General features: G+C 67.8%; 44 protein-coding genes (1 of these 44 cut by a window edge). 19 read left to right on the plus strand and 25 right to left on the minus strand.

Translation table 11 applies throughout. The annotated features are described in order from the left end of the window. Nucleotides 1–189: 189 nt before the first annotated feature. On the minus strand, nucleotides 190–810 hold the full coding sequence (locus AB4Y98_RS05560; RefSeq protein ID WP_099819678.1) for a thymidine kinase: 621 nt from the start codon (nucleotides 808–810) through the stop codon (nucleotides 190–192). Nucleotides 811–912: 102 nt separating this feature from the next. On the opposite strand from AB4Y98_RS05560, the gene AB4Y98_RS05565 reads away from it, so the two are divergent. Beyond that, entirely contained in the window at nucleotides 913–2889 is a 1977-nt protein-coding gene (locus AB4Y98_RS05565) for a UvrD-helicase domain-containing protein (protein ID WP_033832666.1), read from the plus strand. A gap of 257 nt (nucleotides 2890–3146) precedes the next feature. Next, nucleotides 3147–3737: a GNAT family N-acetyltransferase gene (locus AB4Y98_RS05570; protein ID WP_442243938.1), complete on the plus strand. Its 591-nt coding sequence runs from the start codon at nucleotides 3147–3149 to the stop codon at nucleotides 3735–3737. Here AB4Y98_RS05570 and AB4Y98_RS05575 read toward each other — a convergent pair. After that, on the minus strand, nucleotides 3726–4376 hold the full coding sequence (locus tag AB4Y98_RS05575; RefSeq protein WP_080150241.1) for a YceH family protein: 651 nt from the start codon (nucleotides 4374–4376) through the stop codon (nucleotides 3726–3728). The genes AB4Y98_RS05570 and AB4Y98_RS05575 overlap by 12 nt on opposite strands. Nucleotides 4377–4476: 100 nt before the next feature. Here AB4Y98_RS05575 and AB4Y98_RS05580 point away from each other — a divergent pair, with 100 nt between their 5' ends. The 5 genes from AB4Y98_RS05580 to AB4Y98_RS05600 all read left to right on the plus strand — a co-directional run bounded on the left by AB4Y98_RS05580 (nucleotide 4477) and on the right by AB4Y98_RS05600 (nucleotide 10576). Then, nucleotides 4477–5397, plus strand: coding sequence for a 5'-nucleotidase, lipoprotein e(P4) family (locus tag AB4Y98_RS05580; protein WP_100554315.1), 921 nt, complete (start codon nucleotides 4477–4479; stop codon nucleotides 5395–5397). Next, nucleotides 5394–6119, plus strand: a complete 726-nt coding sequence (gene pyrF / locus AB4Y98_RS05585; RefSeq protein WP_336023033.1) for an orotidine-5'-phosphate decarboxylase — start codon at nucleotides 5394–5396, stop codon at nucleotides 6117–6119. The genes AB4Y98_RS05580 and pyrF overlap by 4 nt, the downstream gene beginning before the upstream one ends. 514 nt (nucleotides 6120–6633) lie before the next feature. Continuing rightward, a complete protein-coding gene (locus AB4Y98_RS05590) occupies nucleotides 6634–7587 on the plus strand; it encodes a hypothetical protein (RefSeq protein ID WP_336023035.1) in 954 nt (317 codons plus the stop codon). Beyond that, complete coding sequence (gene plsB, locus AB4Y98_RS05595; RefSeq protein ID WP_442243939.1) at nucleotides 7587–10223, plus strand: glycerol-3-phosphate 1-O-acyltransferase PlsB; 2637 nt, start codon at nucleotides 7587–7589, stop codon at nucleotides 10221–10223. Before AB4Y98_RS05590 ends, plsB begins: the two co-directional genes overlap by 1 nt. Continuing rightward, nucleotides 10220–10576, plus strand: coding sequence for a hypothetical protein (locus tag AB4Y98_RS05600; protein ID WP_442243940.1), 357 nt, complete (start codon nucleotides 10220–10222; stop codon nucleotides 10574–10576). Before plsB ends, AB4Y98_RS05600 begins: the two co-directional genes overlap by 4 nt. A gap of 109 nt (nucleotides 10577–10685) precedes the next feature. On the opposite strand, the gene AB4Y98_RS05605 is transcribed toward AB4Y98_RS05600, so the two are convergent. Further along, the gene (locus tag AB4Y98_RS05605) at nucleotides 10686–10889 is read right to left on the minus strand and encodes a YdcH family protein (protein ID WP_032978412.1); all 204 of its coding nucleotides are present in this window, start codon (nucleotides 10887–10889) and stop codon (nucleotides 10686–10688) included. Nucleotides 10890–10979: 90 nt separating this feature from the next. On the opposite strand from AB4Y98_RS05605, the gene ttcA reads away from it, so the two are divergent. The 3 genes from ttcA to AB4Y98_RS05620 are packed head-to-tail and all read left to right on the plus strand — an operon-like array spanning nucleotide 10980 to nucleotide 13657. Further along, nucleotides 10980–11876, plus strand: coding sequence for a tRNA 2-thiocytidine(32) synthetase TtcA (gene ttcA, locus AB4Y98_RS05610; RefSeq protein WP_312787033.1), 897 nt, complete (start codon nucleotides 10980–10982; stop codon nucleotides 11874–11876). A gap of 36 nt (nucleotides 11877–11912) precedes the next feature. After that, nucleotides 11913–12818 (plus strand): recombination-associated protein RdgC, encoded by a 906-nt coding sequence (locus tag AB4Y98_RS05615; protein WP_089241793.1) that lies wholly within the window; start codon nucleotides 11913–11915, stop codon nucleotides 12816–12818. 59 nt (nucleotides 12819–12877) lie between these two features. Then, nucleotides 12878–13657 carry a M48 family metallopeptidase gene (locus AB4Y98_RS05620; RefSeq protein WP_025875417.1) on the plus strand — a complete coding sequence of 260 codons (780 nt, stop codon included), beginning with the start codon at nucleotides 12878–12880 and terminating at the stop codon, nucleotides 13655–13657. Between the two features lie 361 nt (nucleotides 13658–14018). Here AB4Y98_RS05620 and AB4Y98_RS05625 read toward each other — a convergent pair whose 3' ends face one another. Then, entirely contained in the window at nucleotides 14019–14888 is an 870-nt protein-coding gene (locus AB4Y98_RS05625; protein WP_442243941.1) for a methylglyoxal synthase, read from the minus strand. Nucleotides 14889–15042: 154 nt separating this feature from the next. Here AB4Y98_RS05625 and AB4Y98_RS05630 point away from each other — a divergent pair, with 154 nt between their 5' ends. Further along, on the plus strand, nucleotides 15043–17475 hold the full coding sequence (locus AB4Y98_RS05630) for an ATP-binding protein (RefSeq protein WP_442244038.1): 2433 nt from the start codon (nucleotides 15043–15045) through the stop codon (nucleotides 17473–17475). On the opposite strand, the gene AB4Y98_RS05635 is transcribed toward AB4Y98_RS05630, so the two are convergent. The 3 genes from AB4Y98_RS05635 to AB4Y98_RS05645 form a co-directional block, all read right to left on the minus strand. Continuing rightward, entirely contained in the window at nucleotides 17461–18906 is a 1446-nt protein-coding gene (locus AB4Y98_RS05635; RefSeq protein WP_312786732.1) for an FAD-dependent oxidoreductase, read from the minus strand. The two genes, AB4Y98_RS05630 and AB4Y98_RS05635, sit on opposite strands and share 15 nt — an antisense overlap. A gap of 103 nt (nucleotides 18907–19009) precedes the next feature. Beyond that, nucleotides 19010–23464 (minus strand): glutamate synthase large subunit, encoded by a 4455-nt coding sequence (gene gltB / locus AB4Y98_RS05640; protein ID WP_442243942.1) that lies wholly within the window; start codon nucleotides 23462–23464, stop codon nucleotides 19010–19012. Nucleotides 23465–23822: 358 nt separating this feature from the next. Then, nucleotides 23823–24212 carry an I78 family peptidase inhibitor gene (locus AB4Y98_RS05645; RefSeq protein ID WP_223497403.1) on the minus strand — a complete coding sequence of 130 codons (390 nt, stop codon included), beginning with the start codon at nucleotides 24210–24212 and terminating at the stop codon, nucleotides 23823–23825. 116 nt (nucleotides 24213–24328) lie between these two features. Here AB4Y98_RS05645 and AB4Y98_RS05650 point away from each other — a divergent pair, with 116 nt between their 5' ends. Then, nucleotides 24329–25387 (plus strand): DNA topoisomerase IB, encoded by a 1059-nt coding sequence (locus AB4Y98_RS05650; RefSeq protein ID WP_363734190.1) that lies wholly within the window; start codon nucleotides 24329–24331, stop codon nucleotides 25385–25387. Nucleotides 25388–25390: 3 nt separating this feature from the next. Here AB4Y98_RS05650 and AB4Y98_RS05655 read toward each other — a convergent pair whose 3' ends face one another. After that, entirely contained in the window at nucleotides 25391–25699 is a 309-nt protein-coding gene (locus tag AB4Y98_RS05655) for a hypothetical protein (RefSeq protein ID WP_100461762.1), read from the minus strand. A 217-nt stretch (nucleotides 25700–25916) separates the two neighbouring features. Between AB4Y98_RS05655 and AB4Y98_RS05660 the strand changes: the two genes are divergently transcribed. Then, nucleotides 25917–27044, plus strand: coding sequence for an SDR family oxidoreductase (locus tag AB4Y98_RS05660; RefSeq protein WP_442243943.1), 1128 nt, complete (start codon nucleotides 25917–25919; stop codon nucleotides 27042–27044). Here AB4Y98_RS05660 and AB4Y98_RS05665 read toward each other — a convergent pair. Next, a complete protein-coding gene (locus AB4Y98_RS05665) occupies nucleotides 27041–28120 on the minus strand; it encodes a serine hydrolase domain-containing protein (RefSeq protein WP_442243944.1) in 1080 nt (359 codons plus the stop codon). The genes AB4Y98_RS05660 and AB4Y98_RS05665 overlap by 4 nt on opposite strands. A gap of 229 nt (nucleotides 28121–28349) precedes the next feature. Here AB4Y98_RS05665 and AB4Y98_RS05670 point away from each other — a divergent pair, with 229 nt between their 5' ends. Both AB4Y98_RS05670 and AB4Y98_RS05675 read left to right on the plus strand, forming a co-directional pair. Further along, on the plus strand, nucleotides 28350–28736 hold the full coding sequence (locus AB4Y98_RS05670; RefSeq protein WP_025876036.1) for a BlaI/MecI/CopY family transcriptional regulator: 387 nt from the start codon (nucleotides 28350–28352) through the stop codon (nucleotides 28734–28736). Between the two features lie 3 nt (nucleotides 28737–28739). Continuing rightward, nucleotides 28740–30683, plus strand: coding sequence for a M56 family metallopeptidase (locus AB4Y98_RS05675; protein WP_442243945.1), 1944 nt, complete (start codon nucleotides 28740–28742; stop codon nucleotides 30681–30683). Nucleotides 30684–30768: 85 nt separating this feature from the next. Here AB4Y98_RS05675 and AB4Y98_RS05680 read toward each other — a convergent pair whose 3' ends face one another. From AB4Y98_RS05680 to AB4Y98_RS05695, 4 genes are all read right to left on the minus strand, one after another. Beyond that, nucleotides 30769–31092: an I78 family peptidase inhibitor gene (locus tag AB4Y98_RS05680; protein ID WP_025876032.1), complete on the minus strand. Its 324-nt coding sequence runs from the start codon at nucleotides 31090–31092 to the stop codon at nucleotides 30769–30771. Nucleotides 31093–31181: 89 nt separating this feature from the next. Further along, nucleotides 31182–32201, minus strand: a complete 1020-nt coding sequence (locus AB4Y98_RS05685; RefSeq protein ID WP_442243946.1) for a ribonuclease H-like domain-containing protein — start codon at nucleotides 32199–32201, stop codon at nucleotides 31182–31184. After that, nucleotides 32198–34687 (minus strand): DEAD/DEAH box helicase, encoded by a 2490-nt coding sequence (locus tag AB4Y98_RS05690; RefSeq protein ID WP_442243947.1) that lies wholly within the window; start codon nucleotides 34685–34687, stop codon nucleotides 32198–32200. The genes AB4Y98_RS05685 and AB4Y98_RS05690 overlap by 4 nt, the downstream gene beginning before the upstream one ends. Before the next feature lie 83 nt (nucleotides 34688–34770). Beyond that, nucleotides 34771–36234, minus strand: coding sequence for a hypothetical protein (locus AB4Y98_RS05695; RefSeq protein WP_442243948.1), 1464 nt, complete (start codon nucleotides 36232–36234; stop codon nucleotides 34771–34773). A 6-nt stretch (nucleotides 36235–36240) separates the two neighbouring features. Between AB4Y98_RS05695 and AB4Y98_RS05700 the strand changes: the two genes are divergently transcribed. Both AB4Y98_RS05700 and AB4Y98_RS05705 read left to right on the plus strand, forming a co-directional pair. Beyond that, a complete protein-coding gene (locus tag AB4Y98_RS05700; protein ID WP_099786312.1) occupies nucleotides 36241–36771 on the plus strand; it encodes a hypothetical protein in 531 nt (176 codons plus the stop codon). A gap of 37 nt (nucleotides 36772–36808) precedes the next feature. Then, complete coding sequence (locus AB4Y98_RS05705) at nucleotides 36809–37474, plus strand: hypothetical protein (protein ID WP_442243949.1); 666 nt, start codon at nucleotides 36809–36811, stop codon at nucleotides 37472–37474. Nucleotides 37475–37638: 164 nt separating this feature from the next. On the opposite strand, the gene AB4Y98_RS05710 is transcribed toward AB4Y98_RS05705, so the two are convergent. The 9 genes from AB4Y98_RS05710 to AB4Y98_RS05750 are packed head-to-tail and all read right to left on the minus strand — an operon-like array spanning nucleotide 37639 to nucleotide 49977. Further along, entirely contained in the window at nucleotides 37639–39444 is a 1806-nt protein-coding gene (locus AB4Y98_RS05710) for a hypothetical protein (RefSeq protein ID WP_442243950.1), read from the minus strand. Beyond that, nucleotides 39441–41606 (minus strand): hypothetical protein, encoded by a 2166-nt coding sequence (locus tag AB4Y98_RS05715; RefSeq protein WP_442243951.1) that lies wholly within the window; start codon nucleotides 41604–41606, stop codon nucleotides 39441–39443. Before AB4Y98_RS05715 ends, AB4Y98_RS05710 begins: the two co-directional genes overlap by 4 nt. Then, the gene (locus AB4Y98_RS05720; RefSeq protein ID WP_442243952.1) at nucleotides 41603–42724 is read right to left on the minus strand and encodes a BatA domain-containing protein; all 1122 of its coding nucleotides are present in this window, start codon (nucleotides 42722–42724) and stop codon (nucleotides 41603–41605) included. The genes AB4Y98_RS05715 and AB4Y98_RS05720 overlap by 4 nt, the downstream gene beginning before the upstream one ends. After that, nucleotides 42721–43617 carry a DUF58 domain-containing protein gene (locus AB4Y98_RS05725; RefSeq protein ID WP_442243953.1) on the minus strand — a complete coding sequence of 299 codons (897 nt, stop codon included), beginning with the start codon at nucleotides 43615–43617 and terminating at the stop codon, nucleotides 42721–42723. Before AB4Y98_RS05725 ends, AB4Y98_RS05720 begins: the two co-directional genes overlap by 4 nt. Before the next feature lie 7 nt (nucleotides 43618–43624). After that, on the minus strand, nucleotides 43625–44608 hold the full coding sequence (locus tag AB4Y98_RS05730) for an AAA family ATPase (protein ID WP_223497418.1): 984 nt from the start codon (nucleotides 44606–44608) through the stop codon (nucleotides 43625–43627). A gap of 13 nt (nucleotides 44609–44621) precedes the next feature. Beyond that, the gene (locus AB4Y98_RS05735) at nucleotides 44622–45329 is read right to left on the minus strand and encodes a DUF4159 domain-containing protein (protein WP_025876014.1); all 708 of its coding nucleotides are present in this window, start codon (nucleotides 45327–45329) and stop codon (nucleotides 44622–44624) included. Further along, nucleotides 45329–46663 (minus strand): TldD/PmbA family protein, encoded by a 1335-nt coding sequence (locus AB4Y98_RS05740; RefSeq protein WP_442243954.1) that lies wholly within the window; start codon nucleotides 46661–46663, stop codon nucleotides 45329–45331. Before AB4Y98_RS05740 ends, AB4Y98_RS05735 begins: the two co-directional genes overlap by 1 nt. Before the next feature lie 20 nt (nucleotides 46664–46683). After that, the gene (locus AB4Y98_RS05745) at nucleotides 46684–48318 is read right to left on the minus strand and encodes a TldD/PmbA family protein (protein ID WP_025876010.1); all 1635 of its coding nucleotides are present in this window, start codon (nucleotides 48316–48318) and stop codon (nucleotides 46684–46686) included. A 27-nt stretch (nucleotides 48319–48345) separates the two neighbouring features. Further along, nucleotides 48346–49977, minus strand: coding sequence for a TldD/PmbA family protein (locus AB4Y98_RS05750; protein ID WP_442243955.1), 1632 nt, complete (start codon nucleotides 49975–49977; stop codon nucleotides 48346–48348). Between the two features lie 707 nt (nucleotides 49978–50684). Here AB4Y98_RS05750 and AB4Y98_RS05755 point away from each other — a divergent pair. After that, nucleotides 50685–51299, plus strand: a complete 615-nt coding sequence (locus AB4Y98_RS05755; protein WP_442243956.1) for a DUF938 domain-containing protein — start codon at nucleotides 50685–50687, stop codon at nucleotides 51297–51299. Here AB4Y98_RS05755 and AB4Y98_RS05760 read toward each other — a convergent pair whose 3' ends face one another. From AB4Y98_RS05760 to AB4Y98_RS05770, 3 genes are all read right to left on the minus strand, one after another. Further along, a complete protein-coding gene (locus tag AB4Y98_RS05760) occupies nucleotides 51300–52586 on the minus strand; it encodes a type II toxin-antitoxin system HipA family toxin (RefSeq protein ID WP_442243957.1) in 1287 nt (428 codons plus the stop codon). Nucleotides 52587–52619: 33 nt separating this feature from the next. Further along, entirely contained in the window at nucleotides 52620–52946 is a 327-nt protein-coding gene (locus AB4Y98_RS05765; RefSeq protein WP_442243958.1) for a helix-turn-helix domain-containing protein, read from the minus strand. A 196-nt stretch (nucleotides 52947–53142) separates the two neighbouring features. After that, nucleotides 53143–56829 carry an indolepyruvate ferredoxin oxidoreductase family protein gene (locus AB4Y98_RS05770; RefSeq protein ID WP_442243959.1) on the minus strand — a complete coding sequence of 1229 codons (3687 nt, stop codon included), beginning with the start codon at nucleotides 56827–56829 and terminating at the stop codon, nucleotides 53143–53145. A 171-nt stretch (nucleotides 56830–57000) separates the two neighbouring features. On the opposite strand from AB4Y98_RS05770, the gene AB4Y98_RS05775 reads away from it, so the two are divergent. Further along, nucleotides 57001–57553, plus strand: the 5' portion of a protein-coding gene (locus tag AB4Y98_RS05775) for a hypothetical protein (protein WP_033832697.1). It continues 83 nt past the right edge of the window; only the first 553 of its 636 coding nucleotides appear in the window; it begins with the start codon at nucleotides 57001–57003; its stop codon lies beyond the right edge, outside the window.

Below are 57553 nucleotides of genomic sequence, written 5' to 3' on the forward strand. Positions count from 1 at the left end.
GCAGGACCGTTGGCGCCATGGATGGCGCCATCGAGCCCCCAGGGATGGGTTTACGGCGTGTCCTGCACCCCCACACCTCCCCGCCCAACCAACAGACAACCCAGAGCCGGCTGTTGCTGCTGAGGTTGCCGGCCAGCGGCCGGCACTACCGCGTCGGCAGGTGCAGGGCGCAGCCCTGCCGAAAAACCCTTACAGCGGCAGCGGTGCCTGCGCCGGATCGATCCGACCCTCGCCCCGGGTGATCTTCTTGAACTCGGCGCGGCTGACCGACACATAGCGCTCGTTGCCGCCGATCTCCACCTGCGGGCCGTCCTGCACGGCATGGCCGTGTTCGTCCACGCGCACGGTCATGGTCGCCTTCTTGCCGCTGTGGCAGATCGTCTTGATCTCCTGCATCTCGTCGGCCCAGGCCAGCAGGTACTGGCTGCCCTCGAACAACTCGCCGCGGAAATCGGTGCGCAGGCCATAGCACAGCACCGGGATGCGCAACTGGTCGACCACCTCGCTGAGCTGCCAGACCTGGCTGCGGCTGAGGAACTGCGCCTCGTCCACCAGCACGCAGCCCAGCGGCCCGTTGGCCTGCAGATCCTGCGTGACCCACTGCTGCAGGTCGGTGTCGCGTTCGAAGGCCATGCCGTCGGCGCGCAGGCCGATCCGCGAGGCGACCACGCCCGCGCCGGCACGGTCGTCCAGGCGCGGGGTCAGGATCGCCACGCGCATGCCGCGCTCGCGGTAGTTGTGCGCGCTCTGCAGCAGGGTGGTGGTCTTGCCGGCGTTCATCGCCGAATAGTAGAAATAGAGCTTGGCCATCGGCCGATTGTACGACGCCACCCGGCACCGGCCGAAGCCGTTCAGCAAGCCCACCGGCCGGCGGCTGTGGCCGCCATCAACGCCCGCTACAATCCCCACCCAATGCACGGTCTCAATCCCCCCCAAGCTGCCGCCGTCCTCCACATCGAAGGACCGCTGCTGGTGCTCGCCGGCGCCGGCAGTGGCAAGACGCGCGTGATCGTGGAGAAGATCGCCCACCTGATCGGCTGTGGCCGTTACCCGGCCAAGCGCATCGCCGCGATCACCTTCACCAACAAGTCGGCCAAGGAAATGCGCGAGCGCGTGGCCAAACGCCTGCGCGAGCAGGATGCCGATGAAGTGACCATCTGCACCTTCCATGCGCTGGGCCTGAAGTTCCTGCAGATCGAGCATGCCGCCGTCGGGCTCAAGCGCGGTTTCTCGATCTTCGATGCCGATGACGCGGCCGCGCAGATCAAGGACCTGATGTACGGCGCCAAGCCGGACGACATCGAGGACATGAAGAACCTGGTGTCGCGCGCCAAGAACGCCGGCCTGTCGCCGGAACAGGCGATGGCCGCCGCGCGCAGCAATCGCGAAAAGGAAGCGGCCGGCATCTACGAGCGCTACCAGTTGCGCCTGAGCGCGTTCAACGCAGTGGACTTCGACGACCTGATCCGGTTGCCGGTGCAGATCCTGGAAGAGAACCCGGACATCGCGCTGGCCTGGCGCGAGCGCATCGGCTACCTGCTGGTCGACGAATGCCAGGACACCAACGATGCGCAGTACCGCCTGCTCAAGCAGCTGGCCGGTGACAAGGGCAACTTCACCTGCGTGGGCGATGACGACCAGTCGATCTACGCCTGGCGCGGTGCCAACCCGGAAAACCTGCAGCAGATGGGGCGCGATTACCCGGCGCTGGAAATCATCAAGCTGGAGCAGAACTACCGGTGTTCCAACCGCGTGCTGCGCGCGGCCAACGCGCTGATCGCCAACAATCCGCACGAACACCTGAAGAAGCTGTGGAGCGACCAGGCCGACGGCGAGCGCATCCGTGTGTGGGAGTGCCGCAACAGCGAACACGAGGCCGAGAAGGTCGCCGCCGAGATCGCGTTCGTAGCGCAGACGCGCAACGTGCCGTGGAGCGATTTCTGCATCCTGTTCCGCGGCAACTTCCAGTCGCGTCCGCTGGAAAAGGCCATGCAGCTGCTGCGCATCCCCTACCACCTGACCGGCGGCACCATGTTCCTGGAGCGCCAGGAAGTGAAGGACACGCTGGCCTGGCTGCGGCTGCTGGTGAACCCGGACGACGACACCGCGTTCCTGCGTGCGGTGCAGTCGCCCAAGCGCGAGGTCGGCGCCGGCACCCTGGCCAAGCTGGCCGAACTGGCCTCGGAAAAGGACATGCCGATGGCGCAGGCCGCCGAGGCGATCGGCGCGCTGCAGCAGCTGCCACCGCGCGCGGCCAACAGCCTGGCGCGCTTCACCGACATCCTGCGCGACCTGCGCGCGCAGACGCGGCAGATCAGCTCCGGCGACATGATCCGCAAGGTCGCCAAGGAATCGGGCCTGCTCAGCGAGCTGCGGCAGCAGGCCAAGGAAGAAGCCAGCTACCAGCGTCGCGCCAACAACATCGAAGAACTGGCGCAGTGGTTCGAGGGTGGCCCGCGTGGTGCCACCGCGGCCGATCTGGCCGGCCAGTTGGCGCTGTTGTCGCGCAGTGACAAGGACGAGGGGGGCAACCAGGTGCGGATGATGACCATGCACGCCTCCAAGGGCCTGGAATTCCCCTATGTGTTCATCGTCGGCTGCGAGGATGGCGTGCTGCCGCACCAGGTCAGCCTGGACGAGGGCAATCTGCAGGAAGAGCGGCGCCTGCTGTATGTGGGCATCACCCGCGCCAAGATCCAGTTGTGGATGAGCTACAGCAAGCTGACCCGCAAGTTCGGCGAGCACGTGCGGCTGAAGCCGAGCCGCTTCTTCGAGGAGATCCCGGCCGAGGAGATCCAGCGCGATGGCGCTGATCCGGTTGCGGATGCGGCGCGCAAGAAGGAGCGGGCGACGGCGGGGCTGGCGGCGATCGAGGCGTTGTTCGACTAAGGCGCTCCAACGGCGCCGCCCCTCCGTGGTGGAGCGCGCGTTGGCTACGCGGGCTGGTCGGGGTGGGTTCGCGGGGGACGCCGTGAACCCGTCCCTGGGGGCTTAGCCGCGCCATCCATGGCGCGGATACCCCCGCGAACCCACCCCGACCGGCCTCTGACAGATTCCGGGCGCGTCCTGCCACGGCAATGCAAAGAAAATCAAAAGCAACAGCCGCGCGTTGAGGCAGAATCGGGGTTTCTGCTGGAGGTCTGCGCGTGCATCCCATTGAAAGCGAACGCCTGCGCCTGCGGGCCATTGAACCGGACCGCGATGCGGCACCGATGCTGGCCCTGCTCAATGATCCGGGCTTCGTGCGATTCATTGGTGACCGCAACGTGCGCGACGAAGCGCAGGCGCGCGAATACATCGCCCTGCGCGTGCTGCACAGCTATGCGTTGAATGGCTTCGGCATGTATGCGATCGAGCGGCTGTCCGATGGTGCGTGGCTGGGCAACGCCGGGCTGGTACGCCGTGAGGGGCTACCGGCACCGGATATCGGCTACGCGGTGCTGTCGGAATTCGCCGGGCAGGGCTATGCCAGCGAGGCGGCGCGGGCGGTGTTCAATTACGCACGCACGGCGCTGGGCCTGCAGGATCTCTACGGCATCACCGATCTGGACAACATCGCCTCGGCGAAGGTGCTGCTGGGCCTCGGCATGCACGAGCGCGGGGTCATCCAGCTGCCGGGCATCGAAACACCCAGCCGGCTGTTCGCTACCTTGGGTGCGGCCGGCACTAGCGGGTACCAGTGGGGTCGGAGCCCGCGTTGCGGGATACGACCCCACTGGGTTGTTTCAGCCGCGTAGCTCCGCCAGCTGTGCCTGCAGTTCGGCCACCGCCGCTTCCAGTTGCGCCACGCGCTCGGCTAGGCCGGGGTCGGCCGGCTCGGCACCGCCGCCACTGCTGGCGTACTTCGCTGCCAATGCCGCGCCGTCCACTTCACCGCACAGCAGGTGCATGTAGCGGTCTTCGCGCTGGCCGCTGGCGCGCGGCAGCACCACCAGCAGGGCACGCTGCTGCAGGCGCTCGATGGCGTGGCGGGCTTCGTCGGCATCGGCGAAGCGGTGCAGGCGCTCGGCGCGGGTGACCAGTTCGCCCAGGGTCTGCGGCCCGCGCAGCAGCAGCAGAGCCAGCAGCACGGTCTGCTGCCGGGTCAGGTCCAGTGCGCTCTGCAGGCGGTGCTCGTAGCGGTCGGCGCGCGAGGAAAAGTGCTGGCGGGCCAGACCGAGGGTCTCCAGCTGGCGCAGCGCATGCTCCACGCTGCCGGCACTCACGTTCATCACCGGCTCGCGGGCGGTCTTCTGGTTGGCTGCCGATTGCGCGGCGTTGACGGTCAGCGGGTAGGTGTCCGGGGTGGTGGCTTCCTTCTCCACCAGGCAGCCCAGCAGGCGTGCCTGTACGGCATCCAGCAGCGGAACGTCGGGGGTCTGGGCAGGGTCGGTCATGGCGGCTTCCGGAAGACAACGTGTCAACCGCCAAGCATAGCCGTCCCGGCGGCGCCTTTGCCGGTAAAATGGGCCGGTATATCTGATTGCCGGTGAATCCATGCGTCGTCCCGTTTCCTTGTCCTTGACCCTGCTCGCCACCGCGGCGCTGGGCCTGTCCGCCTGCAAGCGCGTGGAAGCGCCTGCCGAAGCCGCCACCCCGCAAGCCCCGGCCGCCGCCGCCAAGGCCGACGGTGCCCTCGACGCGACCGCCAACGACAACCTCAATGCCGTGCTGTGGATGCAGCGCGCGCAGGAATACAAGGCGATCACCGAGCAGACCTACCGCGCCGCCGCTGACCATCTGGACGTTGCGCTGAAGGAAGCCCACTGGGACGCGCTGGTGCCGGAAGAGCGCGGCAACGAGGCCAAGGGCCTGAAGCCGGCCGTGGTGCTGGACGTGGACGAGACCGTACTGGACAACTCGCCCTACCAGGCTCGACTGGTGCGTGACGGCAAGGAATACGACGAACTCAGCTGGGACCAGTGGGTCGCCGAAAAGAAGGCCAAGGCCATTCCCGGCGTGGTCGATTTCGCCAAGGCTGCCAACGCCAAGGGCGTGACCCTGCTGTACATCTCCAACCGTGCCGTGCATCTGAAGGACGCGACCCTGGCCAACCTGCGCGAGCAGGGCCTGCCGGTGGCCGATGACAGCGTGTTCCTCGGTCTGGGCACCGTGGTTGAAGGGTGCGAGCAGGCCGGCAGCGAGAAGAACTGCCGCCGCCGCCTGGCCGGCCAGAAGTACCGCGTGCTGATGCAGTTCGGCGACCAGCTGGGTGACTTCGTGGAAGTGACCGCCAACACCAATGATGGCCGCGACGCGCTGCTGCAGCAGTATCACGACTGGTTCGGCGAGCGTTGGTGGATGCTGCCGAACCCGACCTACGGCGGCTTTGAGCCGGCACAGTTCAACAATGATTATTCGCAGTCGCGGCAGGCCCGTCATGACGCCAAGCGTGCCGCGCTGGACTACGCGCCGTGAGCCGCGCCCCGCTGCCGCTGCGCGACGACGAGCGCCTGATCTTCGCGCTGGACGTGCCTGATCGCGTGCAGGCGCTGGAGTGGGTCGACCGCCTTGGCGACAGCGTGGCGTTCTACAAGATCGGCATGGAACTGCTCGCCTCCGGCGAGTACTTCCAGGTGCTGGACGAGCTGGCACGCCGCGACAAGCGCGTGTTCGTCGATCTCAAGTTCTTCGATATCCCCGCCACCGCCGCGGCGGTGATCAAGCGCTTGGCGCAGTGGCCGGTCAGCTACGCCACCATCCACGGCTGGCACCCGGCGATGATGGAGGCCTGCGCAGCCGCCAACAGCGGCGACATGCGCCTGCTGGCGGTGACCGTGCTGACCTCGATGGGCCGCGCGGACCTGGCGCAGATGGGCATCGACCGCGAACCGGTGGAGGTCGTGGTCGAACGCGCGCTGGCCGCACAGGCCGCTGGCATCGACGGCGTGATCGCCTCTGGCCAGGAAGCCGGTCCGATCCGCGCCGCGACCGGCGCCGGTTTCTCGATTGTCTGCCCGGGCATCCGCCCCGGTGGCCCGGTCGGCGATGACCAGAAGCGCACCGTGGGTGTGGCGCAGGCCTTTGCCGATGGCGCCGATGCCATCGTGGTCGGTCGTCCGATCCGCCTGGCATCTGATCCGCAGGCCGCAGCACGCGCGATCCAGCAGGAAATCGCGGCGGCGCTGGCCACGCGCTGAGCCCCGCCGCGAAGGCGGTTACGGCGGCACCACGAGCGCCATCCCGTCGAACACGGGACGGCGTTCGCGTGTGTGCCTGTTGCCCTGACGTACCCGGACCCGCGCGGGGAAACTGTGTGCCGCTGACCCCGACGTTTATGCCCGAATCGCCGGAAAACATGCCGTAGATTTCATTGAAGAGATCTGATGATGTAATTTATCCAATAAAATCAATGAGTTGAATAGTGTTTTGTCATGTGTTGCGTTAACTTTGTGGGCAGCGTAGGATCGCCGCCATCCGGTCTTCGGACCGGACATGCGCCACAACACTGTCCACCGGCCTTGCGCCGGTTTGAAGAGTCTGCGATCCCTGTGATCCGGGCTCTTTTTTTTGTCCGCCCGGTACGGAGAGGCCCGTCGGCGCGCGGCATGGAGCCACCGCGCAGTCGGGTCATGGCAGAAACCGTGACGGCCCGGCTTGCCGCTGTCACGTCGCAGGCCGCAAGATGCGGACCGGTCCGGGGAGTCCGATTGCATGAGCGTTGTAGTGCGAGGAAGGTCTGCGCGGGGATGGGGGCTGGCGGCCATGCTGCTGCTGGCCATCGCCGCGTGCCGTGAATCCGGCAGTGATCCGGCCGCCGCGCCGGCCGAACCTGTCGCCGCAGTACAGGCGATGGCGCAACGGCTGGCCGAGGACGATCTGGTCGGCTATGCGAAGCTGTCGGTGCCCCCCAGCCAGTATCAGCGCCTGCAGCAGGCATGGGCCGACGGCCACAGCCAGTGGCCGCTGACCGGACTGCCGCTCGGCGACCAGTTGCTGCCGATGCTGGCGGCGCTGCGTGAGCCCGGTGCCAGCGTGCAGCTGCAGCGCAGTTTCGACCGCCAGCTGGCTGGCCAGGCCCGCGCCGTACGTCAGGCCGCGCAGTCGATGGGCAACTTCGGTGTGCAGTACCTGCGGCACCAGAAGGGTTATACGCCCGGCCAGCAGGCGCACTACATCCAATTGGTACAGACCCTGGCGGCCTGGGCACAGGACGCGCCCATCAGCGACCGTGCCAGGGCCCGCAGCAGCATCGCCGCCCTCGTCGGCGCCGCGGCCAAGGTCGGTTTCCATGACGACGCCGGCCTGCAGGCCGCGGGCATGGAAGGCAGCCTGCAGCAGCTGGCGCCGTTCATCCAGACGGTGAAGGCCGTGCTGGCCAGCTACGGGCTGGGCGTGGACGAGGCGCTGCGCAGCGTGCGTGGTGAGCTGTTGTCGGTGGAAGGCGACAATGCCCTGGTGCGCCTTCAGTACGAGCTCGCCGGCCGCGCGATGACCGTGCAGGTGCCGCTGAGCCGGCGTGAGGGCCACTGGTACCTGACCCGCACCCTGGCCGATACCGACGCCCTGCTGCGTCAGGCTGATGCGGCGCGCGCCGCCGCTGCTCCGGACCCTGTCACCCCCCCGGCAACCGATGGGGAAGCGGCAACGCCATCGGCTAAGCCATAATGACGTCGATGTCGAAACAGAACCCGCTGCCGTTCCCCGGCGAAGAATCCCAGCCGACGCCCGCCGATACGGCGCCGGCGTCCCCCTCGACCGACGCCGGCACGCCGCCGGCGGCGACGCCTGTGCACGCGCGTCCTGCCGGCCGCCGCCCGCTGTGGGCGCGCCTGCTCGGGCGCCTGGTGGAGCCATGGCTGTCGCTGAAGATCGAGCCGGAAGACCCGGGCCAGTACAACGATGGCCGCCCGGTCATGTACGTGCTGGAAGATTACGGCCTGTCCAACGCGCTGATCCTGGACAAGGCCTGTCGCCAGGCCGGTCTGCCGTCGCCGCTGGTACCGCTGGCCGGTGACCCCACCGGCCGCAAGCGCGCCTATCTGGCCCTGTCGCGCCGCAGCTCCAGCAACTCGCTGATTCCCGAGCAGCGCGGCGCCAAGACCCATTCCGATTCGCTGGCCAAGGTCCTGCAGGCCCATCGCGTGCGCGACGACCTGGATGTGCACCTGGTGCCGGTGTCGATCTTCGTCGGCCGCGCCCCGGACAAGCAGAGCGGCTGGTTCGCCGTGCTGTTCTCGGAAAACTGGGCGCTGGTCGGCCGCTTCCGCCGCCTGCTGGCAGTGCTGCTCAATGGCCGCAGCACGATCGTGCGTTTCGCCCCGCCCATCTCGCTGCGTTCGACCATCGACGAGGGCCTGGAGCCCGAGCGTACGGTGCGCAAGCTGCAGCGCGTGCTGCGTACCCATTTCCGCCGCATCCGCGAGTCGGTGATCGGTCCTGACCTGTCGACCCGGCGCCTGCTGGTGGACCAGGTGCTGGCCGCCGAGACGGTGCGCGAGGCGATCGCCTCGCAGGCCAAGCGCGACAACAGCAAAACCAGCGATGCCTGGAAGAAGGCGCATGCCTACGCCTGGGAAATCGCCGCGGACTATTCCAGCCCGGTGGTGCGTTCGGCGAGCTTCATGCTCAGCCACGTGTGGAACCGCATCTACGCCGGCGTGCTGGTGCACCACCTGGACAAGTTCAAGGCCGCAGCGCCGGGCCACGAAGTGGTCTACGTGCCCAGCCACCGCAGCCACATGGACTACCTGCTGCTGTCCTACCTGCTGTACGACCGCGGCATCGTGCCGCCGCACATCGTGGCCGGCATCAACCTGAACCTGCCGGTGGTGGGCACCCTGCTGCGCAAGGGCGGTGCGTTCTTCATCCGTCGTTCGATCCGCGGCAACGCGCTGTATTCGGCGGTGCTCAGCGAGTACGTGGCGCAGCTGGTCGCCGGCGGCTATTCCATCGAGTACTTCGTCGAGGGCGGGCGCTCGCGTACCGGCCGGTTGCTGCAGCCCAAGGGCGGCATGATCTCGATGACCCTGCGCGCGTTCCTGCGCCAGCCGCGCAAGCCGGTGCTGTTCCAGCCCATCTACATCGGCTACGAGAAGCTGATGGAGGGCGGCAGCTACCTGGATGAACTGTCCGGGCGGCCCAAGGAGAAGGAATCGATCTGGCAGCTGCTGTGGGGCATCCCCAAGGTGCTCAAGCAGAACTACGGCCAGGTGGTGGTGAACTTCGGCGAACCCATCGCGCTGAACGATGTGCTGGCCGAGAAGGCTCCGGAGTGGGGTGGCGAGGCGGTGTCCGAGGACGAGAAGCCCTCGTGGCTGTCGACCACCGTCGACACCCTGGCCGAGCGCATCCAGGTGCGCATCAACGGCGCGGCCGACGTCAATCCGATCAACCTGCTGGCGCTGGCGCTGCTGTCCACGCCCAAGCATGCGATGGGCGAGGCCGACCTGATCGCGCAGATCGAGCTGTGCAAGACCCTGCTGGTGGAGATGCCGTATTCGGGCCGGGTGACGGTGACCCCGCACTCTCCGGAGCGGATCATCGCCCACGCCGAAGAGATCAACGTCCTCACCCGCATCAAGCACCCGCTGGGCGACGTGCTCAGCGTCAGCGGCGATACCGCGGTGCTGCTGAGCTACTTCCGCAACAACGTGGTGCACCTGTTCACCGCATCGTCGTGGGTGGCCTGCTGCTTCCAGAACAACCGCCGCATGAGCCGCACCGGCCTGGTGCAGCTGGGCCGCACGGTGTACCCGTTCCTGCAGGCCGAGCTGTTCCTGCCGTGGACCGAGGACGAGTTCGCCCAGCGCATCGACCAGACCATCGACGTGTTCGTGCGTGAGGGCCTGCTGCAGAACGTCAACGAAGACGACGGCGGCATCCTTGCGCGCAACACCGGGCAGACCGACGAAGTGTTCCGCCTGCGCGCGATCGGCCACTCGCTGCAGCAGGCGTTCGAGCGCTATTACATCGCCATTTCGGTACTGGTGAAGAACGGCCCGGGCACGCTCGGCGCCGCCGAGCTGGAGAGCCTGTGCCAGCAGGCCGCACAGCGCCTGAGCCTGCTCTATGCACCGGCCGCGCCGGAGTTCTTCGACAAGTCGCTGTTCCGCGGCTTCATCCAGAAGCTGCGCGAGCTGCGCCTGGTGTGGCCGGACGAGAACAGCAAGCTGCTGTTCGACGAGCGCCTGGATGCCTGGGCCAAGGATGCCAAGTTCATCCTCGGCCGCGAACTGCGCCACACCATCGAACGGGTCAGCCCGGAAGCGGCGCGCCCGGACGAACCGGCACCGCAGGATTGAACCTGCGGCGCCTGTCGGGCCTGGCCACGTTGATCGCGGCCGGAGGCCTTGCGGTTACTTCGGTGCAGGCTGCAGAAGCCTGCGTTGACGACAGCCTGCCCGGGCGACTGGCCGATGCGCCGGTGCGCCTGTGTCTGCAGGCAGAGACCGGGCAACAGGCGCACTACCGCCTGTGGCTGGCCGGCGAGGCGCGTATCAGCGGTGATGAATCCGCCGCTCGCCAGGGTCTTGCCGGTGACTGGTACGGGCACCCGCTGGGGCTGCGCTGTTCCGGTGCCGACAACGTGCGGCGCTGCGACCTGACCGTGGACGGTGAGACGGCCTGGAGTGCGGAGCTGGCGCTGCCGCGTTGATGCAGGGCCCCATCCACGCATGGCGTGGATCCATAGGTGGCCGCTGTGCCATCGGCGTTCGGGGCGGCGTGGGCCAGTAGATCCACGCCATGCGTGGATGGGCCACCGGTTACGCCGGTTCGTCCGGAATCTGCAGGCTTTCCAGCTTGGTGATGCAGTCCTTCAGCTGCAGCTTGCGCCGCTTCAGGCGCTTGAACTCCAGCTCATCTTCGCCGTTGGCGGCCATGCGCGCGATCTGTTCATCCAGCGACCGGTGCTCGGCGCGCAGGGCGACGAGGTGTTCGACGATTTCGGCGGGGTTGTAGGTGTCCACGGTCTCCGAGCATACACAGCGACGATGACTGCCGGGAGAGGGGAATCCCGACCCCGGGTCCGGGCTGCCGCAAGCCGGTAGAATGGCGCCATGTCCGCCGTGATCTCCCTGCCCGATCCCCCGCAGCGCGTTTCGCGCGATCCGCGCGTGGCCGGGCACGGGGCGGACAAGCTGGGCAAGCGCCTGCGCCGCCAGGTCGGCCAGGCCATCGCCGACTTCGGAATGATCGAAGCAGGCGACAAGGTCATGGTCTGCCTGTCCGGCGGCAAGGACAGCTACACCCTGCTGGACATGCTGCTGCAGCTGCAGAAAAAGGCGCCGGTGCCGTTCGAACTGGTGGCGGTGAACCTGGACCAGAAACAGCCCGGTTTCCCCGAGCATGTCCTGCCGGAGTACCTTGCCGGGCTGGGCGTGCCGTACCAGATCATCGAGCAGGACACGTATTCAGTGGTCAGCCGGGTCATTCCGGAGGGGCGCACGATGTGTTCGCTGTGCTCACGCCTGCGCCGTGGCGCGCTGTACAACCATGCCAAGACGCATGGCTTCAGCAAGATCGCACTGGGCCACCATTGTGATGATGTGGTGGCCACGTTTTTCCTGAACCTGTTCCACCATGCCAAGCTGGCCGCCATGCCACCGAAGCTGCTCAGCGACGATGGACAGCACGTGGTGATCCGCCCGCTGGCGTACGTGCGCGAGCACGACATCGCGCAGTACGCGCAGGCACGCCGTTTCCCGATCATTCCCTGCACCCTGTGCGGCAGCCAGGAAAACCTGCAGCGTCGGCAGGTCGGCCTGATGCTCAAGCAGTGGGACCAGGACCATCCCGGGCGCATCGAACAGATCGCACGGGCGATGGCCGACGTGCGACCTGCGCAGCTGGCCGATGCCGCCTTGTTCGATTTCATGGCCCTGGGCCGCCGTGGCGATGCGGCACATGCCGATGCCTGGCTGGCCGACGCAGTTCCCGAGACGCCTGCCGTTTAAGGTCGGGCGCCCTTCTTCTTCAGACACCGGAATTCCATGTTCTTTCGCAACCTGACGTTCTTCCGCTTCCCGACCTCCACTGATTTTTCCGAAGTCGACACCCTGCTGCCGCACGCCCTGCTCAAGCCGGTCGGCGCGCTGGAAATGAACTCGCGTGGTTTCATCTCACCGTTCGGCCGCGAAGAGAAGGAAGCTCTCTCGCACCGCATTGCTGAACACCTGTGGCTGACCGTCGGTGGCGAGGACAAGATCCTGCCCGGCGCGGTGGTTAACGACCTGCTCGAGCGCAAGCTGGAAGAGATCGAGGAGAAGGAAGGCCGCCGCCCCGGTGGTCGCGAGCGCAAGCGCATGAAGGACGACCTGCTGCATGAGCTGCTGCCGCGCGCGTTCGTGAAGTCCTCGCGCAACGATGCCTTCATCGACCAGCTGCATGGCTACGTGGTGGTGGACACCTCCAGCCGCAAGACCGGCGAATACTTCATGTCCGACATCCGCGGCCTGCTCGGCAGCTTCCCGGCGATGCCGCTGAACGCCGAAGTCGCGCCGCGTTCGATCCTGACCGGCTGGATCGCCGGCGAGCCCCTGCCCACCGGCTTCAGCCTGGGCGAGGAGTGCGAGATGAAGGACCCGGTGGAAGGCGGCGCGGTGGTCAAGTGCCAGCACCAGGAACTGCGCTGCGACGAGATCGACAAGCACCTGGATGCCGGCAAGCAGGTGACCAAGCTGGCCCTGGTGTTCGAGGACAACCTGTCCTTCGTGCTGGGCGACGACCTGATCGTGCGCAAGCTGAAGTTCCTGGACGGCGCGCTTGACCAGCTGGAACATGCCGACGAAGACGGCCGCCGTGCCGAGTTCGATGCCCGCTTCGCCCTGCAGAGTGCGGAGATCCGTCGCCTGTTCCTGCTGCTTGAAGAAGCCTTCAAGCTCAGCAAGGCTGACTGAACAGGCAGGCCGTCGGCCGCCGGTCATCCGGCGGCCCCGCACGGCGCTATGCTGGGACCATGAGCCGTCTGCTGCGCCGCCTGATCTCGCCGGTCCCACCCGCCACCGTGCAGCGCGATACCGTTCGCCTGCGCCTGGAGGATGTCGAGATCGAGATACTGCGCGTGCGTGATCCGCGCGCGCGCCGGATCAAGCTCAGCGTCGATGAGCGCGGCGCACGACTGACGTTGCCGCCGCGTGCCAGCCTGGTGATGGGCGAGCGCTTCCTGGAACTGCATCGCGAATGGCTGGGGCTGCAGCTGCGCCACTACCAGGGGCACGGCCTGCCCGCCGCGTTGCAGCCCGGCGTCGAAGGGGTGCTGCCCCTGCGCGGCGAGTTGTTGCCACTGCGCTGGCAGGAAGGCCGCTACGCACGGCTGGAAATCGACGAACACGGTGCCTGCGTGCAATGGCCGAGCCGGGGCGGCGATGCGACCCTGCGCCGCCTGCTGCGCGAATTCTATGAAGCACAGACCCGCGCCGATGTCGGCCGCTGGTTGCCGAAGTACCTGCCCGGCCTGCCGCGCGCGCCCAGCCGCCTGCGGTTGAAGGTGATGTCCTCGCAATGGGGCTCGCTGGCCCCTGACGGCAGCATGGCGCTGGACCTGGCACTGGTACTGGGCCGTCCCGCCGCCTTCGAGTACGTGCTGGTGCACGAACTCTGCCACCTGATCCAGGCCAACCACTCGCCCGCGTTCTGGCACGAAGTGGAACAACGCTTCCCCGACTGGCGCGAGCAGCGCGACTACTTCCAGCTGGAAGGGCGACGCCTCAAGGCCATGCTCCGGCAGCTGCTGTAGCGCTCGCGCTACAGCAGCTGCCCGCGCATTCCTCCTCTACCCCCGCCTTCGGCGCGCCCCTTCAACAGAAAGGGCTCCACTCCAGAGAGGGTATCGAGCAGCCGAGCATGGGCTGCGGCTGCTTAAGCGCACACAACGCGCGACCCGCTTTGCTCGTGCTCTTCTTCTTCTCTTCCGTGGTGGCACGGAAACTGTCTGAGGTCGGGCGGGTGGGGCATGCAGGGGCGTTGGCGCCATGGATGGCGCCATCGAGCTTACATGGATGTACTTGCAGCGTCCCCTGCATGGCCCACCCGTCCGGCCAAGCACAGCTTTTGATTTGAACGGCCACCACGAGGGGCTCAGCCGTTGGCCGCAAACCTCATCGACCCGCACGCAGGGCCGCAGCCTCCGCCCACCGCGCCGCCAYGCGCGGTGCAGTGATGCATACCGCCTGATCGGTCACCGTGGTCACCGCCCGCTCCAGCAGCTGGATGTCCGCTTCATGCTGGCGCGCCACATGCGGATCCTCGAAGAAGATCGCACGCTGGCAACGACCTTCCAGCACGCGGTCGGCAATCTGCGCATCGCCCCCCATCGGACCGCTCTGGTAGCGCGTCACCCATGCCGTATCCGCGGGCCAGCCGCGGCTCCAGGCCAGCTCGTTCAAGCGCTGTCCGGTGGTACCGGTGGCTACACGTTCGCCGAAACGCGCCAGCACGTCGAAGTGTTCATCGGCGAACGCCAGCATCGCCGGCTTCATCGCATCGTGTGCGATCAACGCCAGCGTCTGCCCTTCGAACGCATGCAGGTCGTCGGCGCCGGCATCGGCGGCCAGGCCAGCATGGACGCGCTCCACCTCGATCCAGTCGCGGGCGGTGGCCACGGTGGAAATGAAAGGCTTGCCGTGGATCACGCACTGGCGCTTGAGCGCGGTCGCCTCGGGGAACACCGAGGAAGGATCCACCGGATCCATCAGATAGACCGCACCGTCCAGCGTACGCTCGGCGCCCATGCCCACCACTTCGGCCACCAGCTTCATCAACCCGCCTTCGCGACCGTACGGATAGCGCTGCAGGCCGTCGTAACCGGCAAGGAAACCGTTGCGCTGGATCGCATCGTGGGTACGTCCGACCGCACACAGCGTCACGCCCAGTTCGCGCAGCCCGGGTTCGCTGGCGCGCAGCCAGCGGAACAGTGCCGCGCGCGCGTCGTTGTGATGGAGACGGTTGGCGGCCAGGCCGATGCGCATCGAAAGCTCCGGGATCGGTAGAAGCGGCAGTGTATGTCGCTATTGACGGTTTCGGAGGGTTTTACAAATTTCCTCATTGTTGCTGGGAAGCGCGTCGCTAGCGTGACGGGAGGTCGTACCGCGATGCGGCCATGCCCCTGCATGCGACATGAGGATGTCCACCGTGAATGTCGCTGGCCCGTTGGCCCGCATCGTCGCCCTGTCGCTGTTGTCAGCACAGGCCTGGGCCGGACAGTGCGAAGGCCCCATCCTGCTTGCCTACCCCGCTGACCGTGCACCGTTGTCATCCAGTCTGGACGACACGCCACAGGGCCTGGTGGCCGTCTACCTGGCGCTGCTGCAGGAGCAGTACCCCACGCTGCGCGCCACACCGGTCGCGGCGCCGGCGCTGGCCGCCGGCGCGCTGCCTGCCGGGACCCAGGCCGTGCTTGGCTGGCCGCGTGCGCAGAAGCCGAAAGGCTGGATGGCCAGCGTGCCCTACCTGCAGGTGCCGCAGGTGATCGTGCGACGCCCCGACGCGCTGCCGATCATCGGCCTCGACGGACTGCACGGCCGCGGCGTGGCCAGCCCCGACATCGTGCCACTTGCCCGGATGCTGGAGGAGTCGGGTGCGGCCGTGCCGCTGCTGCAGGTGGCGACATTGGACACGGCACTGCGGCTGCTGAGCAGCGGCCAGGTCGATGCGGTGGTGGGCAACCTGGTGGACGTGGAAGCCACGCTGCGCAATCAGCCGGGCGACGCGCTGGACGTGGCAGCGCCGGCCGGCTTCAGCGATGCACTGGTATTGGCCGCACTGCCGGCGTGCGCGCATCTGGTGGCCCGCTTCAACCAGCTGCAGGCAGGCATGACACAGGAGCAGCGCGAGGCATTGCGGGCACGCTGGATCGTGACGTCCCCTCGTCGCGGCCACGCGCCGGTGTCGCCCCTGCGCGGGTCGATCGCTGTGCTGCTGGTGCTGCTGACGATGGGCCTGGTGTATGCGTTCGGCTACTGGCGGCTGCACCGCGAAGGCCTGCGCAGGCAGGCCCTGGAACAGCGCCTGCAGGACGTCACCGCCAACCTGCCGGCGGTGGTGTACCGGGCGCGGCGCAGCAGCACCGGCGAGTACAGCGTTCCCCATATTGCCGGCGACGTGCACGCGCTGTTCGGGATCAGCGTGGATACCGCGCGGGTCGACCATGGCAGTCTGCTGGCCGCAGTCCATCCGCAGGACCGCCGCTCGGTGCTGGCCTGCGTCGACGCCGCCGCACTGGTGCGCGGGCCCATCGACATCACTTTCCGCACGCGCGGCCCCAACGGCTGGCGCTGGGTACGTTCGCACGGGCGACCGATTGCCTGCAGCGACAGCGGCGTGGAATGGAGCGGATACTGGATGGATGTCACCGAGGCGCGCGCACGTACGCAGGCGTTGAACGATGCCCGGCGTGACGCGGAGCAGGATGCCGCCGCGAAGACCCATTTCCTGGCCACCATGAGCCACGAGATCCGCACGCCGATGAGCACGCTGCTGGGGATGCTGGAGTGCCTGGGCAGCGGCGCACTGGATGCGCGCCAGCGCCAGGTACTGGCGACCATCGATGATGCCGCGCAGATGCTGCGACAGATCCTCGATGACGTGCTGCACAGCCAACGCCTGCAGTCGGGGCCACGGTCACCGCAGTGCCTGCCCACCGATCTGGCCGGACTGCTGCGGGCGGTGCAGCGCCTGCTGGCTCCGGTGGCGGCAAGCAAAGGTCTGCATCTGCGCTGCGAGGTGGATCCCGCGCTTCAGCGTGGGTCGTTGGCGGATGCGCTGCACCTGCGCCAGATCCTGTTCAACCTGGCGGGCAACGCGCTGAAATTCACCCTGCAGGGTGGGGTGGACCTGCAGGTGCGGGTGCTGCACCAGCGCGAGCATGGCCAGGAGCTGCGGCTGCAGGTGACCGACACCGGCGTGGGCATCAGCCGCGAGCGCCAGCGGGCGGTGTTCGCAGCGTTTACCCAGGCCGATGCCTCCACCACCCGGCGCTTCGGCGGCAGCGGCCTGGGCCTGGCGATCTGCCGGGAGCTTGCGGCGTCGATGGGCGGGCAACTGCACCTGTGCAGCACGCCGGGCGCGGGCACCACGGTGTGGCTGGACCTGTACCTGCCGGCCTGCGACGCGCCATCGGCGGAGCATCGTGGCGAGGCCGCTGACCTGCCAACGCTGCCGCCGGTGCGGGTACTGGTTGCCGAAGACCATCCCACCAACCTGCAGCTGCTGGTCCGGCGCCTGCGGGAACTGGGCCTGCAGGTGCATGCCACCGCCAATGGCGAGCAAGCCTGGCAGGCGTGGCAGACACAACGGTTCGCGTTGGTCATCACCGACTGCCACATGCCGGGCATGGACGGCTTTGCCCTGGCCCGCGCCATCCGCGCCGATCCACGGGACGATGCAGCACGGGTACCGATCATCGCGTTGACCGCCAGCGTCCTCGACAGTACCCGCCAGGCCTGTCACGACGCCGGCATCGATCGCTTCATCGCCAAGCCGGCCGACCGCCCAGCACTGCATGCCACCCTTGCCGCAGTACTGATGCCGCCGGTCGGTCTGTCAGTGCGCCAGTAGCCGCGCGATGCTGGCAGCGGCGTCGCGACCTTCGGCCACCGCGGTCACCACCAGGTCGGCACCGCGCACCGCGTCACCCCCGGCGAACAGGCGCGGATGGGCGGTCTGGAAGGGCAGCTTGCCCTTGCCGCCGGCGAGGATGCGGCCGTTGGCCTGGCCCTCCACGCCATGCTCGGCCAGCCACGACGGCACGCTGGGCGAGAAACCGAACGCGATGATCACCACGTCCGCTTCCAGCAGCGACTCGCTGCCCTCGATCTGCACCGCGTTCTGGCGGCCGTTGGCATCGGGTTCGCCCAGGCGCGTCTCGATGACGGTGACGCCGATCACTTCGTCATCGGCGCCGGCTTCGATCGACAGCGGCTGGCGGTTGAACAGGAAGCGCACGCCTTCCTCGCGTGCATTGGCGACTTCGCGCGCGCTGCCCGGCATGTTGGCTTCGTCGCGGCGGTAGGCACAGGTGACCTTGGCCGCGCCCAGTCGCACCGCGCTGCGCACGCAGTCCATGCCGGTGTCGCCACCGCCGAGGACCACCACGCGCTTGCCATTGAGGTCGGGCAGGGCGATCTGGTCTTCCCAGCCGGCGATCGGGCGGCCCTGCGGGTCATCACCGCCGACGATGCGGCTGTTCTGCACCAGGAACGGCAATGCCGGCAGCACGCCCTTCAGGTCCTGGCCGTCGAGGCCACCATCGGTGTAGCGGTAGGCGCCGGTACCGACGAACACCGCATCATGGGTGTCCAGCAGCTGCTGCAGGCTGATGTCGCGGCCGATCTCCACGCCGAGGCGGAACTGCACGCCCATGCCTTCAAGCACGTCGCGACGACGACGGATCACGTCCTTGTCCAGCTTGAAACTCGGGATGCCGAACTGCAGCAGGCCGCCGACCTGTTCGTAACGGTCGTAGACCACTGCGGTGATGCCGGCATGCGCCAAGCGGTCGGCACAGGCCAGGCCTGCGGGGCCGGCACCGATCACGGCCACCGTGTGGCCGGTGGGCTGCACCGCCGTCATGTCCGGCCGCCAGCCGGTGGCCAGTGCAGTGTCTACGATGTACTTCTCCACCGCGCCGATGGTCACTGCACCAAACTCTTCCAGCGTGCAGCTGCCCTCGCACAGGCGATCCTGCGGGCACACCCGGCCGCACACTTCCGGCAGCGGGTTGGTGCTGTGGCACAGCGTGGCCGCTTCATGGATGCGGTTCTCCTGCACCAGCTGCAGCCATTGCGGAATGGCGTTGTGCACGGGGCACTTCCAGCTGCAGTACGGGTTGCCGCAGTCCAGGCAGCGGCCTGCCTGGTACTGCGCCTCTTCCTTGCCGAACTTTCCGTACAGCTCACCCCAGTCGCCGGAGGTGCGCAGTTCGACCGGGATGCGCTGCGGCATGGTCCGGGGCAGGTCGAGGAACTGGAAGGCGTGCTTGCGGCTCATGGCGGACTCTGTGGATTTCCGGATGCCGGCCAGCGGCCGGCACTACAGCGGTGGGGAGGCCGGTGCGCCCAGTGCATGCGGCGCATCCGTCACGTGCGGTGTGTCACGCCGCGCGGCGAAGGGTTTCGGTCAGCGACTCGATGCTGGCGGCCTTGGGTTTGACCAGCCAGAACTTGCCGATGTAATCGCGGAACTCGTCCATGATCTGCTGCGCCCAGATGCTGCCGGTCAGTTCGCGATGACGGCCGATCAGGCGGTGCAGGTGCTGGCGGTAGTTCTCGAACCCTTCGGCGGAGACGCGATGGATGTCGATCAGCTCGTGGTTGTAGCGGTCGACGAAATCGCGGTCCACGTCCAGCACGTAGGCCAGGCCACCGGTGAAGCCGGCACCGAAGTTGAGGCCGACTTTGCCCAGCACCAGCACCACGCCGTCGGTCATGTACTCGCAGCAGTGATCGCCTGCGCCTTCCACTACAGCCAGTGCGCCGGAGTTGCGCACGGCGAATCGTTCACCGGCACGGCCAGCGGCGAACAGCTCGCCACCGGTTGCGCCGTACAGACAGGTGTTGCCGATGATGGCGGTGCTGCGTGCCTCGAAGCGTGCGCCACGCGGCGGACGCACCACCAGGCGGCCGCCGGCCATGCCCTTGCCGACGTAGTCGTTGGCTTCACCCTCCACTTCCAGGTGCAGGCCGCCGACGTTGAAGGCGCCGAAGCTCTGTCCGGCGCTGCCACGGAAGCGCAGTTCCAGCGGCGATTCGGCCATGCCCTGGTTGCCGTGCGTGCGTGCGACGGCGCCGGCCAGGCGGGTGCCGATGCTGCGGTCGGTGTTGTGGATCAGGAAGCGATGCTCGCCACCGCGCTTGTGTTCGATGGCCTCGGCCAGCAGGCCGTCCATCTGCGTGGCCAGGCTGTCCGGAGATTCATACAGGCGCTGTGCGGCGCAGTGGCTGCCCGGGTAACTGGCGTCGGCCAGCAGCCGCGACAGGTCCACGCGCACGTCTTCGCGCGGCGAGACCTCAAGCTGGCGCAGCAGGTCGGTGCGGCCGACGATTTCCTGCAGCGAACGTGCGCCCAGCACCGACAGCCAGCCGCGTACTTCCTCGGCCAGCAGGCGGAAGAAGTTCTCCACGCGCTCGGGTTGGCCGGTGAAGTGGTTCTCGCGCAGGCGTTCGTCCTGGGTGGCCACGCCGGTGGCGCAGTTGTTGAGGTGGCAGATGCGCAGGTACTTGCAGCCCAGCACGATCATCGGCGCGGTGCCGAAGCCGAAGCTGTCCGCGCCCAGCAGCGCAGCCTTGACCACGTCCAGGCCGGTCTTCAGGCCGCCATCGGTCTGCAGCAGGGTGCGCCCGCGCAGGTCGTTGGCCACCAGCGCTTGGTGCGCCTCGGCGATGCCCAGTTCCCACGGCACGCCGGCGTAGCGGATCGAGCTGACCGGCGAAGCACCGGTACCGCCGTCGTGGCCGGAAATGGTGATCAGGTCAGCACCGGCCTTGACCACGCCCGCCGCGATCGTGCCGACGCCGGCATGGCTGACCAGCTTCACCGACACCAGCGCGGTCGGGTTGACCTGCTTGAGGTCGTAGATCAGCTGCGCCAGGTCTTCGATGGAGTAGATGTCGTGGTGCGGCGGCGGCGAGATCAGGCCGATGCCCGGCCTGGCATAGCGCAGGCGTGCGATCAGTTCATTGACCTTGTGCCCGGGCAGCTGGCCGCCCTCGCCGGGCTTTGCGCCCTGGGCGACCTTGATCTGCAGCACTTCGGCGTTGACCAGGTATTCGGCGGTGACGCCGAAGCGGCCCGAGGCCACCTGCTTGATCTTGCTCCGCTTGTCGGTGCCATAGCGCGCCGGGTCTTCGCCACCTTCGCCGGAATTGCTGCGGCCGCCGAGGCGGTTCATCGCAATGGCCAGCGCTTCATGCGCCTCGGGCGAGAGCGCACCGAGGCTGATCGCGGCGGTATCGAAACGCGGGAACAGATCGCTGGCCGGTGCCACTTCGTCCAGCGGTGTCGGCGTTGCCGCCGGCACCAGCTGCAGCAGATCGCGCAGCGCCGACGGCGGGCGCGCATGCACGGCATCGCAGTACTGCTGCCACGCACGCGGGTCACCGCTGCGCGCTGCGCGCTGCAGGGTGGTCACCACGTCCGGGTTGTACATGTGGTACTCGCCGCCGTGCACGTACTTCAGCAGGCCGCCGACATCCACGCCCTGCTGGGCGTCCCAGGCCTGCGCGCATAGTTCACGCGCGTCGGTATCCAGCCGCGCGAAGCCGGCGCCACCGATGCGCGAAGCGGTATCGGGGAAGCACAGCTCCACGACCTCAGGCTCCAGGCCGATGATCTCGAACAGCTGCGCACCGCGGTAGCTGGCCACGGTACAGATGCCCATCTTCGAGATGATCTTGGACAGGCCCTTGTAGATGCCCTTGCGGTAGCGGCGGCCGATCTGCGACTGCTCGCCGCCCTTGCTGAGCTTGAGGATGCCGCGACGACCCAGGTCGAACAGGGTCTGGTAGGCCAGGTACGGGTACACCGCCGTGGCACCGAAGCCGAGCAGGCAGGCCATGTGATGCGCGTCGCGCGCGGTGCCGGTCTCGACGATCAGGTTGACGTCGCAGCGCAGGCCCAGCCGTGACAGGTGGTGGTGGATGGCGCTGGTGGCCAGCAGCGCATGCACCATCGGCCGCCCGGCCACCGGGTAGCGGTCGGACAGCAGCAGCATCACCATGCCGTCGCGCGCAGCCTGTTCGGCTTCGACGCAGATGCGTTCGATGCCGGCACGCAGGCCTTCCTCTTCGCTGTAGGACAGGTCGAGCAGGCGGTTGGCCTGCACGTACTGGTCCATCTTCAGCAGCTGGCGCAGCTTGCGCTGGCTCAGCACCGGCGAGTTGAGGATGACGTGGTTCACCGTCTCCGGGCCGGCATGGAAGATGTTGGTCTCCTTGCCGAGCTGGGTGGACAGCGACATCGCGCAGTCTTCGCGCAGCGGGTCGATCGGCGGGTTGGTGACCTGCGCGAAGGCCTGGCGGAAGTAGTCGTACAGCGGACGGCTGCGCTGGCTGAGCACGGCCATCGGCGTGTCATCGCCCATCGAGCCGGTGGCTTCCTGCTCGGTCTCGGCCAGCGGCCGCAGCACCTGTTCCACTTCCTCGCTGCTGAGCTGGTACAGCTTGTGGTAACTGCGCAGCGTGCCTTCGTCGAATGGCTCTTCCACCAGCGACGGATCGATCAGTTCGGTCTGCAGGTAGGTGACGCCCTGCTGCAGCCACTGCTTGTACGGTGCACGGCCGCGGTTGATGCGGTCGATGGCCTCCGAATCGAGCAGGTCACCGCGCTTGAGGTCGATGGCGATCATCTCGCCCGGGCCGAGCTTGCCCTTGCGCACCACGCGCTCGGTCGGTACTTCCCAGACGCCTGCTTCAGAGGCGACCAGGAAGTGGCGATCAGCGGTCAGCATCCAGCGCGCCGGGCGCAGGCCGTTGCGGTCGAGGGTGCACACCGCGTAGCGGCTGTCGCAGGCGACGATGCCGGCCGGGCCGTCCCAGGGTTCGCTGTTGAGGCCGTGGAACTCGTAGAACGCGGCCAAGTCCGGGTCCTTGAATTCCAGCGACTGCGTTGCCGGCGGTACCAGGATGCGCAGCGCCTGGATCAGCTCCATGCCGGCGGACACCATCAGTTCCAGCATGTTGTCCAGGCTCTGCGAATCGGAGCCGTGCATGGAGATGACCGGATCGAACTCGCCGATGTCGAAACGGGGCGTCTTCCACACCTTGCTGCGCGCCTGCGCCCAGCGCCGGTTGCCTTCGATGGTGTTGATCTCGCCGTTGTGGGCGAGCATCCGGAACGGGTGCGCCAGCGGCCAGCGCGGCAGCGTATTGGTGGAGAAGCGCTGGTGGAACACGATGGCGCTGGAGGCCAGTTCGCGCCGTTGCAGGTCCGGGAAGAAGCGGCTGAGCTTGTCCGGCAGCACCATGCCCTTGTAGCTGATGGCGTTGGGGCTGAGCGTGGTGACGTAGTAGTCGGCATGCGCGCGCAGCAGCTGCTCGCTGCGGCGTCGGGCCAGGAACAGGGCCAGGCCGAAGCCGGCGTCATCCTGGCCGACGCCCGCATCGACAAACACCTGTTCGATGCGCGGCAGGGTGTCGCGTGCCAGTTGGCCGCAGACGCTGTCGTCGGTGGGTACTTCGCGCCAGCCGGCCACCCTGCAGCCTACCGCCTCGATCTGCTGCTGCAGCTGTACGCGGCAGGCCTGCGCGGCGTCGGCATCGTGCGGCAGGAACACCAGGCCCGCAGTGAAGCGCGCGCCGACGGCGATGCCGGCTTCGCTGGCCAGCAGTTTCAGGAAGGCATCGGGGCGGCGCAGCAACAGGCCGCAGCCGTCACCGGTGAGGCCGTCGGCAGCGACACCACCACGGTGGGTCATGCGCGAGAGCGCAGCGATGGCGGTATCGACCAGCAGGCGCGAAGGCTGGTCGTCGAGCTGGGCGACCATGCCAAATCCACAGGCATCGCGCTCGGAGCGCGGGTCGTAAAGCCCTTGGCGGTTGCGGGGGGCCATCTCTACCTCGATGCAGATTGAAATGAACGGGGACACTCCTGCCCGCTCTGTAGAGCACGCCCTGTACGTCATGGTGGAGTGTGCCGCGCATGGCGCGGCCCGTCGGGAAGCCGCTTGGCGCACGCCCATACGGCGTTGCTCACCTTGCGCAGGCACTCGCCTGCGCGGCGGCGCGCGCCTTGTCTGGCCGCACGCCAAGTGTCTTCACACTCACCCTGACGCACACGCCGTGCTCTTCCTGGAGCGCATCATGAGGCCACCGGATGCCTCGACTAGATCACAGGTTGCTGCAACGCCGCAATACACGGTTGCAGGCGCAACCAAAGCACCGGCAAACGCTTTGCCGGCGCGGGGTTCCTCAGCCGCAGCGGACGCCGCTGACCACGTCCTTTGCGTCCACTTCGATGTTCAGGCGGTCGCCCAGGAACTCCATCGTGGTGACGTCATTGGGGTGCAGCACGCGCAGCTGCTTGGCCGCGGCATCTTCCTGGGCCTGCTTGCCGAGCGTCTCGGTATAGGGCTGGCCGACCAGGCTCTGCACCTGGCTGGCGTCACAGTTGCCGACCGGCGGTGCTTCGGTGGCCTTGCCGGCTTCGTCGGCCGGGGCCTTGGCGGCCTCGGCGGCCTGCTGTGCGTGGGCGGTGGCCGAATCCTGCTCATCCAGCGACGGCGCCTGGCAGGCGGTCAGGGCCAGCACGGCCGGCAGCAGCAGGGCGGAGAGGGAACGGGCGCGGATCGGGAACGACATCATGACTCCGGAATGGAAGGGACGGTGAAAGGCCGAGCATAGCGGCGAACCCGCCCTCACGTGTTTGTCTTGCGTTATTGACGTGGCCACGCCGCGCCGATCGGCAGACTGCAGGCATGCCAGCAACCTCCTCACCCGAACGCACCGCCGCGCGCGCCGCCGGCCTGCGCTACGTCGATGACACCCAGCCTGGTTTCAGCCGCGTCCGCGCCGGTAAAGGCTTCTCCTATCGCGATGCCGATGGGCACGCCGTGCGCGATGCCGCCACGCTGCAGCGCATCCGTTCGCTGGCCGTGCCCCCGGCCTACACCGCCGTGTGGATCTGCGCGCATGCCAACGGCCATCTGCAGGCGACCGGCCGCGACGCACGGGGGCGAAAGCAGTACCGCTACCACCCCGATTGGGCGGCCGTTCGCGATGCGGGCAAGTTCGACCGCACCATCGCCTTCGGGGAAGGGTTGCCGAGCCTGCGCCGGCGGCTCAGCCGCGACCTCAAGCGCAGTGGCTTCCCTCGTGAGAAGGTACTCGCGGTGGTGGTGGCGCTGCTGGCCGACACGCTGGTGCGGGTGGGCAACGAGACCTATGCCAAGGAAAACAAATCCTACGGCCTGACCACCCTGCGCAACCGGCACCTGGACCTGCTGCGCGGCGGCCGCGTGCGGATGCGTTTCCGGGGCAAATCAGGACAACTGCATGAGGTGACAGTGGGCGACCGCAAGCTCGGCGCTCTGGTGCGCGGCGTGCAGCAGCTGCCGGGGCAGGCGCTGTTCCAGTACCGCGACGACGAGGGTGTCGTGCAGCCGGTGGATTCAGGGGCGGTGAACGATTATCTGCGCGAAGTGATGGGCGAAGACTTCACCGCCAAGGACTTCCGTACCTGGGGCGGAACGCTGGCGGCCGTGCAGACCTTCGCCGCTACCGGGCTGCCAGAACCGGCCAGCCAGCGCGCGCTGGCCAAGGCGCAACGCGAGGTGGTGTGCCAAGTGGCTGCGCGGCTGGGCAATACGCCAGCGGTATGCCGCAAGGCCTACATCGATCCGTGCGTGTTTGCCGGTTGGGAAAGGGGCGAGCTGACTGCACTGGCGGGCCTGCGCGGCCCGCGGCAGTGGGAGCAGGCGACATTGAAGGTCCTGCGCCGTGCGCGCCGCCTGGCCAAGCGCGCCGGCGCGTCGTAACGGTCAGCCGCAGTAGATGGCAGTGATGTTGTTGGTGCGGCCCTTCTCGATGGTGAGTCGTTCACCGCCTTCGCTGGCGGGCGGCACACGCGGACCGTCGTGACGCAGCACCTGCACGTGCAGGCTGTCGCTGTCGACGCGGGCGCGCTCGACGGTCGCATCCGATGCCGCCAGGCCCACCGCGCCGCGCACCATATCGGAATGGCACTGGCCGGAAATCACGCCATCGATGGGCTGGATCTGGGCGACGGGGCTGCTGCTGCAGGCGGCGAGAGCGAAGCAGACGGCGGCGGTGGCAATGGCATGTTTCATGGGGGACGTTCCTCGTGTTGTGGCCTGCAGGGTGCGACGACAGGCGTGGTGGCGGAATGAATGCCGTGCACGCGATGGACACGGTGCGCTCACTGCTGCCAACAGCCTGCGTGGAGACACTGCATGAGCGGCGCACGCCGCCCCCGGTACTGCGGCGCACGCGCCCCGGTAGTGCCGGCCGCTGGCCGGCAACCCCCATCCCCCCGAGGAGACCTGCATGGCCACCACCAAGAAGACCCCCGCCCGCCGCAAGGCATCGCCGAAGGTACGCAAAGACACCCAGGCGGTGCCAGCCGCCGCCGACGCCACTACATCCGAGCGCCCGCGCGTGGTGAAAACGGCGACCCGCAAGGCCGCCGCTTCCGATCCGCGCGCGGCCCGCGTGGCAGCGCGCCAGCGGCGCCTGCAGGACCAGGAAAAGTCGAAGGACCTGCGCGCGGCGAAGAAGGCAACGAAAAAGGCGACCAAGAAGACCGCCACCCAGGCTGGCCCACGCCGTCAGCCGGAGACGATGCCGGCGCAGCAACTGCCCAAGCCGGGCCATGAGCATGCGCTGGAACTGGCACCGCGCTTCCTCGCCCCGGACTACGTCGGCAGCGGCAAGCTGCAAGGGATGCGGGCGATCGTCACCGGTGGTGATTCCGGCATCGGCCGTGCGGTGGCGGTACTGTTCGCCCGCGAAGGCGCCGACGTTGCCGTGCTGCATCTGGACGAAGCCAAGGACGCCGAGTTGACCCGCCAGCATGTGGAAAAAGAGGGCGGCCGCTGCGTGGTGATCGCTGGCGACGTACGCGACCCCCGCTTCTGCAACAAGGCCGTCAAGCAGGTGGCCAAGGCGTTTGGCGGCATCGACATCCTGGTCAACAACGCGGCGTTCCAGCTGCACTGCGAACGGCTGGAAGACCTGGAAGATGCGCATCTGCAGGAAACCCTGCAGACCAACATCGGCGGCTACATCCAGATGGCGCGCGCAGTGCTGCCACACCTGGGCGAGGGCGCCAGCATCATCAACACCGGTTCGGAAACCGGTCTGTTCGGCAGCAAGGCATTGATTGATTACTCGGCCACCAAGGGCGCGATCCATGCGTTCACCAAGGCGCTGGCCAGCCAGTTGCTGCCGCGCGGCATCCGGGTCAACTGTGTGGCGCCCGGCCCGGTGTGGACGCCGTTGAACCCGGCCGACAAGCAGGCGAAGGATGTGGCCGAGTTCGGCAAGGACAGTGACATGGGCCGGCCGGCACAGCCCGAAGAACTGTCGCCGGCCTATGTGTTCCTGGCCTCGCCGGCCTGCGCCAGCTACATCAGCGGGGTGATCCTGCCGGTGATGGGCGGGCCGCGCGGCTAGCGCGCGGCAGCAACACCCTTGGGCGCGGCAGTGTAGAAGCCGGCGATGCGCGGTATGAACTGCTGCGGATTGGCGCCGACCAGATTGGTCAGCACGACAACGGCGAGTTCGCGCTCGGGATAGACGATGAAGGCCGAGCGCGCACCGCCCATGCCACCCACCTGCAGGTCGGGTGCGGTGTTGAACACCGGCCAGCCTGCGGCCCAGTCGCCGGCACTGCCATCATTGAGGTGTTCGGGCGACCACATCTGTTGCACCGCGCGCAGCTCCAGCAGGCGTCCCTCCTGCAGTGCAACCAACCAGCGCGCGGTGTCATCGGCCGTGGTGAGGATGCCGCCGCCGGCCCACAGGCTGGGCGGCATGTCGTAGAACCAGTGCGACAGGCGTGGCGTCGCATCCTTTGCATCGGTGGCGCGTGGCAGGTAGCTGTACATCGTCGCCGCATCCGGGATCAGGTCGTAGCTGTCGCCGAACGTGGTGCGTGCCATGCGCGCGGTGGAGAACTGGCCGGTGGCCAGGAAGCGTTCGTAGGGCATGCCGGATTGCCGCGCGATGATCCTCGCCAGCAGCAGGTAGTTGGTCTGGTTGTACTGGAAACGCTCGCCGGCCCTGGCCTCTGCCGGCAGCGCGCGGACCGCCTGCCATGCGTCCTGTTCCGAGCCCCCACCCAGCAATCCCTCTGCATCGAGGATGTCGGGCAGGCCGGAAGTGTGGGCGAGCAGCTGGCGCACCCGCACCGCCCGCCAGCTTTCGGGCAGGTCGTCGAGATAGCGCGCGATGGGCGCGTCCAGATCCACCCGCCCGTCCTGTGCCAGCTGCGCCAGAGCGACGCCGGTGAAGGATTTGGTGGCCGAGTTGAGCGGGAACCGGGTGCTGCGGGTGGCGACCACGCCGTTCTCGACGTTGGCCAGCCCATAGGTTTCCGACAGCACCACCTGGCCTTCCTTGACCACCGCGATCTGCAGGCCCGGGATGCGCTGTTCCTGCATGATCTGGCGGATGAAACGACGGGTCTGGTCGTTGGCCTGGTCCTGGTTGGCGGAGACGGCGGCGAAGGGCAGCAGGCTGATGATCATGAGCAGGGTTCGTAGCGTCTGGCGAGGCATGCGGGTTCCCGGAGGGCGGAAAGATCGGCGGCGGTGACGGCCGCCGCAGGCGACAGGCCATGGGTCGGATGCGCGCCCGGCGTAAAAGGTTTAAGCCGGCTGCGCGCCCTACCGTTCGTCGGCCCATGACTTCCGGGGGGTTGACTACAGGTGTCGTCATGGCAACAGTGGCGACACGTGTAGTCAAGGGAGTGTTGTCATGCGTGGCAAGACCATCGGGGACCAGGAACTGGCCCTGCTGCAGTATGTGGATGAGCAGGCACCGGCCAGCGTCGGCGAGGTCGCCAGCGGCTATGGTGAACCGCGCGGACTGGCCCGGTCCACGGTGTTGACGATGATGGAGCGCCTGCGCGCCAAGGGTTACCTGCAGCGCAGGCAGCAGCAGGGTGTCTACCGTTACCAGCCCACCCGTGGCCCGGAGAGCGTGCTGCAGGGCGCCGTTGCCCAGTTCGTCGACAACACGCTGCAGGGCTCGGTGTCGCCATTCGTGGCGTACCTGTCGCAGCGGCAGAAGGTCAGCGACAACGAACTGGCCGAACTGGAAGCGCTGGTGGCCGAACTGCAATCGCGTCGCCAGGAGGACTGAGCCATGGATACCTCGATGTTGATTCCGATGCTGGAACGGCTGGGTTGGACCAGCCTGCAGACCGTGCTGCTGGTGGCGCTGGTGTACCTGCTGTGCCGCGCGCTGCCGGCACTGTCGGCGGCCACCCGCTGCCGGTTGTGGTGGCTGGTGTCGCTGCAGGCGGTGGTCGGTCTGTTGTGGAGCCAACCGCTGCAGCTGGCCTGGTTGCCCGCACCCGATGCGGTGGCAATGACGACCGTGGATCTTGCGGCGGACGCGATATATACGATGGCACCGGAGGCATCGGCGCACCTGCTGGCGAACACGCCGATGGGTGATGTCGGCAGCACCCCGGTGGCCTGGTGGGCGTTGGCCCTGGCCGCGCTGTGGATGTCCGGTGTACTGCTGATGGCGTTGCGGACCTTCGGCGAATGGCGCCGTTGCCGTGCGCTGCTGGCGGCGTCGTATCCGTGCGAGGACCAGGCGCTGGTGCAGGCGCTGCAGCTGGCCTCGGATGCGCACGGCCTGCGCCGCGCGCCGCGCCTGTGGATGAGCGACCAGGTGGACGCGCCGCAGCTGGTCGGGCCGTTCCGTCCGGTGCTGCTGCTGCCGGCGGGAATGAACGCGCTGCAGGGCGATGCGCTGGACCTGGCGCTGACCCACGAGCTGCAACACCTGCAGCGTCGTGACCTGCAGTGGGGGCTGCTGCCTGCCTTGGCCCAGCACCTGTTCTTCTTCCATCCGCTGCTGCGCCTGGCCGTGCGCGAATACGCCCAAGCCCGCGAGGAAGCCGTGGATGCGGCGGTGGTCGGCCAGCACGGTGCCAGCCGCCATGCCTATGGCCGGTTGCTGCTGCAGCTGGGTGTGGCGCCGCAGCCACACCTCGGCGTGGCCAGCGCAGCGCCCAGCACCACCAGCCTCAAGCGCCGCCTGCTGTCGCTGCAGTCGCACCGGGCGTGCCCACGCCTGCTGGCCGTCGGCTTGACGCTGGTTGTATTGGCCGTGGGCGTGGCGCCGATGCGGCTGGTGGCCGCGCCGGTCCCGCCTGCACCGCCGGCACCGCCGCGCGCTGTGCCCGCGCCGCCGCCGCCGCCCGCAGCACCCCCGGCACCGGCAGCGCCGCCTGCCGCAGCGGTACCGGCAGAGCCGGCCGACTGGGCCGAGCCGGCAGAACCCGCCGAGCCTGAGGAACCTGCCGACGTCAATGAAGACGAGGAGCAGGACGCAGGCACCCATGCGCACTCGCAGACCACCATCGTCACCCATGGCCAGCTGGATCTGGGTACGCCGCCACAGCAGGCCTTCGTCCTCGTTGATCACGGCCAGGCGTTCGCCAATGCCGGCATGGACGATGTGATGCAGGCGCGCAGCCGGCTTGGTGACGGCCCCGCCCTGTGGTTCCGCCAGGGCGACAAGCGCTACGTCGTGCGCGATCCGATGCTGATCCAGTCGTTGCAGCGTGCCTATGCCGGCGCCGTCGACCTGAGCCGCCAGCAGAGTGAACTGGGGCGCCAGCAGAGTGTGCTGGGTCGTCAGCAGGGCCAGCTCGGCCGCGAGCAGGGCGAGCTGGGCAGGCTGCAGGGCGAAGAGGCGCGTGAAATCGCCCTCGCAGCCGCACGGGCTGCACGCAGTGCGATCAACGATCGCGACATCAATCGCGAAGCGGCAGCCGAAGCGGCGCGGGCCACCCGTGGCGCGGTGGACGATGCGAAGATTGCGCGCCAGGCCGCGGCTGAAGCACAGCGCGCATCACAGGTTGCCCGCAACCAGGCGCTGCAGTCCGAGCGTAGCCGCGAGATGAGCCGACTCGCCAGCCAGCAGGCCGCGCTGGGAAGCCAGCAGGCGGCACTGGGCAGTCAACAGGCCGCGTTGGGTGAGCGCCAGGCACGGCTGCAGGCACAGGCAGCGAAGCAGGCAGAGCAGGTCATCGCGCGTGCGCTGGCCAGCGGCAAGGCCGAGCGGCTCTGACAGAGCGGAGCGCCGGGCCATGCCCGGCGCCCGCAGCGGCGCGTATGCGAATGGAATCCGCCGGGCAGGGCCCGGCGCTACCCCATCAGCCGCAGCTGGCGCGCTCGATACGGTTCTGTGCGTCCACCTGCACGGTCACCCGGTCCTGGCGGAAGTCCATGGTCACCGCCATCCCCGGTTTGACCACGCGTGCGTTGCGCGCGCCACTGTCGGCCACCAGCTTCTTGATCGTCGCTTCGTCGGCGGTCTTGCCGGTGAATGCGTCCAGCGCCTCGGGGCGGCACTCCTGCGGACCATCGGACACCTTGGCCGGCAGGCTGCCGGCATCGGCAGAGGCGTTGCCACCGGCATGGCTGCAGGCGGCCAGCGGCAGGATGGCCGCAAGCAGCAACAGGGGGGATCGACGCATGGCAGTACTCCTGGGTGGTGTTCAGTAGCGGCAGTGTCGCCGAGCCCTGTGTCAGTGATGTCAACGCGGCCTGGATCCGCCCTCTCCGTTCATCCGCTTACCAGCGCCAGGGTCTCCCGTTCGCGCTGCTCTTCCCGCACCAACCGCTGCAGCAGCAGCGCCAGGGTCACCACGTCCTGGTGGTTGTGGTCGGCCACCCGGCGCAGATTCAGCGCATCGCCGCCGCGCAGGAAGCGCAGCCATGCGGCGGGGGCTTCCGAGCCGGGCAGGTCATCTTCGCGCACCACGCGCAGCAGTTGCCGCTCGATGGTGGACAGCTTGCAGTTCTCCCACGTACCGCGGTAACGGCGGCGAGTGGGATACAGCAGGTCGACATGGTCCAGCGCGGTGATGGGATCGGCCTGGCGGGCCAGCCGATAGCGCGTCTTCAGCAGAGGGGCGTCGTAGCTGCGGCCGTTGTAGCTGCAGAACACGGTATGCGGCTGCAGCCAGCCGGCGAAAGCGGCCAGCATCTCCTCCTCGGCAGCCATCGTCGACATCAGCAGCTGGCGGATGCGCAGGCCTTCGCCACGCTGCGGGCACACATGCCAGTCGGCGGCACCGATCATGAAGGCGCGAGTGCCGGTGCCGCCGGCCAGGCCGGTGGTCTCGGTATCGAAGAACAGCAGGTCGCGCGCAGCCACGTGCTCACCCTCGCGCTTGGCGAAGGCCAGCGACAGCGGCATGGCGGGAATCGGCTGCGGCAGCAGTGACTCGATCAGGAACAGGCCGGGCGCAATCTCGTTGCCGGGCAGTTGGCGATCCTGCGCGCTGGCGCGTGCCGGCGCAGGGCCACCCCGCGAGCGCATGCCGAGCAGGCGATGCAGGCTGCCGACCTCGGGCCGTCGCAGTGCTGCTGGCGCAGGCGTGGTGGTGGCGGTGCCGGTCGGCTTGTGGCGGATCTCCTGTTCCACCCAGGCAAACACCGAACGCTCGGCCGGTGGCTGCCGCGCATCGTTGGCGGCCATCAGTGCCGGCGGCGTCTGCTGCGTCGGCGCGGCAGGCGTGGCTGCTTTCGGGTCACCGGCCTGCTTGCGAAGCAGCCGCAGCTTGTCCAGGCTCAGGCTCACGGGGCGATCAGCTCCATCGGGTCGCGTGTGCTCACCACCACATCGGCCACCTGCTGGCAGGCCTGCGCATCGAACAGGTCGAGCACGCGCAGCGCCAGCGCACGTGGCGAGGTTTCATCCTGTTCCTGCGCGGCCAGCACCGGACCGACGCAGGCCGGGCAACCCGCCTTGCAGTCGCAGCGCTGTACCAGTTCGCGCGCGCGCTGCACCAGCTCGGCCTGGCGCTGCCACAGCGGCTCGCTCAGGCCGACGCCACCGGGGAAATTGTCGTACAGGTATACGGTCGGCACGAATTCCTGCAGCAGTTCCACCGCGCCAGGCTCGCCATCGCTGCCCCGCAGCTGGCCGCGCCCGCTTTGGTCGGCAATCGCGATCCAGGTGCCATCGCCGTTGCCCACCGACTTCTGCAGGTCGCGCGCATCGGCCATCACCGCCACCGTGGCTACGATGTGCAGTGCATAGGCGGCGCCGAGGAACCCATCCAGCGCATCCTGCTTGCTGGCGAAGGCGCGCAGCAGCAGCGCCTGCGGCAGCTGCCACCACACCGCGGTGGTGTGCAGTTCCTGGTCGGGCAGGTTGACCGGGCCGTAGCCGATGTTCTCGTGGGTGTAGTAGCGGATCTTCTTGTAACCGGCCACGCGGCGCACCACGTGCACTTCGCCATGGTGCGAATCACCACGGCCGGCCACGCCGCCATCGAAACGGTCCAGCACCTTGAGCTTGGTGAAGTCGATGCTGTCGGTGTAGTAGTCCACGTGGGTGCGGGTGACGTAGGCCTTGCGGCCTTCCCAGTCCAGCGTTTCCACCTGGTAGGGCGTGGACTGCACCATGTGGATGGCGCCCTCGTACAGGGTCAGCGCGGCAGCGGAGTAGTCCACCTCGGCGATGATCTGCTGGCGGCCATCGCTGCGGTCGACCACGACGAAGTTGCCATCGGCCACGGCGCGCAGGCTGACTGCGTTGGCCGGATAGCTGTCGGCGATCCACTCCCAGCGTTCGCCTTCGCGGTGGATCACTTCGGTTTCGGCCAGTGCTTCAAGGAACACCTCCGGATCGATCGGGCCGAAGCCATCGCCGACCCGGAACGGCAGTTCGAACGCCGCGCAGCGGATGTGATCGAACAGGATCAACGGCTGGTCGGGCGCGATGCGTGCGTGTTCCGGCGACGCCTCGGCGAAGAAGTCCGGATGGCGCACCACGTACTGGTCCAGCGGCTGCGAACTGGCCACCATCACTCCGAGTGCTGGCTGCTGGCGGCGTCCGGCGCGGCCGAAGCGCTGCCAGGTGGCAGCCACGCTGCCGGGATAACCGTTGAGGATCACCACGTCCAGGCTGCCGATATCCACGCCCAGTTCCAGCGCCGAGGTGCTGACGATACCGTCGATGTTGCCCGCCCGCATCGCACGCTCGGTCTCGCGGCGCTCGGTGGGCAGGTAGCCGCCGCGGTAGGCGCGGATGCGTGGTGGCTTGCGCGGGTCGTGGTCGAAGATGTCCTTCAGGTACTTGGTCAGCACCTCCACCATCAGCCGGGTCTGCGCGAACACCAGCGTTTTCAGGCCGGACTTGATCGCGATGCGGGCGATGCGGTTGCTCTGCGAGCGCGCCGAGGCACGCAGGCCCAGGTCGGGGTTGATCACCGGCGGATTCCACAGCAGCACCTGCTTCGGCCCGCTGGGTGCACCGGATTCGGTGATGGCGGTGACCGGTGCTTCGATCAGCGCCTCGGCATGCGCCTGCGGGTTGCCGATGGTGGCCGAGCACAGGATGAACTGCGGTTGCACCCCGTAGAACGCGCAGATGCGCTTGAGCCGGCGCAGCACGTTGGTGACATGGCTGCCGAACACGCCGCGATAGGTGTGCACTTCGTCGATGACGATGTAGCGCAGGTTCTCGAAGAACTGCGCCCACTTGGTGTGATGCGGCAGGATCGCCTGGTGCAGCATGTCCGGGTTGGAGACCACGATGTCGCCATGCAGGCGGATCGCCTGCCGCGCGTCGCCCGGGGTGTCGCCGTCGAAGGTGAAGGCCTTCACCCCGAGGTCGCCGGCGCGGTTGAGCTCCAGCAGTTCGGCCACCTGGTCCTGGGCCAGTGCCTTGGTCGGGAACAGGTACAGCGCCTTGGCCTTGTCCTGCATGGCGGCGCTGACCACCGGCAGGGTGTAGCACAGCGACTTGCCGCTGGCAGTGGGGGTGACGATGGCCACGTGCTCGCCACGCTGGCTGGCCTCCCAGGCCTCTGCCTGGTGGCTGTAGAGCTGCTCGATGCCGCGTGCCTTCAGCGCGGCGGCCAGCGCCGGTGGCACGGAATCGGGAATCGGCGCATAGCGGCCTTCGCGGCCGGGAATGGCGAAGCTGCCGGTGATGCGATCCTGGTAGCGGCGCTGCAGGCGTGCACTGAGCAGTGCGCCATCGCGTGCGGGCAGGCCATCACGGGTGGCGAGCTGCTGCTCCGCATCGGCGGTGCGCTTGGCGAGTTCGTAGGCCATGGGAAGTGGATTTTCAGGGGATCACATGGCACCACAAATGGGTCTCACGATGTGAGACATCCGCAGCGGGCGGCGTGAACCATTCAGCGCGTTGGTGGCATGCGTGCAGCCAGTGCCGCGCTGCGCCGTGCGTGGCACCGCAGGTGCCGGCGCCACCGATGGATGGCCTGCACCAGATGCCACAGCCCGGTGGCGGCGGTGAGCGGCCACCACACTCCATGCATCAGCCTGAGCGCATCACGGGTGTGCTGCCGGGAGATGCCCGCCGGCAGTTCGACGAACATTCCGCCGAACAGCAGTACGCACAGCATCAACCCCAGCCATGCCAGGCTCCACGTCGCCCCAGCGGAGGAAAACCGGACACGGTCCTCGGCCAGGGACCACTCCCGGCCCGCGCCCAAGACCATGCCATCGCATTGGCGGATATCCAGTGTGAGGTGCTGCCCACTACGGAAACGCTTGGACGCCAGCCACTCCGCAGGCAGCTGCACGCGGTGGTCGCTGCCCAGTAGCCAGCAGGGCGGATGGTGTGGGTGCAGCATGAGCTTGTTGAGCCTGCCGCTGAGCTGCAGAACCGGTTGCGGCGCACCTGGGCCACGCTGGCGTGGCCATGCCATCCACACGGCGGTGCCGGCCACGGCGCACAGCGGAAGACCCAGCAACAGCCGCCACCACAGCGCGACGTCGATCTGCAGCGCGGGCAGCGCCGCCAGCGCAAGCAGCGCGATGACAATGCCCGGCCAGCGAACGCCATCACCCCGGCGCATCGCCACTTCGGCCGCCGTCTCCAGCCGCTGTCCGTGGACCGCGCACGCAGCAATTGGCCGCACGATGCGCCGTTTGCGTTGCAGTGGTCCCTCGAAGGCGGCCGCATGCTCGGCTTCCTCGGCAGCCACCCGGTGCCGGGCACCGACAATGTGGAATCCATTCAAGCGGACTACCAGAGCGGCGTCGCCAGCCAGGACGACCTCTGCGTGATTGTCTACGGCAACATGCTGCCAGGCATCGAATGGCAGCAGCACGGCAACGTCACCGAGCCCGGCCGAATGGAAGGGGCGGTTGCCGAAGCCAGACGGTCCGCTGAAAGCCCCCGACAGCACGCGCACCTGTGTGTCGTGCGTCCGCCCGCTGAGCGCACGCAGCGTGGCAAGTGCAGCATCTTCATCTTCGGTGAGCGGACGTGAGGGGGGATTGCGCCGCAGCAGGTGCAGGGCAGCGCGTGCATCCGACGCCCACTGCAGGTAGCAGGCCACCAGCATCGCCAGCAGCACCGCAAGCAGGAGGAGGGTCGCAGCGGGCGACATCAGCAGCATCCCAGCAGGCGTGAGTGATCGCAGCAGCGGGGCGGTGGCAGGCTCATCGGCGTGAAGGTGCTCAGAGGGGCCTGCAGGCTCATGGCATGCTTCGGCGTGCGCAATGCAAATCATTGCAAGGTGCGTGGCGGCTGCGCGGAACCGTGAGGACGGGCACAAGCTGAACGCCGGCGGCGCCCCCAACGAAATCTGAAGCCCGCACCCGTATCCTCGGCATCTGGACGCAACAGGCAAGGGCCGATGGCTGTGGCAAAACGGGCAACGCAGGGAGCACTTCTGGCCGGCATGCTGCTGGCGGGCATCGCGCACGCGCAGCAGACGACGCCGGTGGCCGTACCCGTGCCCACGCCTGATCCCGTACCGGCGCCTGCCGTGCCGCTCGCCGCTGATGACGCGCCCGTGGTCGTGCCGCCTGCGCAGGGGAACGTCACCACGCTGGGCGAAGTGCGCGCGCTCAAACCCGAAGACGACCAGCCGCTGGACCTGTACCGCTTCAAGAACCCGATGCGCGCGGAGAACAACCGCTTCAGCCGCGACTGGAGTGAGCCGCCCTCGCCCGAGCAGGTCAGCATGGGCGGCGGTTACATCATGATGGGCGTGGTCAAGGGCGTGATGGCTGCGGCCAAGGGCCTGAACAAGATCACCGGCGGCCCGGACCAGATCCAGTCGGCCATCGCCCGGCCGCCACCGGAACTGAGCGCCGAGCAGCAACGGCGCGCGCTGCAGTTCTGCGCCCAGCAGGACGGTTGCGGCGCGCCTCCGGAGAAGTAGGCGTTATCCTGCGGGCCTTCCCTTCGAGGCTGCCTGGATGCTGCTGCGTACCCTGTTCCTGCTTGCAACGCTGAGCCCGCTTGCCGCGTCCGCCAGCGACCTGACCGATGGCGGTTCGTGCCGCAATGGCGCGTTCCCTTCGGAACAATCGGGCTTTGCCCTGGCCAAGGTGGTGGGCACGCCGCGCCTGTACCTGCTGGGCGACATGGACGGCTGCCCGGCCAAGGGCGAACCCGCCTGCAGCCAGCGCAGCTACGTGGTGAGTGGCGATACGGTGGTGACCGGGCGTGATCTTGGTCGCTACCGCTGCGCGTTCTTCCCGAACAAGGTGGGTGGCAGCGCAGGCTGGGTGGATCGCAGCAAGCTGCAGGCGTTGCCGGTACCCGCGCCGACGCTGCAGGCCTGGTCCGGAGACTGGAAGGACAGTGACAACGGCCTGCGCATCCGCGTGCGTGACGGCCAGCTGCACGTGGAAGGCGATGCCTACTGGCCCTCGGCCAACCCGACACCGGCAGAACGCCCGGGCGGCCCGAACATCGGCGCGGTAAGCGCACAGGCAGTACCGCGTGGTGCCCAGGTCGACTTCGTGGAGGACACCTGCACGGTGCACGCGCAGCTGCTGGGCGATGTGCTGATCGTGGCCGACAACAGCGAGTGCGGCGGCATGAACGTGCGCTTCAACGGTGTGTATCGGCGCAAGTAGAGCCACGCCTTGCGTGGATGAAACGCGCGGACGGCCCGGCGCCAACCAAGGCGGGCATCTACCCTGCACGGCATCAGTAGATCCACGCCATGCGTGGATGGTGTTCGCGACTCAATCGGTGGGGTCAGAGCCCTTTCGCAGGCGAAAGGGATCCGACCCCGGGATCAGCGTCGGCGCTCCAGCCACCACAGCAGCGATGCGCACAGTACGAACGCCAACCACCACGGCCAGCGCGGCCCTGGTACACGCTGGCTCGCCTGCGCGGTTGCCGGCGCCGCAGTGGCCAGCCGTTGCGTGGTGGCATCGATCATCGCCTGCCGATGCATCGCAGGGGCCTGCTTCGGATCGAACACGTACCGCCAATGCGTGCGGTCGCCGTGCTGCAAGCGCTGCCAACCAGCTTGACGCGGCCACCAGCCCGCGCATCGTGCTGTGCCGGTGGTGCTGTCGACAATCAGCGGCACGCCATCGCCGCGTCCGTCGAAGGCCCGCAGCGGTGCCTGCACGCCGCACAGTGACTGCCGCTCGCCGGCCCAGGCCAGTGCCTGTGGCGACCACGGTCCTTCGGTACCGGGCTGCGCGCGAGCGAGGGAGGTGAACACCGTGCTCCACAACTCACCGTGGCGATCCTCGCGACCGGCCAGTACCCAGCGCCAGCTGTCAGTGATCGGCAGCAGCCCGATGCGTCCCTTGCCAACGGCGCGCCACCCACCGATGGGCTTGCTGTCGCGATCCTGCAGCAGGGGGCGGCTGTCGGCTGCCTGCAGCGCCAGGTACTCCAGCGCCGGCAGCGCCGCGGCGTGCGACGCGCGGTCGGCGTCTTCGCCATCAGCGGTGGGCAGAGTGCCGGCGGCAAGCGGCCCGCGACGTGCCTGCAGCATCGTTGCGTCACCCTCGCCGGGCATTGCCGCAACCTGGCTGCCGGCATCGCCCTGCACGGGCAGGCCGAGATCGCGCAGGCGTTGCCGTGCGCTGGCTGATGGCGCGCCGGTACTGCGCACCAGCAGGCCGAGGCCATCGCGCAGGGCCTGGCGCACGGCCGCCAGCTGAGCGGCACCGAGCGCAGCCAGGCTGCGTTCGTCGAGCAGCAGCAGATCGCTGCGCGCCAGCGTGGAGGCGTCCAACGCCACGTTGCCGTCGCCCAGGCTGAGGCCTGCGCCGGTCTCGGCCTGCACCTGTACGCGGATGCCGGCATCGGTGGCCCAGCGCCGCAGGTACTTCAGTTCGGCGCCGGGGGCAGCCGAGCGCACCAGCACGCGCAGCGGAGCGGCGGCCCGTGTCTGCTGGGGCACCGGCACGCTGTCGGCCACATGGCCCTGCGCATCCAGCAAGCGCAGCTGGAACACGCTGCGGCCTTCGGCGCGGGTGACGCCGCTGAGCTGTACACGGCCATCCTCTGCCAGCGTTGCACGATCGACCACGGCACCGGCCGGGTCCAGCAGTTCGGCCTGCGCTCGGTCTACGCCGCGTGCCTGTGCGTGTACGTCGAAGCGCGCACCGGGAGCGGTGTCCACGGGCGGCTGCAGGGCGATCCAGCCGTTGGCTGCAGAGGATGCCTGCCAGCGCGTGTCGGCGGGCAGTGCGGCATCGCGGTCACGCGCGGCCAGGCCGGCACCGATCAGTGTCACCGTGGAGGACGGATAGCGGCGCAGTGCGGTGGCCAGGTCCGGCACGCGCGCTGCACCGGCCATATCGGTTGCTTCCGGCAGCAGCACCCGGGTGCCGCCGGTGGGCAGTGCACCGGTCTTGTTGGCCCCGGCGCCGATCACCACCAGGCCGGCCAGGGAGGCGCGCTGTGAGGGCGGCAGCAGGCAGACGTACAGCAGCGCAGCGGCGGCCGCCTGCAGCGTGAGCACGGCGATAAGACGGCCGCGCCTCTGCGTGGGCGAACGCAGCTGGCGCGCACTGGCGACCAGCACGATCAGCGCCAGCGCCACTGCGACCCACACGTTCAATGCCGATGTGCTCATGGCTGTGCCTGCAGCGCATCGAGGTAGCGCTGCCCCATGGCATCGGCCGCACGGCGTCGCATCACCTGCGGCAGTGGCCGCTGCAGTGCACGCCACAGCTGCGCGCGCAGGCGCTGCCGGCACTCGGTGCAGCCGGGGTCGATGCGTAGTTGTTCGATGGCGGCAGCCAGGTCCAGTGCATCGGGCAGGAAGGCGTTGTTGCGCTGCTGCCAGGCGGCCAGCATGTCCAGATCGGGCGTGCCGTCCTCGTCGCCCAATCGCTGCCAGGCCTCGACGACGGCAGGATCGGGCGGCGTGCGCGCGGCCAGCGGCAGATCGCGGCTGGCCAGCCCGGCACGGTCGCCGCCCAGGCGCCGGCTCTCGTCGATCGGCGGCAGCTCCGGGCCGACGCGCGCCAGATAGATGCGCTCGGCCTGCTGCACCTGCTTGATGAACGCCAGCGCTTTGTAGGCAAACGGCAGGGCCTGCTCGGGGCGGCCCTGGCGCAGCTCGCCTTCGGCCGACCACATCTGGTCCAGCGCGGCCTTCAAGGTGGCGCGTGTCTGCGGGTCAAGCAGCGTCGCCGCCTCGGCGTGGTCGTGGGTATGCCCGTACTCGGACAGCACGTCGGTGGCGCTGCCGAACACCGGTGGCGTGTCATTGCCGCTGGCTGCGCCACCGTGGTCGTGGCCGTGCTCGTCGTGTGCGCCGGCCTCGGCGCCGTGACCGTGCTCATGATCGTCATCGTGTGCGTCTGCCGCCGGCGTATCGCTGGTGGGCAGGTCGCTGGTCGGCGGTGGCTTCGGCGCGCCCTCGCTTTCTTCGCCCAGGAACTGGCCGTAGCGCAGCCGCAGGATGCGCTGGTCGACGCCGATCGCATCGCTGCGCTTGACGAAGGTATCGGCGGCTACGCTCCGGCGTTCGCGGATCAACGCCTCGGCGTCGATGATGATCTGCCGCTGGCTGCGGAAGTACGCGGGCAGGGTCTTCTTGATGCGGCCTTCCAGTTCGGCACCGAGCACGGCCTCGGCGCTGGGCAGGCGCAGGATCACGCTGCTGCTGCGGCCGACCTGTGCTGCCGGCGCGTGGTTGTCGCGCACTTCCAGCTGGGCGATCACATCGTTGCCGGGCTGTGCGCCCAGCGCGGCCAGATCAAGGGTATGGGCAAAGCGCCGTGCCTTCACCTCGCCGCTGCCGCTGAGCGTCACGCTGCGGCGCACGAAGGTGATGTTCTCGCCGCTGCCCTGGGTGATGGTGATCGACAGCGTCGCCCGCGCGGAGACGCCATGATCGTCGCCGGCCTCGAAGCGCAGCGTCCACTGCCGTTGCCCGGGGGGGCCCAGCACCAGGCTGGTGGCAGGCTCGATCACGCGCACCGTCGGCGCACGGTCGGCGACCACGTCGAGTCGATGCAGGCGGGTTTCGGCCAGCGCCGGTTCGCTGACCACGCGATACAGCACCGGGGTACGCGCTACGTCCTGCGCCTGCCATTCACCATTGCGCTCGCGCAACGGAAGGCGTCGACCGTCGTGGAACTGCAGCCAGGCGTTGCTGGGTGCACGGTCGAAGCGCAGTGACCAGGACAGGCGACTGTCGGCGGCGACCTTGGCGTCGAGTGCGTTCTGCGTACGCGTGGGTTGGCCGGTGTAGGCCGGTGCGTCGATGCGCAGTCGAGTGGACTGCAGGCGCAATGGACCGGCCTTGGCGCTGCTTTGCGGCGAGGCAGGCGCCGTTGGGCGCGGTGCGCCGCTGCGCGGCCAGCCCAGTGCCAGCACAGCGACGGCGATGCCGCCAATCCAGCACAGCGCCACTGCCCTGCGTGGCCAGCGTGGTCGCAGCTCGGGGAGGTTGTGTTCAAGCGCAGCCAGCACGTGCGTGCGCTGGCGCTGCTGCAGTGGGTTGAGCGCAGCGCCATCGGCAAACAGCAGATCGGCACTGTCTTCGCTGGCGCCACTGGCATCGAGCCTGCGCTGCAACCAGCGTCGGTCCAGCTGCCGGGCGCGCATCGTCGCTGCGGCCGCAATGATCAGCAGGGCCACGGTTGCCACGACGCAGGCGATATCGAAACCGGACACGCGCAGCGCGAGTGCCGCTGACGCCAACGTCCACGGCAGCCCCAGCAGCAGGGTGATCGCCGCGCGGCGCCGACGTGCGCGCTGCCATGCCTGTTGCAGCGCCTTCATGGTGCAGCCCTGCGTCGCGCGCTGCTCGCCATCCAGCGCTCAAGCGCGAACAGCAGCACGATCACCAGCAGCAGCCACGCGGTGGGTTCGCGCAGGGGCGGCGTTGCGGCGGGCAGGGCCGCCTGGGGTGGTGTCTGGTCCTGCGCATCACCCAGCTGCGGCGTTGATGGCGGTTGCAGGGCCTGCAGCAGGTCGCGCGGCAGGCCGTCATCGCGCAATGCACTGTTGCGGGCCACGTTCCATTCGCCGGGCAGATGCAGCAGGCGGCCCTGGCCGATGCGCTGCTGCCACAGCAGCGGTGCATTGTCTGCTTCGCGCAGCAGTACGGGTGCACCCGCTGGCGGTTTCGCAGCGGTCAGCACCGTGCCGCCCTGCTGCAGCCAGCGCTGCCAGGAGCCAGGCAGCGCATCGGTGGCGGTCCATACGCCGATCTCGCCGCGGGCAGGCAACGCGTCGTCGGCCAGGGGGGCCGCCAATGGTTGCGTGCCCCACGCGCGCTGCAACGCGCCCAGCCATTGCAGCGCAGCCGCCGGTGCATCGCTGCGCGTTCGAAGGCGTGGTGCCGGGGAAGCGTGTGGCGGCGCGGTGACGGCCAGCGCGTGTGGCTGCCACTGCACCTCGCGCGACAGCTGCAGGCGGGCACCATCAAGGCCGGGCAAGGGATCGGGTACGTGTACGGTCAGCGCGGTGCCGGCCGGCAACTGCGCGTCCAGCTCGCGCAGCAGGCTGGGCAGGGCAGCAGCGTCTGCCGGCGCGGGCTGGTCGATGGTGGGGAAGCCCGGCGCCAGCCAATGCCAGTTGCGCGCATCGGTGCTGCCGCGCAGCGCGGTCGCGTCCAGGCCCGGTGCCACCACCGTCCACGCTGCTGGCACGGGCGCAGGACCGGTCAGCGCCGGGCGCGCCAGCAGCAGGGCCAGTGCGGCCAGCAACAGCAGGCGCACCAGCAACAGCGGCCAATCATCGAAGCGGATGCGCTGGCGCGGTCGTACCTGGGCGCGCAGCCAGCGCAGCGCAGCGAAATCCAGCGGCGTGTAGGGATGACGGCGGGCGAGGTGGATCAGCAGTGGCAACAGCCATGCGGCCAGCGCGGCCAGGCCCAGCGGAAACAGCAGGCTCATGCGCCGCCCCTGCGGCCGAACAGCGCCTGTAGCGGCTGGTCCAGCGGCTGGTCGAGCCAACCGGTGGCGATGGCGATGCCACTGGATTGCAACCGCGATTGCAGCGCGGCGCGGGCCTCGGCGAAGCGCTGCAGGTAGTCGGCGCGGATCGCGGCGCCATCGCCGAGCAGCTCCTCGCCCGTTTCCGGGTCGCGGAAACGATGGCCTGCGTCGAAGGGGAAATCGCGTTCGTCGGCGGTCAGCACCTGCAGCAGCATCACTTCGCGGCGCGCGCTGGCCAGTTGCTCCAGCAGCACGATGCCCGCGTCGTCGAAGCCATCGCCGATGGCCAGCAGCAGATCGCCGGGGCGCACGCGCTCCCACAGCGGTCGCAGCCGCTCTGCGGCCGGCCATGCGCCGCGCGCCTGCAGGGCATGCAGCTGCAGATGCACGCGGTCGCGCTGGCGCGCGCCATGCGCGGCCGGCACCAGCTGCAGGCCTTCGCCGTTGATCGCCAGCAGGCCGAAGCGATCACCCTGCTGCAGCGCCAGCTCGACCACGCAGGCAGCCAGCTGCCGCATGTGATCCAGGCGGCTGCGTCCGGGCGCTGTACGGTCGGACTGGCCCGCTGAGGCCGTGGCATCGAGCAGCAGCCAGACGGTGATCGGGCTTTCGCGCTCGGATTCACGCACGAAGAAGCGATCCGAGCGCGCGTACAGCTTCCAGTCGATCTGGCGCAGTTCGTCACCGGGCTCGTAGGCGCGGTACTGGGCGAACTCCAGGCCGGCGCCGCGGCTGCGGCTGGCATGTTGGCCGATGCCGCTTGCGCCGCTGGCCAGGCGTGGCCACAGCCGCAGCGCACGCAGTCGCGCACGCAGGTCGGGTGGCAGCAGCAGCGGCGTGCCTGCGGTCACCAGTGGATCAACCCGGGAAGGGAACGGCCTGCAGCAGTGCGGCGACCACATCGTCGGCGCGCTTCTGCTCGGCTTCGGCCGCGAAGGACAGCAGCAGGCGATGACGCATCACCGGTGCGGCCAGTGCCTGCACATCCTCGCGGGTGGCGGCGAAGCGTCCCTGCAGCAGTGCGCGCGCCTTGGCGGCCAGCACCAGCGACTGCCCGGCACGCGGACCTGCGCCCCATTTCACCCACTGGTTGATCGCCGCCGGTGCACCCTCGCCGGGACGGCTGGCGCGGACCAGGCGGGTGATCCAGGCGAGCACGTCGGGGCTGACATGCACCTGGCGCACCGCCGCCTGCAGCGCGATCACCGCTTCGGCATCCATCACCTTCGGCACGCTTTCAGTGGCACCGCCGGTGGTCTGTTCGAGGATCTGCCGCTCTTCTTCCTCGCTGGGGTAATCGACCAGCACATGCAGCAGGAAGCGGTCCAGCTGTGCTTCGGGCAAGGGGTAGGTACCGGCTTGTTCGATCGGATTCTGCGTGGCCAGCACGAAGAACGGCGCCGGCAACGTGTAGGTCGTGCCGGCGTAGCTGACCGTACGCTCCTGCATCGCTTCCAGCAGCGCCGCCTGGGTCTTGGGTGGGGTGCGGTTGAGCTCGTCGGCCAGCAGCAGGTTGGTGAAGATCGGGCCCTGCTGGAAGCGGAAATGGCGATGGCCGGTACCGTGGTCTTCTTCCAGCAGTTCGGTACCCAGGATGTCGCTGGGCATCAGGTCCGGGGTGAACTGCACACGCCGGAACTGCAGTTCCAGTGCTTGCCCCAGCGAGCGCACCAGCAGGGTCTTGCCCAGCCCCGGCGCGCCTTCCAGCAGGCAGTGGCCGCCGGCCAGCAGGCCGATCAGCAGCTGCTCGACCACGGTGTGCTGGCCGACCACGGCGTGGGCCAGGGCGCTGCGCAGCGCGTGCAGGCGCGGCAGCAGGGAATCGAGGTCGGGGGAGGTCATGGGCGTGGTCCGTTCAATTGTTCAATGCGTACATCACGATGTTGACGCCGAAGCGGGTGTTGTCTTCGGCCAGGAAACGCTTGTTGCGCCAGTCGTAGTCCCACTCGCAGCCGTAGTCCTTGTTGCTGTAGAGCAGACCCAGCCGGCCATCGACCTCGATGCCTTTCAGGTAGTCGTGCACCAGGTCATCGCCCCAGCCGTTGAGCTCGAAGCTGGTCGCGGGCGGGCCGTCGGGGAAGCGGAAGAAGCTGCGGTACAGCGCGTGGCTGTTGGGCAGTTTCTGCAGCGCCTTCGGCCCGAACAGCCGGCCCATCTGCGCTTCGAACGAGGTGGCGAACAGGCCGTCGATGTCGTGGTTGCAGTCGTCGACGAAAACAAAGCCGCCATTGCGCACGTAGCGCACGAAGTTCTGCCGTTCGGCGGCGTTGAACTCGACCAGGGTGTGCCCGGCCAGGTAGCAGAACGGCGCTTCCAGCATGCGCGGGTCGGCCAACGCCACCACCCGTTCCTGCGGGTCCACCCGCAGGGAGGTGTAGTCGATCAGCGAGGTGATCAGATTGGACGGCATGCGCGCGTCCACGTCCCAGTCACCGGAGTCGTACTGCAGGCGGGTGAACCAGAAGTCGTAGCGCGAACTGCGCGGGCCTGCCTGTGCCCATGCCGGCAGCGCCGCCGCCGAAGCGGCAGCGGCCAACCAGCGCAGGCAGGCCCGGCGATCCATCAGACCGCGTCGGACAACGACGTAAAGGTGAAATCACGCAGCTTCATCGGCGGAATCATCATCACGAAGTTGGACTCGTCACCGGCCACGCGCACCGGCTTGCCCAGCTCTTCGATGTTGTTGAGCATGATCACCGGCGATTCGTTGAAGCGGAAGTTCTTCACCGGGTGCTTGATCTGCCCGTTCTCGATGTAGAAGGTGCCATCGCGGGTCAGGCCGGTCAGCAGCACGGTCTGCGGGTCGACCATGCGGATGTACCAGGTGCGGGTGACCAGGATGCCCTTCTGGGTGCCACGCACCAGCTCGGCGGTGTTCTTCTCGCCACCACTCATCAGCAGGTTGCCGGGCGTGGCCTTGGCGGTCTTGCCCTGCTTCTGCGCCCAGAAGCGCGAATAGTCGAGGTTGGCGATCTTGCCGTTCTCGATGATGGCGATGCGCTCGCGCGGCATGCCTTCACCATCCCACGGCAGCACCGGCGCATCCGGATGCCACGGGTCGGCATACATGTTCACGCGCGGATCGTAGACCTGCTCGCCCAGCTTGTTGCCGCCGCCCTTCTTGGACAGGAAGCTGCGACCTTCGTCAGCCGAGCGCGCGCTGAAGAAGTTCATCATGAAGCTGATCAGGCCCGCAGCCGCCGCCGGCTCCAGGATCACCGTGTACTTGCCGGGCTCCAGTGCCTTGGCTTCCTGCGACTCGGTCGCCTTGCGCATCGCGATGCGGATGTCCTGGTCGGCCTTGAAGTCGGCCGCATCCTTCAGGTTGCGACCCACCCAGCCCGAGCCACGGCCGTCCTCGGTGCGCACGGTGCAGGTGTAGTCGAAGTTGGTGCTGCGCTGGTAGCCGAAGTTGCCGTTGCTGTTGGCCGTGGCGTAGAAGCCTTGGCCGTCTTCGAGGAAGCCTGCAGCGATCAGCCCGTTGCCACGGCACGGCGCGATCGAATCGGCGGCAACCTTGGCGCGGAAGGCCGGATCAATGGCGGCGGTGGATTCGCTGAAGGTCGGGCTGGGGCGGTAGGTCTGCTTGCCGATGGCCGGCATGAACTCCGGGTTTTCCGGGGCCAGGCGGGCCAGGTCTTCGGCGCGGCGCACCACGCGCTGCAGCGCGGCGTCGTCGAACTCGTTGATCGAGGCAGTGCCCACGCGCTTGCCGAAGGCCACGGTGACGGCCAGCTCGGTGTTGTCGACGATGCCACTGGTGGACACGTTGTTCAGGGCGAAACGGATGTTGCCGTTGATGGAACCGGCCAGTACGGCCGTGCACTCATCGGCCTTGGACAGGGCGATGACCTTGTCGAGGATGGCCTTGGCCTGGGCTTCGGTGAAGATACTCATGTGTAAGGGCTCCTGACCGGTCAGCCGAGGCTGCGTGCGGTGTTGATGACGTTGATGCCGTTGAAGCGCGCGGTCGAGGAACCGTGCGAGACCGCCGAGACCTGGCCGGGCTGGCCCTTGCCATCGAAGAACGAACCGCCCAGGCGGTAGTCGCGTTCATCGGCCACGGCGCTGCAGGCATTCCAGAATTCCGGTGTACGGATCTGGTAGGCCACGTCTTCGAGCATGCGGGTGATCTTTCCGTTCTTGATCTCGTAGAACAGCTGGCCGCCGAACTGCGCGTTGTAGCGCTGCTGGTCGATCGAGAACGAACCATCCCCGATGATGTAGATGCCGTTCTCCACGTCCTTGATCATGTCCGACACGCTCAGCGGCGACTTGCCCGGCGCCATCGACACGTTGGCCATGCGCTGGAACTGCACGCTGGACCACGAGTCGGCATAGCAGCAGCCATCGGATTCGGTCTTGCCGAGGATGTGGGCCTGGTCGCGGATGGTCTGGTAGTCGACCAGCTTGCCGTTGCTGATCAGGTCCCAGCGCTTGCACTTCACGCCTTCATCGTCGTACGCGACCGCGCCGAGGCTGCCCGGCTGGGTCTTGTCGGCAAAGATGTTCACGTGCTCGCTGCCGTACTGGAAATGCTGCTCGCGCTTGTCCAGGGTGGCGAAGCTGGTGCCGGCGTAGTTGGCTTCGTAGCCGAGCACGCGGTCCAGTTCCAGCGGGTGGCCGATCGACTCGTGGATGGTCAGCCAGGTGTGCGACGGATCCAGGATCAGGTCGTACTTGCCGGGCTTCACCGACGGCGCCTTCAGCTTCTCCTGCGCCTGCTTGGCCGCCGCGATGGCATCTTCCTTCATGTCGTAGGACGAGCCGTAGTTGACCACGCCATTGGGCGTGAGCACCTTGCCGGCAGCTGCGCCATCGAGGTACTCGTAGCCCAGGCCCATCGGTGCGGACAGGCCTTCGCGGGTGCGGAACTTGCCGCTGGCCTTGTCGATGGCGGTGATCGTCATCGGTGCCCAGATGCGGTGCACGTCCTGGTCGATGTAGGAACCGTCGGTGGAGGCGAAGTACTTCTGCTCGTTCACCAGGAACAGCATCGAGTTGACGAAGCTGGCGCCGGCGCCCATCGCCGCGGCGTTGACGTCCAGCAGCAGGTCGACCTTCTCCTTGATCGGCACCTCCATCGCATTCTTGCGGATCGGCGTCTTCCAGCTGACCTCGCCCACGCCCGGCGCCTTGGCCAGCTGCACCGGCGCGGTCTGCACGCCCGCGTTGGCCTTGGCGATCGCCGCCGCCTGCTGCGCGGCACGGGCCACGTCGGCGGTGCTGAGCGCATTGGTGGCGGCAAAGCCCCAGGCGCCGTTGACGATCACGCGGATGCCCACACCGGTGGACTCGGTGTTGACCACGTTCTGCACCTTGTCCTCGCGGGTGATCACGAACTGCCGCAGGTAGCGGCCGATGCGCACGTCGCAGTAGGTGGCGCCGGCGCTGCGCGCAGCCTGCAGGGCGGCGTCGGCCAGGCGCTTCTTCAGCGCAGGGTCGAGGCTGGACTGCAGTTGCTCGGCGGCGATCGCCTTGCCGAAGAACGACGGCACGATCAGGCCGCCAGCGGTAAGCCCGGTCAGGGCCAGGAAGTCACGTCTGTGCAAGGCTGCTCTCCATGAAGGACGGGTGGCTCAAGCGCCGAGACTGCGCGCGGTGTTGATGATGTTGATGCCGTTGAAACGGGTGGTGGACGAACCGTGCGAGACCGCCGACACCTGGCCGGGCTGGCCCTTGCCGTCGAAGAACGAACCGCCAAGGCGGAAGTCGCGTTCATCGCAGATGGCGCTGCAGGCGTTCCAGAACTCCGGCGTGCGGATCTGGTAGGCCGCATCCTCGACCATGCCGGTGATCTTTCCGTTCCTGATCTGGTAGTACAGCTGGCCGCCGAACTGCGCGTTGTAGCGCTGCTGATCGATGGAGTACGAGCCGCGGCCGTGGATGTAGATGCCGTTCTCCACGTCCTTGATCATGTCCTCCACGCTGAGCGGCGTCCTGCCCGGCGCCAGCGAGACATTGGCCATGCGCTGGAACTGCACGCTGGACCACGAGTCGGCATAGCTGCAGCCATGCGAGGCGTCGCGGCCGAGGATGTGCGCCTCATCGCGGGTGGCCTGGTAGTCGACCAGGATGCCGTCGCGCACCAGGTCCCAGCGCTGGGTCTTCACCCCTTCGTCGTCGTAGCCGACCGCGCCGAGGCTGCCCGGCTGGGTCTTGTCGGCGAAGAAGGTGACGATGTCGCTGCCCCAGCGGAAACCGGCATCGCGCTTGTCCAGGGTGGCGAAGCTGGTGCCGGCGTAGTTGGCCTCGTAGCCGAGCACGCGGTCCAGTTCCAGCGGGTGGCCGACATTCTCGTGGATGGTGAGGAACAGGTTGGACGGATCCAGCACCAGGTCGTACTTGCCGGGCTTCACCGAGGGCGCCTTCAGCTTCTCGCGCGCCTGGCGGGCGGCGGCGATGGCGTCCTCGACCGGGTCATAGGAATCGCGGTACGCAGTGATGCCACCGGGCAGCTGCACCTTGCCGCGTGCATCGCCATCAAGGAACTCGTAGCCCATGCCCATCGGCGAAGACAGGCCGGCGCGGGTGCGGAACTTGCCGCTGGCCTTGTCGATGGCGGTGGCGGTGAACGGCAGCCAGATACGGTGGATGTCCTGGTCGATGAACGAACCGTCGCTGGAAGCGAAGTACTTCTGCTCGTTGACCAGGAACAGGGTGGAATTGATGAAGTCGGCACCCGCATTCAGTGCGGCCGCATTGAGCGCCAGCAGCAGCTCGACCTTGTCCTGGATGGGCACTTCCATCGCATTGCGGCGGATGGGCGTCTGCCAACGCACCTCGCCGACCGCCGGGGTGGGCGCCAGCTGCACCGGGCGGGTCTGGATGCTGGCATTGGCGCGGGCGATGGCGGTGGCCTGTTCGACGGCGGTGCGCACCGCCGCTTCGGTCTGCTGGTGGGTAGCGGCGAAACCCCAGGCACCGTTGACGATCACCCGCACGCCCACACCGGATGATTCGCGGTTGGTCACGTTGCCGACCTGGTGCTCGCGGGTGATCACCGACTGGTTGAGGTAGCGGCCGATGCGCACGTCGCAGTAGCTGGCCTTGGCCGAACGCGCGGCGGCGAGGGCGACCTCGGCCAGGCGCCGGCGCTTGGCCGGGTCGACCGGGGCCAGCAACTGCTCGGCGGCGATCAGCCGCGAATGCGGCAGGACCAGGCCCGCCAGGCCCAGACCGGAAAATGCCAGGAACTCACGTCGTTGCACTGCGTCTCTCTCTCACTTCCGTGCGGCCGGCAAAGGACCGATCCGATCACGTCAACTCCTCGACTTTCGCCAGCGGCGGACATTCGGGCAAGTGACTGCAGTCATGGTCGGGGAGGGTTTCGGCAGGGCTTGCAGCCCTGCACCTGCTGTAGTGCCGGCCGCTGGCCGGCAACCTCAGCAGCAACGTCAACGTCAAAAGCGGGCATTCCGTGGGTGGGCGGGGCGGTGTCGGAGTGCGGGGACGCCGTGAATCCGTCCCTGGAGGCTTGGCAGCCGCATCCATGCGGCTGACACCCCGCACTCCGACACCGCCCCACCTCTGACAGATCTCCGCGGCTGTTGGTAGGTGTCGACCTTGGTCGACACATCTGTCAGGTATCGAAATAAATCCGGGGTCAGATCCCGTTGCGTAGCAACGGGATCTGACCCCGTGCCGTTCCGACAGATCGCGAAAATCTGTCGAAGGCGGGATGGGTCCGGTGGCGGGGGTGTCCGCGGCATGGATGCCGCGGCCAAGCCCCCAAGGACGGGTTTACGGCGTCCCCCGCCACCGGACCCACCCCGCCATCCCGCAGGAAACCAGCTCTTGCTGTTGACGTTGCCGGCCAGCGGCCGGCACTACCGCTTCGGCGGGTGCAGGGCGCAGCCCTGCCGAGCAATACCCCCCTCGTGCACAATGAGGCCGACCCCGCCTGGACGCCGTCTCGATGTCGAGCAAGCCGTATTCAGAAGCCTGCGAACGCAACCGCGAACCGATCGCCGCTGCGCTCGACCCGTGGATGGGAGATCGCCACCGGGTGCTGGAGATCGGTAGCGGCACCGGCCAGCATGCCGCTTTCTTCGCCGAGCGCTGGCCATGGCTACGCTGGCAGCCCAGCGACCATCCGGATCATCTGCCCGGCATCGAGTCCTGGCGCGCGGAGGCGGCGCTGCTGAACCTGCTGCCGCCGGTGGTGCTGCAGGTGGAACTGCCGCCAGCGCCCGGCCTGAGCTTGCCGGAAGGCAGCATGTTCGACGCCGCATTCAGTGCCAACACGCTGCACATCATGAGCTGGCAGCACGTGCAGGCGCTGTTCGCCGCGTTGCCGCCCCTGCTGCGCCACGGCACGTTGCTGGCGGTGTACGGCCCGTTCAACTACGGCGGTCGCTACACCAGCGACAGCAATGCGCAGTTCGATGCGTGGCTGAAGGCGCGTGATCCGCGCAGCGGCATCCGCGATATCGAAGCGGTGCAGGCGCTGGCCGCAGACAACGGCTTTACCCGCTTGGGTGACGTGGCGATGCCGGCCAACAACCGCCTGCTGCTGTGGCGGTTGGGCTGATCAGGCGTCGGGCTGTTCAAACTGCCGCAGGCAGCGCTGACAGCTCATATCGATGGCATCGAGCAAGCGGTTCAGTACCGGGTGACAAATCCCCTCCGCGTGGAGTTCCGCATGTAACTGTCGCGCGAGCGCGGGAAGTTGGCTGGCCATGTCGAACAATCCAGACAGTGCCTTGTCTGCATCAAGTCTCATTGCCTCAGCGGTAGACCGCCAATCCATCAAGCGGACGTCCCACCAGCGGTAGTGGCTGCCAATCTTCATCGCCATCTTGATCTTGCGGTGCTGAAGTTCGGTGTAGGGCAGTGCACTGGAGATATCGTACAGAGGGGCAAGGCGGGCCCTTCCCTGGGCGCCTATCAGCAGCGAATAATTCTTCGCGTGCGCATCCGTGCCGCCGATGAGGTAGTTGAATTGCAGTGCCTGCAGCAGTGCCTCGACATCCGAGCGCGGTTGACTGGAATGATCCCATAGCGCTCGTGCAAGATCGGCAGGACCGGGTCCACCCTGATTCTGATACTTGATTTGGGGCATCACGCCCAGAGCCTGGCAGAAGTCTTCCTGGTGTACACGCTGCCATCCAGCCGCCGTACGTATGCGGTCGTATCGCCTTACGGAGATTGCCTGTGCGTCTTCCACGCAGATCATTTCAGCAAACGCGGCTGACATGCCAACGTGTCTGGCCAGACGTAGGCAGAACACCTCATTCTCGACGAATCCGTCGTAGTCGCCGCTGGATGGCTTGAGGATATGGGTCGTTGGAATACGACCGGCGGGAATCTCCCAGCCCCCGTCGTTGCGCTGTAACAGGGCGATCTTGGCTTGCGCCCCGGCCAGGCTGAACTGTCCGACATCATCGAGTCGCCGTGCTGCGGCTTGGTCCACACGTACACGCTGCAGGCGTCGGGCGATTTCATGCGTGGACAGTGGCTCCTGCCTGTCGCTCTCGCCCGAAAGGACGGCCGCGAGCCGTTCACTTCCCACAAACTGGACGGCTCCCGCGCAGTCCTCACCCACGTGGGAGAGCAATGCGACCGGATTGCGGGCTGATACATGGAATCGCGAGGCCCATCGTTGCAGCAGTACCTCGTTGTCCGGAAGCAGTCCCCACAGCACCGCGGATAGCGTTGCGCTGGGCGCACTGTCCTGCGCCAACGGAAGTGCGAGAGACAAGGGATAGGCCCCCGGCGTCTGGCGCCAACTGTCCGCGTAACGGAACGTTGGATGCCCATGTGCATCCTGCCCAAGGTATCCAGCCACTCTGTTGGAAAGGAGTACGTTGAGGTCCATGCCGGAAGCGCGGTTTCCAGGGAGAAGAGGCTTTTAGAGATCCTTGCTGCGGTTACGACCATCGATCGGCACAACTGCCTTGCGACGTTCATCCGGGTACAGCCGGTTGCCATCCACGATAGTGTCGATATCGGGCAGCACTAGAGGCATTTCCGACGAATCAGCAACGGATGACTCGCCCTCGACGTCACCGACGGTCAGTACCAGGCCGAGTACATTCAGCGTCCGCAGTACAAGTTGCAGTTCGGCCCGGGGTTTGCCCTTCTCCATTTCGATGATCCACTGCCGGCTCACTCCCACGCGTTCGGCCAACTGCGCCTGATCCCAGCGGAGTGTCTTGCGACGTTGGCGGATGACCACGCCCAAGTCTCGGGAAGTTCGGAGGACGTCCATTCCGCGAATGTATGCGCTCGACGACATCCAAGCAATAGTCGCCGTTCGATGACATTCCGTCCAATGTAATCGAACGCCGACTATTTGCAAATGTCAGCGTTCGTTGTCATGAGGCGACGTTATGCGTGGAGCGGGCATGCCGGCCAGCGGCCGGCACCAACGATTACGCCACCTGCACGATATGCAGCGCCTTCGGGTTGCGCCACTGCGCCAGCAGCACCGCTTCGCGCGCCTTGGCCTTCTCGAAGTGCGCTTCCTTGACGTGACCGAAGCCGCGGATGTGCTCGGGAATGCTGGCGATCTCCACCGCCAGCGCCAGGCGGTCGTCATCCAGCCCGTCCAGCAACACCTGCAGGGTCGCCTCGTAATCGGTGATCAGCTGGCGCTCCATGCGACGCTCTTCGGTGCGGCCGAACACATCCAGGCGACCACCGCGCAGGAACTTCAGCTTCGCCAGCAGGCCGAACGCCTTGAACATCCACGGGCCGTACTCCTTCTTCTGCAGCCGGCCCTGTTCGTCCTTCTTGGCGAACAGCGGCGGTGCCAGATGGAAGCGCAGCTGGTAATCGCCTTCGAACTGCTGCTGCAGGCGCCGCTGGAAGTCGCCGCTGGTGTACAGGCGCGCCACTTCGTACTCGTCCTTGTACGCCATCAGCTTGAACAGGTAGCGGGCCACGGTTTCGGTCAACGCGGTGGAGCCGCCGATGCGCTCGGCTTCGGTCGCGCGTACACGCTCGACCAGCGTGCGGTAGCGGTTGGCGTAGGCGGCATCCTGGTAGTCGGTCAGGAAGGCCGAGCGGCGCTCGATCATCTCGTCCAGCGAGCGCGACAGGCGCGCGTCGTCCAGCGGCAGGAAGGCGACATCACCACCGTGCGTCGGCAGTCCACGCAGCTCGCGCTCGTCACCGGTGTTGCGCGGTGCGGCGGTGGCGCCCCACTCGTTGCCTTCCCATTCGCCCGGCGGCAGTGCATGCAGCGGCCCGGGCGTGTTCTCGGTGTCGGTGTGGCGGTTGCGCACCAGGCCGGCGGCCTGCTGCACGGCCTGCGGATCGACCGCGGCCAGGCGGCCCCATGCGAAGGCCTGCTGGTTCATCGCCACGGCCGCACCGTTGAGTTCGATGGCGCGCATCAGCGACTCGAACGACAGCGGTACCAGGCCCTGCTGCCAGGCGTAGCCGAGGATGAACAGGTTGGCGGCGATCGCATCGCCGAGCAGCGCGGTGGCCAGCTGGGTTGCGTCCAGCAGCAGCGGCTCCTCGCCACCCAGGGCCACGCGCACGCCGGCGATGATGTCGGCGGCGGGGAACTGCATGTCCGGGCGTGTGGTGAACGTGCCCGGCATCGCCTCGTAGGTATTGAGCACCACCTGCGAACGGCCGGCGCGCACCTTCGACAGTGCCCAGTAGTCGTTGACCACCACCATGTCGCAGCCCAGCACCAGATCGGCTTCACCAGCGGCGATGCGCACCGCATGGATGTCGTCCGGGCGGCGGGCGATGCGGATGTGCGTGGTCACCGCGCCACCCTTCTGCGCCAGCCCGGTCTGGTCGAGCACCGAGGCGCCCTTGCCTTCAAGGTGACCGGCCATGCCCAGCAGGGCGCCGATGGTCACCACGCCGGTGCCGCCAACGCCGGTGATCAGTATGTTCCAGGGCTGCTCCAGCGTGCCGCGCACCACCGGTGCCGGCAGGTTGTCCAGCAGCGTGGAGGCATCGCGCTTGCTGCCCTTGCGCGGTTGCCCACCGTGCACGGTGACGAAGCTCGGGCAGAACCCGTTCACGCAGGAATAGTCCTTGTTGCAATTGGACTGGTCGATGTCGCGCTTGCGACCGAACTCGGTCTCCTTCGGCAGCACCGACACGCAGAAACTCTTCTTGCCGCAGTCGCCGCAGCCTTCGCAGACCAGCGAGTTGATCATCACCCGCTTGGCCGGATCTTCCAGCTTGCCGCGCTTGCGGCGACGGCGCTTCTCGGTGGCGCAGGTCTGTTCGTAGATCAGGATCGAAACACCCTTCACTTCGCGCAGGCGCTTCTGCACCGCGTCCAGCTCGCTGCGGTCGTGGAACTCCACATCGCTGGGGAAATGCTCGCGCTGGCGCGTCCACTTGGCGATGTTGTCCGACAACACCATGATGGTGTGGATGCCCTCGGCACGCATCTGCTTTGCGATGTCCGGCACGCTCAACGGGCCGTCCACCGGCTGCCCGCCGGTCATCGCCACCGCGTCGTTGTAGAGGATCTTGTAGGTGATGTTGACGCCGGCGGCGATCGCCTGGCGGATCGCCAGCGAACCGCTATGGAAATAGGTGCCGTCGCCCAGGTTCTGGAACACGTGCTGGGTGTCGGTGAACGCGGCCTGCCCGGCCCACGTAACGCCTTCGCCACCCATGTGGGTGAAGGTGTCGGTGCTGCGGTCCATCCACGTCACCATGTAATGGCAACCGATGCCGGCCAGCGCACGCGAGCCGTCCGGCACGGTGGTGGAGGTGTTGTGCGGGCAGCCGGAGCAGTAGTGCGGCACGCGCGGGAAGCTGGCGCGTGGCAACGCAAGCTCGGCTTCCTTTTCCTGCATCCACTGCAGCCGCTGCTCGATGGAGTCGTTGTTGAAGAACTTCTGGATACGGCGACCGATCACGCCGGCGATGGTGGCCGGGGTCAGTTCGCCGGTGGACGGCAGGATCCACTCGCCGGCCTCGTCGTACTTGCCGACGATGGACGGACGCTGGCCCCAGCTGGCCGGCCAGTTGAAGAACTGCTCCTTCATCTGGCGCTCGATGAAGGCACGCTTCTCCTCCACCACGATGATGTCTTCCAGGCCCTGCGCAAAGCGCGCGATGCCTTCCGGTTCCAGCGGCCAGGTCATGCCGACCTTGTACACGCGGATGCCGATGTCGGCGCAGGCATGCTCGTCCAGGCCCAGGTATTCCAGTGCCTGCAGCACGTCCAGGTAGCTCTTGCCGGTGGTGACGATGCCCAGCCGCGCACGCGGCGCGTCCATCACCACCTTGTCGATGCCGTTGGCACGCGCGAAGGCCTGCGCGGCTTTCACCGCATAGCGGTGCAGGCGCATCTCCTGGTCCAGCGGCGGATCGGGCCAGCGGATGTTGAGGCCGCCGGCGGGCATGTCGAAGTCCTCCGGCAGCACGATGCGCCGGGCCAGCGGATCAACCTCGACCGAGGCCGACGATTCCACCGTCTCGGCGATCGTCTTGAAGCCGACCCAACGCCCGGTGTAACGGCTCATCGCCCAGCCGAGCAGGCCCATGTCGAGGATGTCCTGCACGCCGGCCGGGTTCAGCACCGGCATCATCGCGCTGACGAATTCGTCCTCGCTGCCATGCGGCAGCGTCGAGCTGCGGCAGGCGTGGTCATCGGCGGCCAGTGCCAGCACACCACCATGGCGCGAGGTGCCGGCGGCATTGGCGTGCTTGAACACGTCGCCGCAGCGGTCCACGCCCGGGCCCTTGCCGTACCACATGCCGAACACGCCCTGCACGTTGGCGCCGGGGAACAGGTTGGTCTGCTGGGTACCCCACACCATGGTGGCACCCAGGTCCTCGTTGAGGCCCGGGGTGAACTTCACCTTGGCCGTTTCCAGGTGCTTGCGCGCGCGCCACAGTTCCAGGTCGAAGCCGCCCAGCGGGCTGCCGCGATAGCCGCTGATGAAGCCAGCGCTGTCGATGCCCGCAGCCTCGTCGCGCAGGCGCTGCATCAGCGGCAGCCGCACCAGCGCCTGCACGCCACTCAGGTAGATCCGCCCTTCGTTGCGGGTGTACTTGTGGTCGAGCGTGTAATCACGGTCGAGCAGGTCGGCGGAAGCGGGCGAGGTGAGTTGCGCGGTACTGGTCATGGCTGGCCTGTCAGGATCGGCTGGCACCGGCCGCGCAGGTGCACGCGGCGGGAAAGGCGCGAATTGTAACAGTGGGGGGCCAGGGCCCCCGGCACTCGCGCCGGGGCCGTGCTGGGGTTAGGATCGGGGAGAGAGAGGGAGGGTTGGTGTTTCAACCTTGGGGGAATTGGGATGTCAGTTGCAGGACAGTTCCTGGCCGGCGTGTTGCTGGTTTCGGGAGCGGCCACTGTGTGGGCCGCGCCGGCATTGCCGGCACCGCAGGAGTTCTATTTCGACAGCGACGCCGCTGCCGCGCCGATCACGGTGGTGCAGGGTGAAGGCGAAGACCTGGTGGCACAGCTGCTGAAGCATCGCGAGCGTGGCCGCAAGGGGCTGGAAGCCACGGCGCAGCTGGCGTCGGTGGCCATCGCGCAGGGGCGCGCGGAACTGGGCGACAAGCTCTATCGCGAGGCACTGGCCGAGGCGCCGGTGCAGAGCGCGCTGGGCCGCAGCGTACGCTGGAACTATGGCTGGGACCTGTTGCGGCAGGGCCAGGCGCTGGCTGCGCTGGAACAGTGGCAGGCCGCTGCCAGCACCCTGCGCAGCAATCCGGGCTGGGTGCCGCCAAGCTATGCGTTGGCGCTGTGGCGGGCCGGCCAGCAGCAGGAGGCGGTGAAGTGGTATGCCGCCGCCGTACGGACCGAGCCGGGGCAATGGCGCGACAGCAGTCATTACGCGCAGCTGT

Origin of the sequence: Stenotrophomonas sp. 2YAF26, assembly GCF_052114625.1 — a bacterium.
In the GTDB taxonomy this organism is placed as follows: domain Bacteria; phylum Pseudomonadota; class Gammaproteobacteria; order Xanthomonadales; family Xanthomonadaceae; genus Stenotrophomonas; species Stenotrophomonas indicatrix.

What these genes read in the sequence shown, in the direction of transcription:
- AB4Y98_RS05560 (WP_099819678.1), bottom strand. Translation starts at nt 810, where the DNA reads ATGGCCAAGCTCTATTTCTACTATTCGGCGATGAACGCCGGCAAGACC.
- AB4Y98_RS05565 (WP_033832666.1), top strand. Translation starts at nt 913, where the DNA reads ATGCACGGTCTCAATCCCCCCCAAGCTGCCGCCGTCCTCCACATCGAA.
- AB4Y98_RS05575 (WP_080150241.1), bottom strand. Translation starts at nt 4,376, where the DNA reads ATGACCGACCCTGCCCAGACCCCCGACGTTCCGCTGCTGGATGCCGTA.
- AB4Y98_RS05580 (WP_100554315.1), top strand. Translation starts at nt 4,477, where the DNA reads ATGCGTCGTCCCGTTTCCTTGTCCTTGACCCTGCTCGCCACCGCGGCG.
- AB4Y98_RS05590 (WP_336023035.1), top strand. Translation starts at nt 6,634, where the DNA reads ATGAGCGTTGTAGTGCGAGGAAGGTCTGCGCGGGGATGGGGGCTGGCG.
- plsB (WP_442243939.1), top strand. Translation starts at nt 7,587, where the DNA reads ATGACGTCGATGTCGAAACAGAACCCGCTGCCGTTCCCCGGCGAAGAA.
- ttcA (WP_312787033.1), top strand. Translation starts at nt 10,980, where the DNA reads ATGTCCGCCGTGATCTCCCTGCCCGATCCCCCGCAGCGCGTTTCGCGC.
- AB4Y98_RS05615 (WP_089241793.1), top strand. Translation starts at nt 11,913, where the DNA reads ATGTTCTTTCGCAACCTGACGTTCTTCCGCTTCCCGACCTCCACTGAT.
- AB4Y98_RS05620 (WP_025875417.1), top strand. Translation starts at nt 12,878, where the DNA reads ATGAGCCGTCTGCTGCGCCGCCTGATCTCGCCGGTCCCACCCGCCACC.
- AB4Y98_RS05630 (WP_442244038.1), top strand. Translation starts at nt 15,043, where the DNA reads ATGTCCACCGTGAATGTCGCTGGCCCGTTGGCCCGCATCGTCGCCCTG.
- AB4Y98_RS05635 (WP_312786732.1), bottom strand. Translation starts at nt 18,906, where the DNA reads ATGAGCCGCAAGCACGCCTTCCAGTTCCTCGACCTGCCCCGGACCATG.
- gltB (WP_442243942.1), bottom strand. Translation starts at nt 23,464, where the DNA reads ATGGCCCCCCGCAACCGCCAAGGGCTTTACGACCCGCGCTCCGAGCGC.
- AB4Y98_RS05645 (WP_223497403.1), bottom strand. Translation starts at nt 24,212, where the DNA reads ATGTCGTTCCCGATCCGCGCCCGTTCCCTCTCCGCCCTGCTGCTGCCG.
- AB4Y98_RS05650 (WP_363734190.1), top strand. Translation starts at nt 24,329, where the DNA reads ATGCCAGCAACCTCCTCACCCGAACGCACCGCCGCGCGCGCCGCCGGC.
- AB4Y98_RS05655 (WP_100461762.1), bottom strand. Translation starts at nt 25,699, where the DNA reads ATGAAACATGCCATTGCCACCGCCGCCGTCTGCTTCGCTCTCGCCGCC.
- AB4Y98_RS05660 (WP_442243943.1), top strand. Translation starts at nt 25,917, where the DNA reads ATGGCCACCACCAAGAAGACCCCCGCCCGCCGCAAGGCATCGCCGAAG.
- AB4Y98_RS05665 (WP_442243944.1), bottom strand. Translation starts at nt 28,120, where the DNA reads ATGATCATCAGCCTGCTGCCCTTCGCCGCCGTCTCCGCCAACCAGGAC.
- AB4Y98_RS05670 (WP_025876036.1), top strand. Translation starts at nt 28,350, where the DNA reads ATGCGTGGCAAGACCATCGGGGACCAGGAACTGGCCCTGCTGCAGTAT.
- AB4Y98_RS05675 (WP_442243945.1), top strand. Translation starts at nt 28,740, where the DNA reads ATGGATACCTCGATGTTGATTCCGATGCTGGAACGGCTGGGTTGGACC.
- AB4Y98_RS05680 (WP_025876032.1), bottom strand. Translation starts at nt 31,092, where the DNA reads ATGCGTCGATCCCCCCTGTTGCTGCTTGCGGCCATCCTGCCGCTGGCC.
- AB4Y98_RS05690 (WP_442243947.1), bottom strand. Translation starts at nt 34,687, where the DNA reads ATGGCCTACGAACTCGCCAAGCGCACCGCCGATGCGGAGCAGCAGCTC.
- AB4Y98_RS05700 (WP_099786312.1), top strand. Translation starts at nt 36,241, where the DNA reads ATGGCTGTGGCAAAACGGGCAACGCAGGGAGCACTTCTGGCCGGCATG.
- AB4Y98_RS05705 (WP_442243949.1), top strand. Translation starts at nt 36,809, where the DNA reads ATGCTGCTGCGTACCCTGTTCCTGCTTGCAACGCTGAGCCCGCTTGCC.
- AB4Y98_RS05710 (WP_442243950.1), bottom strand. Translation starts at nt 39,444, where the DNA reads ATGAGCACATCGGCATTGAACGTGTGGGTCGCAGTGGCGCTGGCGCTG.
- AB4Y98_RS05715 (WP_442243951.1), bottom strand. Translation starts at nt 41,606, where the DNA reads ATGAAGGCGCTGCAACAGGCATGGCAGCGCGCACGTCGGCGCCGCGCG.
- AB4Y98_RS05720 (WP_442243952.1), bottom strand. Translation starts at nt 42,724, where the DNA reads ATGAGCCTGCTGTTTCCGCTGGGCCTGGCCGCGCTGGCCGCATGGCTG.
- AB4Y98_RS05730 (WP_223497418.1), bottom strand. Translation starts at nt 44,608, where the DNA reads ATGACCTCCCCCGACCTCGATTCCCTGCTGCCGCGCCTGCACGCGCTG.
- AB4Y98_RS05735 (WP_025876014.1), bottom strand. Translation starts at nt 45,329, where the DNA reads ATGGATCGCCGGGCCTGCCTGCGCTGGTTGGCCGCTGCCGCTTCGGCG.
- AB4Y98_RS05740 (WP_442243954.1), bottom strand. Translation starts at nt 46,663, where the DNA reads ATGAGTATCTTCACCGAAGCCCAGGCCAAGGCCATCCTCGACAAGGTC.
- AB4Y98_RS05755 (WP_442243956.1), top strand. Translation starts at nt 50,685, where the DNA reads ATGTCGAGCAAGCCGTATTCAGAAGCCTGCGAACGCAACCGCGAACCG.
- AB4Y98_RS05760 (WP_442243957.1), bottom strand. Translation starts at nt 52,586, where the DNA reads ATGGACCTCAACGTACTCCTTTCCAACAGAGTGGCTGGATACCTTGGG.
- AB4Y98_RS05770 (WP_442243959.1), bottom strand. Translation starts at nt 56,829, where the DNA reads ATGACCAGTACCGCGCAACTCACCTCGCCCGCTTCCGCCGACCTGCTC.